Annotated in this window: 55 protein-coding genes, 1 tRNA gene and 1 pseudogene (2 of these 57 running past the window's edge); 36 read left to right on the top strand and 21 right to left on the bottom strand. The window is 61.7% G+C overall.

The window, feature by feature from the left end:
- Both NKJ46_RS05710 and NKJ46_RS05705 read right to left on the bottom strand, forming a co-directional pair.
- Positions 1-422 carry the 5' portion of a type I glutamate--ammonia ligase gene (locus tag NKJ46_RS05710; protein ID WP_352662929.1) on the bottom strand. The gene continues 892 nt to the left of window position 1, outside the view, so 422 of the gene's 1314 nt are visible here — the first part of the coding sequence; the start codon lies at positions 420-422; its stop codon lies beyond the left edge, outside the window.
- Positions 419-1066: a cysteine hydrolase family protein gene (locus tag NKJ46_RS05705; protein WP_352662926.1), complete on the bottom strand. Its 648-nt coding sequence runs from the start codon at positions 1064-1066 to the stop codon at positions 419-421. Before NKJ46_RS05705 ends, NKJ46_RS05710 begins: the two co-directional genes overlap by 4 nt.
- 152 nt (positions 1067-1218) lie before the next feature.
- On the opposite strand from NKJ46_RS05705, the gene NKJ46_RS05700 reads away from it, so the two are divergent.
- The 7 genes from NKJ46_RS05700 to NKJ46_RS05670 all read left to right on the top strand — a co-directional run bounded on the left by NKJ46_RS05700 (position 1219) and on the right by NKJ46_RS05670 (position 8581).
- On the top strand, positions 1219-1941 hold the full coding sequence (locus tag NKJ46_RS05700; RefSeq protein WP_352662923.1) for a LuxR family transcriptional regulator: 723 nt from the start codon (positions 1219-1221) through the stop codon (positions 1939-1941).
- Between the two features lie 84 nt (positions 1942-2025).
- Complete coding sequence (locus NKJ46_RS05695) at positions 2026-2682, top strand: acyl-homoserine-lactone synthase (protein WP_352662920.1); 657 nt, start codon at positions 2026-2028, stop codon at positions 2680-2682.
- A gap of 157 nt (positions 2683-2839) precedes the next feature.
- On the top strand, positions 2840-3145 hold the full coding sequence (locus NKJ46_RS05690) for a hypothetical protein (protein ID WP_352662917.1): 306 nt from the start codon (positions 2840-2842) through the stop codon (positions 3143-3145).
- Positions 3146-3655: 510 nt separating this feature from the next.
- On the top strand, positions 3656-3931 hold the full coding sequence (locus tag NKJ46_RS05685) for a hypothetical protein (protein WP_352662914.1): 276 nt from the start codon (positions 3656-3658) through the stop codon (positions 3929-3931).
- A 321-nt stretch (positions 3932-4252) separates the two neighbouring features.
- The gene (locus NKJ46_RS05680; RefSeq protein ID WP_352662911.1) at positions 4253-5857 is read left to right on the top strand and encodes a vanadium-dependent haloperoxidase; all 1605 of its coding nucleotides are present in this window, start codon (positions 4253-4255) and stop codon (positions 5855-5857) included.
- Positions 5858-6295: 438 nt separating this feature from the next.
- Positions 6296-7231, top strand: coding sequence for a ferritin-like domain-containing protein (locus NKJ46_RS05675; RefSeq protein WP_352662908.1), 936 nt, complete (start codon positions 6296-6298; stop codon positions 7229-7231).
- A 708-nt stretch (positions 7232-7939) separates the two neighbouring features.
- Complete coding sequence (locus NKJ46_RS05670) at positions 7940-8581, top strand: peroxiredoxin-like family protein (protein ID WP_127206661.1); 642 nt, start codon at positions 7940-7942, stop codon at positions 8579-8581.
- 83 nt (positions 8582-8664) lie between these two features.
- Here the strand turns inward: NKJ46_RS05670 and NKJ46_RS05665 are convergent.
- A tRNA-Gln gene (locus NKJ46_RS05665) sits at positions 8665-8738 on the bottom strand.
- 119 nt (positions 8739-8857) lie between these two features.
- A complete protein-coding gene (locus NKJ46_RS05660) occupies positions 8858-9790 on the bottom strand; it encodes a putative bifunctional lysylphosphatidylglycerol flippase/synthetase (protein ID WP_352662905.1) in 933 nt (310 codons plus the stop codon).
- Between the two features lie 298 nt (positions 9791-10088).
- On the opposite strand from NKJ46_RS05660, the gene NKJ46_RS05655 reads away from it, so the two are divergent.
- Both NKJ46_RS05655 and NKJ46_RS05650 read left to right on the top strand, forming a co-directional pair.
- A complete protein-coding gene (locus tag NKJ46_RS05655; protein WP_352662902.1) occupies positions 10089-11489 on the top strand; it encodes a Ppx/GppA phosphatase family protein in 1401 nt (466 codons plus the stop codon).
- Positions 11486-12196 carry an RlmE family RNA methyltransferase gene (locus NKJ46_RS05650; protein WP_352662899.1) on the top strand — a complete coding sequence of 237 codons (711 nt, stop codon included), beginning with the start codon at positions 11486-11488 and terminating at the stop codon, positions 12194-12196. The genes NKJ46_RS05655 and NKJ46_RS05650 overlap by 4 nt, the downstream gene beginning before the upstream one ends.
- A 212-nt stretch (positions 12197-12408) precedes the next feature.
- On the opposite strand, the gene NKJ46_RS05640 is transcribed toward NKJ46_RS05650, so the two are convergent.
- On the bottom strand, positions 12409-13830 hold the full coding sequence (locus tag NKJ46_RS05640; protein ID WP_352662896.1) for an MFS transporter: 1422 nt from the start codon (positions 13828-13830) through the stop codon (positions 12409-12411).
- A 294-nt stretch (positions 13831-14124) separates the two neighbouring features.
- On the opposite strand from NKJ46_RS05640, the gene guaB reads away from it, so the two are divergent.
- From guaB to NKJ46_RS05625, 3 genes are read left to right on the top strand one after another with little or no spacing between them, the layout of a single operon-like run.
- Complete coding sequence (gene guaB, locus NKJ46_RS05635; protein ID WP_352662893.1) at positions 14125-15627, top strand: IMP dehydrogenase; 1503 nt, start codon at positions 14125-14127, stop codon at positions 15625-15627.
- A 31-nt stretch (positions 15628-15658) separates the two neighbouring features.
- Positions 15659-16198 (top strand): hypothetical protein, encoded by a 540-nt coding sequence (locus NKJ46_RS05630; RefSeq protein WP_352663363.1) that lies wholly within the window; start codon positions 15659-15661, stop codon positions 16196-16198.
- 28 nt (positions 16199-16226) lie between these two features.
- A complete protein-coding gene (locus NKJ46_RS05625; protein ID WP_352662890.1) occupies positions 16227-16646 on the top strand; it encodes an MAPEG family protein in 420 nt (139 codons plus the stop codon).
- A 12-nt stretch (positions 16647-16658) separates the two neighbouring features.
- Here the strand turns inward: NKJ46_RS05625 and rnd are convergent, their stop codons facing one another.
- Positions 16659-17810, bottom strand: a complete 1152-nt coding sequence (gene rnd, locus NKJ46_RS05620; RefSeq protein WP_352662887.1) for a ribonuclease D — start codon at positions 17808-17810, stop codon at positions 16659-16661.
- Positions 17811-17883: 73 nt separating this feature from the next.
- Positions 17884-19131 carry an MFS transporter gene (locus NKJ46_RS05615; protein WP_352662884.1) on the bottom strand — a complete coding sequence of 416 codons (1248 nt, stop codon included), beginning with the start codon at positions 19129-19131 and terminating at the stop codon, positions 17884-17886.
- A gap of 259 nt (positions 19132-19390) precedes the next feature.
- On the opposite strand from NKJ46_RS05615, the gene NKJ46_RS05610 reads away from it, so the two are divergent.
- The 4 genes from NKJ46_RS05610 to aspS all read left to right on the top strand — a co-directional run bounded on the left by NKJ46_RS05610 (position 19391) and on the right by aspS (position 24449).
- Complete coding sequence (locus NKJ46_RS05610) at positions 19391-20659, top strand: ABC transporter substrate-binding protein (RefSeq protein ID WP_352662882.1); 1269 nt, start codon at positions 19391-19393, stop codon at positions 20657-20659.
- 68 nt (positions 20660-20727) lie between these two features.
- Positions 20728-21600 (top strand): carbohydrate ABC transporter permease, encoded by an 873-nt coding sequence (locus tag NKJ46_RS05605; RefSeq protein WP_352663361.1) that lies wholly within the window; start codon positions 20728-20730, stop codon positions 21598-21600.
- Positions 21601-21619: 19 nt separating this feature from the next.
- Entirely contained in the window at positions 21620-22444 is an 825-nt protein-coding gene (locus NKJ46_RS05600; RefSeq protein ID WP_352662879.1) for a carbohydrate ABC transporter permease, read from the top strand.
- A gap of 214 nt (positions 22445-22658) precedes the next feature.
- Positions 22659-24449, top strand: a complete 1791-nt coding sequence (gene aspS, locus NKJ46_RS05595) for an aspartate--tRNA ligase (RefSeq protein WP_352663359.1) — start codon at positions 22659-22661, stop codon at positions 24447-24449.
- Between the two features lie 76 nt (positions 24450-24525).
- Here aspS and NKJ46_RS05590 read toward each other — a convergent pair whose 3' ends face one another.
- Complete coding sequence (locus NKJ46_RS05590) at positions 24526-25719, bottom strand: aq_1923 C-terminal domain (protein WP_352662876.1); 1194 nt, start codon at positions 25717-25719, stop codon at positions 24526-24528.
- Between the two features lie 369 nt (positions 25720-26088).
- On the opposite strand from NKJ46_RS05590, the gene parC reads away from it, so the two are divergent.
- Together parC and NKJ46_RS05580 are read left to right on the top strand one after the other, a co-directional pair.
- Positions 26089-28341 carry a DNA topoisomerase IV subunit A gene (parC, locus tag NKJ46_RS05585; RefSeq protein WP_352662873.1) on the top strand — a complete coding sequence of 751 codons (2253 nt, stop codon included), beginning with the start codon at positions 26089-26091 and terminating at the stop codon, positions 28339-28341.
- 250 nt (positions 28342-28591) lie between these two features.
- The gene (locus NKJ46_RS05580; protein ID WP_352662870.1) at positions 28592-29812 is read left to right on the top strand and encodes an AI-2E family transporter; all 1221 of its coding nucleotides are present in this window, start codon (positions 28592-28594) and stop codon (positions 29810-29812) included.
- Here the strand turns inward: NKJ46_RS05580 and NKJ46_RS05575 are convergent.
- From NKJ46_RS05575 to NKJ46_RS05565, 3 genes are all read right to left on the bottom strand, one after another.
- The gene (locus tag NKJ46_RS05575; RefSeq protein WP_352662867.1) at positions 29800-30696 is read right to left on the bottom strand and encodes a DMT family transporter; all 897 of its coding nucleotides are present in this window, start codon (positions 30694-30696) and stop codon (positions 29800-29802) included. The genes NKJ46_RS05580 and NKJ46_RS05575 overlap by 13 nt on opposite strands.
- Before the next feature lie 123 nt (positions 30697-30819).
- The gene (locus NKJ46_RS05570; protein ID WP_023717252.1) at positions 30820-31584 is read right to left on the bottom strand and encodes an arginyltransferase; all 765 of its coding nucleotides are present in this window, start codon (positions 31582-31584) and stop codon (positions 30820-30822) included.
- 138 nt (positions 31585-31722) lie between these two features.
- A complete protein-coding gene (locus tag NKJ46_RS05565) occupies positions 31723-32193 on the bottom strand; it encodes an RDD family protein (RefSeq protein WP_352662864.1) in 471 nt (156 codons plus the stop codon).
- A gap of 211 nt (positions 32194-32404) precedes the next feature.
- Between NKJ46_RS05565 and sthA the strand changes: the two genes are divergently transcribed.
- Positions 32405-33793, top strand: a complete 1389-nt coding sequence (gene sthA / locus NKJ46_RS05560) for a Si-specific NAD(P)(+) transhydrogenase (RefSeq protein ID WP_352662861.1) — start codon at positions 32405-32407, stop codon at positions 33791-33793.
- A 9-nt stretch (positions 33794-33802) separates the two neighbouring features.
- On the opposite strand, the gene NKJ46_RS05555 is transcribed toward sthA, so the two are convergent.
- A complete protein-coding gene (locus NKJ46_RS05555; RefSeq protein WP_352662858.1) occupies positions 33803-34477 on the bottom strand; it encodes an alpha/beta hydrolase in 675 nt (224 codons plus the stop codon).
- A 216-nt stretch (positions 34478-34693) separates the two neighbouring features.
- Here NKJ46_RS05555 and NKJ46_RS05550 point away from each other — a divergent pair, with 216 nt between their 5' ends.
- Positions 34694-35869 carry an OpgC family protein gene (locus NKJ46_RS05550; RefSeq protein ID WP_352662856.1) on the top strand — a complete coding sequence of 392 codons (1176 nt, stop codon included), beginning with the start codon at positions 34694-34696 and terminating at the stop codon, positions 35867-35869.
- A gap of 23 nt (positions 35870-35892) precedes the next feature.
- On the opposite strand, the gene NKJ46_RS05545 is transcribed toward NKJ46_RS05550, so the two are convergent.
- On the bottom strand, positions 35893-36975 hold the full coding sequence (locus NKJ46_RS05545) for a LacI family DNA-binding transcriptional regulator (protein WP_352662853.1): 1083 nt from the start codon (positions 36973-36975) through the stop codon (positions 35893-35895).
- A gap of 165 nt (positions 36976-37140) precedes the next feature.
- Between NKJ46_RS05545 and NKJ46_RS05540 the strand changes: the two genes are divergently transcribed.
- On the top strand, positions 37141-37284 hold the full coding sequence (locus NKJ46_RS05540) for a hypothetical protein (RefSeq protein WP_352662850.1): 144 nt from the start codon (positions 37141-37143) through the stop codon (positions 37282-37284).
- Positions 37285-37346: 62 nt separating this feature from the next.
- Positions 37347-37490, top strand: a complete 144-nt coding sequence (locus NKJ46_RS05535; protein ID WP_352662847.1) for a hypothetical protein — start codon at positions 37347-37349, stop codon at positions 37488-37490.
- A 26-nt stretch (positions 37491-37516) separates the two neighbouring features.
- On the opposite strand, the gene NKJ46_RS05530 is transcribed toward NKJ46_RS05535, so the two are convergent.
- Positions 37517-37885: a DUF423 domain-containing protein gene (locus NKJ46_RS05530; protein WP_352662844.1), complete on the bottom strand. Its 369-nt coding sequence runs from the start codon at positions 37883-37885 to the stop codon at positions 37517-37519.
- 53 nt (positions 37886-37938) lie between these two features.
- Positions 37939-39198: a multidrug efflux MFS transporter gene (locus NKJ46_RS05525; protein ID WP_352662841.1), complete on the bottom strand. Its 1260-nt coding sequence runs from the start codon at positions 39196-39198 to the stop codon at positions 37939-37941.
- Positions 39199-39396: 198 nt separating this feature from the next.
- Between NKJ46_RS05525 and NKJ46_RS05520 the strand changes: the two genes are divergently transcribed.
- Complete coding sequence (locus NKJ46_RS05520) at positions 39397-40059, top strand: GntR family transcriptional regulator (RefSeq protein WP_352663357.1); 663 nt, start codon at positions 39397-39399, stop codon at positions 40057-40059.
- Positions 40060-40155: 96 nt separating this feature from the next.
- A complete protein-coding gene (locus tag NKJ46_RS05515) occupies positions 40156-40413 on the top strand; it encodes a DUF982 domain-containing protein (protein ID WP_023674477.1) in 258 nt (85 codons plus the stop codon).
- A 51-nt stretch (positions 40414-40464) separates the two neighbouring features.
- Here the strand turns inward: NKJ46_RS05515 and NKJ46_RS05510 are convergent, their stop codons facing one another.
- Positions 40465-40623 (bottom strand): hypothetical protein, encoded by a 159-nt coding sequence (locus NKJ46_RS05510; protein ID WP_254817539.1) that lies wholly within the window; start codon positions 40621-40623, stop codon positions 40465-40467.
- Positions 40624-40735: 112 nt separating this feature from the next.
- The gene (locus NKJ46_RS05505) at positions 40736-41779 is read right to left on the bottom strand and encodes an aldo/keto reductase (RefSeq protein ID WP_352662838.1); all 1044 of its coding nucleotides are present in this window, start codon (positions 41777-41779) and stop codon (positions 40736-40738) included.
- Between the two features lie 321 nt (positions 41780-42100).
- Here NKJ46_RS05505 and NKJ46_RS05500 point away from each other — a divergent pair.
- Positions 42101-42205: pseudogene (locus NKJ46_RS05500) on the top strand (polyphosphate kinase 2); the annotation flags it as partial.
- 288 nt (positions 42206-42493) lie between these two features.
- Positions 42494-43135, top strand: a complete 642-nt coding sequence (locus NKJ46_RS05495; protein ID WP_352662835.1) for an ISAs1 family transposase — start codon at positions 42494-42496, stop codon at positions 43133-43135.
- Positions 43136-43214: 79 nt separating this feature from the next.
- Here the strand turns inward: NKJ46_RS05495 and NKJ46_RS05490 are convergent, their stop codons facing one another.
- From NKJ46_RS05490 to NKJ46_RS05475, 4 genes are all read right to left on the bottom strand, one after another.
- Positions 43215-43862 carry a dihydrofolate reductase family protein gene (locus tag NKJ46_RS05490; RefSeq protein ID WP_352662832.1) on the bottom strand — a complete coding sequence of 216 codons (648 nt, stop codon included), beginning with the start codon at positions 43860-43862 and terminating at the stop codon, positions 43215-43217.
- A 182-nt stretch (positions 43863-44044) separates the two neighbouring features.
- Positions 44045-44989: a cobaltochelatase CobT-related protein gene (locus tag NKJ46_RS05485; protein ID WP_352662829.1), complete on the bottom strand. Its 945-nt coding sequence runs from the start codon at positions 44987-44989 to the stop codon at positions 44045-44047.
- Positions 44990-44998: 9 nt separating this feature from the next.
- A complete protein-coding gene (hemB, locus tag NKJ46_RS05480; RefSeq protein ID WP_352662826.1) occupies positions 44999-46030 on the bottom strand; it encodes a porphobilinogen synthase in 1032 nt (343 codons plus the stop codon).
- An 84-nt stretch (positions 46031-46114) separates the two neighbouring features.
- Complete coding sequence (locus NKJ46_RS05475; protein WP_352662823.1) at positions 46115-46933, bottom strand: DUF2066 domain-containing protein; 819 nt, start codon at positions 46931-46933, stop codon at positions 46115-46117.
- A 145-nt stretch (positions 46934-47078) separates the two neighbouring features.
- Here NKJ46_RS05475 and NKJ46_RS05470 point away from each other — a divergent pair, with 145 nt between their 5' ends.
- The 10 genes from NKJ46_RS05470 to ribH form a co-directional block, all read left to right on the top strand.
- A complete protein-coding gene (locus NKJ46_RS05470) occupies positions 47079-48122 on the top strand; it encodes an enoyl-CoA hydratase/isomerase family protein (protein WP_352662820.1) in 1044 nt (347 codons plus the stop codon).
- Positions 48119-48541, top strand: a complete 423-nt coding sequence (locus tag NKJ46_RS05465; protein WP_352662817.1) for a DUF6163 family protein — start codon at positions 48119-48121, stop codon at positions 48539-48541. The genes NKJ46_RS05470 and NKJ46_RS05465 overlap by 4 nt, the downstream gene beginning before the upstream one ends.
- Positions 48542-48743: 202 nt before the next feature.
- Positions 48744-49259 carry a transcriptional regulator LdtR gene (gene ldtR / locus NKJ46_RS05460; protein ID WP_023674486.1) on the top strand — a complete coding sequence of 172 codons (516 nt, stop codon included), beginning with the start codon at positions 48744-48746 and terminating at the stop codon, positions 49257-49259.
- A gap of 338 nt (positions 49260-49597) precedes the next feature.
- Positions 49598-50851, top strand: a complete 1254-nt coding sequence (locus NKJ46_RS05455; RefSeq protein ID WP_352662814.1) for a L,D-transpeptidase family protein — start codon at positions 49598-49600, stop codon at positions 50849-50851.
- A 297-nt stretch (positions 50852-51148) separates the two neighbouring features.
- A complete protein-coding gene (gene glyA / locus NKJ46_RS05450) occupies positions 51149-52462 on the top strand; it encodes a serine hydroxymethyltransferase (RefSeq protein ID WP_352662811.1) in 1314 nt (437 codons plus the stop codon).
- Between the two features lie 70 nt (positions 52463-52532).
- Positions 52533-53117 carry an invasion associated locus B family protein gene (locus NKJ46_RS05445; protein ID WP_352662808.1) on the top strand — a complete coding sequence of 195 codons (585 nt, stop codon included), beginning with the start codon at positions 52533-52535 and terminating at the stop codon, positions 53115-53117.
- A gap of 153 nt (positions 53118-53270) precedes the next feature.
- Positions 53271-53780, top strand: a complete 510-nt coding sequence (nrdR, locus tag NKJ46_RS05440; RefSeq protein WP_292658679.1) for a transcriptional regulator NrdR — start codon at positions 53271-53273, stop codon at positions 53778-53780.
- Positions 53781-53782: 2 nt separating this feature from the next.
- A complete protein-coding gene (gene ribD / locus NKJ46_RS05435; RefSeq protein ID WP_352662804.1) occupies positions 53783-54913 on the top strand; it encodes a bifunctional diaminohydroxyphosphoribosylaminopyrimidine deaminase/5-amino-6-(5-phosphoribosylamino)uracil reductase RibD in 1131 nt (376 codons plus the stop codon).
- A 30-nt stretch (positions 54914-54943) separates the two neighbouring features.
- A complete protein-coding gene (locus NKJ46_RS05430) occupies positions 54944-55561 on the top strand; it encodes a riboflavin synthase (RefSeq protein ID WP_352662801.1) in 618 nt (205 codons plus the stop codon).
- Positions 55562-55691: 130 nt separating this feature from the next.
- A protein-coding gene (gene ribH / locus NKJ46_RS05425) for a 6,7-dimethyl-8-ribityllumazine synthase (protein WP_352449305.1) crosses the window boundary here: on the top strand, positions 55692-56165 show its 5' portion. It continues 21 nt past the right edge of the window; only the first 474 of its 495 coding nucleotides appear in the window; the start codon lies at positions 55692-55694; the stop codon falls past the right edge of the window.

The raw sequence follows: 56165 nt of genomic DNA, 5'->3' as shown, positions 1-56165 counted from the left end.
GAATGAGCCGGGCCAAAGTCGCCCTCGATGTGGAATTCATGCTCGAAGGCGGCGATGACCGAAAGCCCGGTCGCCGCCCTCAATTCCGCCAGCGCATCGCTCAGCATGGTCCGCGTGCAGCCCACCCACGGGCCGCCGTCGAGTTCGACGATGTTGCCGGCGACCATGTCGAACGGCGTCGCCGATCCGGTCAGCGCCGTGCGGAACCGTGCGTTGAGATCGGGAACGAGCCGCACATCGCCTGACGAGCCCCACGGATTGGGGTCGACGATCGAATTGAACGGCGTCAGCGACAGGTTGGCCTGCAGCCAGCCGACACCGGTCGCAGCGATCTTCTGCAGCCTGCTTTCGACGACCGAGCGGCCGCGCGTGATCGCCGAAAGGTCGGTGGTGACGACGGCAACGAGCGGTTCGACGGTCATGCAGCTTTTCCCAAGGCTTCGAAACGGGCAGTAACGATGGCGGTGTCGGCGACCCAGCAATAGCCGCCGAAGGCCTTGAGCGCGCCATCATGGCGCTCCTGCGAGGCGGCGGCGCAAGCGTCCGATACGCAGGTGACGAGGTAGCCGCGATCGGCGGCATCGCGCACCGCCATGTCGACGCACTGGTCGGTCATGATGCCGGCGACGATCAGGTAGCGAACGCCGAGGTTTTTCAAGACATAGTCGATGTTGGTCGAGTTGAAGACGCCCGACGATGTCTTCGGCAGCATGATCTCGTCGCCGACCGGCGTCAGCGACGGCACCGGCAGGCCCTCCGGCCGGCTCGGCGCGATATGGATCGGCGTCAGCTTGTGGTCGAGCGAGCGGTCGCGGCCGTCTTCTGTCAGGCTCTGGATGATGGTGTGGATCACCTCGACGCCGTTGGCCCGCGCCGCGGCCAGCAGGCGCTCCTGGTTGGGGATCGTTTGCGACGCCGTCTGCCGGTAGAAATAGTGATCGGGACCGTGCTCCGGATGCGCCGGATCTGCGCCGGGCTCCAGCCAGACGCGCTGCATGTCGACTAAGAGCAGCGCGGTCTCGCCGGCCCGGAACGGCTCGTTTCGTTTCGGCAGTGATGGCGTCATGCGTTCTGGTCCTGCTTTGCTGATCACGATCCGGCTGATTTAGCTGATTTTGGTGCACGCGTCCTGCGTGGCGGACACACTTATTGGGAGTATTCGAAGTCGCTAATTTGAGTTAAACTTTGTTTTCGGGCGTGGAGACGGGGGTCTCTGTCATGATCGATTCAGACGTGTTCGACTTTGTCGAACGCTGCAGGAAACATACAGCCACCGGGCCGCTGCTGAGCGACCTTCTTGATACCGTGAGGAATCTCGGCTTCGAGCACCTTATCCTGAGCGGGGTTCCGCTCAGTGGCCAGAAACTTGCACCGATGGTCGAACTGAATGGCTGGCCGGCCGGCTGGTTCGAACGCTATGTCGAGGCCGAGCACGCCGCGGTCGACGGTGTTTGCATCTACTCGGCAAAGACCCTGAAGCCGTTCCTTTGGTCCGAAGTTCCGGCAAAGTGGTCGGATACGGAAGGTTCACGACGGGTCGCCGGCGAGGCGACGGAGTTCGGCATCTGGAGCGGCTTCGCTGTGCCAATGCTCAGCATTCACCATTGGCAATCCGTGCTGTCGTTTGCCTCTTCGGCGAAGTCCTGCACCCTTTCGCCGCGCCATCAAGTGCAACTGGTGACGATGGCGGTGTATGCCGGCATGTCGATCCAGGCCTTGGCGGATGACTATGATGACGATGAAGGCATGCTGACCGACCGTGAGAAAGAGGTGCTGCTCTGGGCCGCGGCCGGCAAGACCTCGTCGGAAACATCCCAGATCCTCGGTCTGACCGAGCGCACCGTCAAATGGCACTCCACCCGTGCCAGGGAAGCGTTTGGCGTCGCAACGACCACGCAAGCGGTCGTCGAAGCGGTGCGCCGGCGCCTGATCCACCCCTAAACGCGTCAACTGTCCCATCGGACAGGTGACGTACATTAGCGAGGCTGCAAATATCACCGGTGAGAACGATCGGGGGATCGCGCCATGATAACAGCCCACGTAGTCAACGCGCATAACAAGCATCTCTACGAAAATGAATTCGACGAATTTCTGCGCCGGCGGCACGATTTCTTCGTGCATCAAAAACGTTGGCGCCCTCCGAGCCCGGATGGTCGCGAGCTGGATCAATTCGATACAGACGCGGCGACATACCTGCTGGGCATTGAAGACGATCGCGTAGTGACTTCGGCTCGATTGATCCCAACGAGCGAGCCGCACATGGTCTCGGAGGTTTTTTCTCACATGTGCGAAAAATCGGGCGTCCCAAGGCGTCCCGATTGGGCCGAATGGACCCGCACATTCGTCGTTCCCGACAAGCGAACTGCCGGACTGAGGGGAACGCTGACGCAGCTGTGCTGCGCGGTGATGGAATACGCACTCGACGAGGGACTCAGCGCCGTCGGCGGCGTCCAGGAAACCTACTTCATGCCGCACCACGGCGCGCTGAAGTGGCGCGCCGAGCCGATGGGCATGGCCAGGGAAGAAAACGGCGAGTGGTACATCGTCGCGTATATCGAGGTGAACGAGGCGGCGCTGGCGAGTGTGCGGAAGATACTTGGGATTGGGCATTCGTTGCTTGTGAGGCGTGGGATTCAATTGCCGTTCATTGATAACGCTCTGAGGCTTGGTAACGCAGCCTAGGTCGACCAAACCGGCCGGCTAGGCCGAAAAAGCGGTCTTCGACTGGAGTGCTTGCCTCCACCGGGGTGAGCTTCGGCAATAATGTGTAGGATGTGCTTGCCGATTTTGAATATTGTGCAACCACCACATTACGTGAACTTGATGAGGAACTTAGACGATGAAAGTATTGATTGGATCTTTTGCTGTCATGCTTGCGGCGTACAGCCAGGCCAACGCCGACCCCTGCTATATTGAATATACACGCCGTGACTGTGGGGTAGGGACTTTTGGAGACTCGGCATATCAAAAGAATAATTCACGCGATCATACTTATAAAATAACTTCCACGATGACAAAGAATGGATCTTTTTTTCGCAACGACATAAACACGGTCTCGGCAGGAGATCGCGCGTATGTTGGATGCACCCGCGGGGAGGGTACAGATTACTATTCATTTGCAATTGTAGGATGTGAGCAGCAATAGCCATTGAAGGAGGGATTACGCTTATGGAAACTCGGCTAACCCGCGCCTCTCTCGCGTTTTGGGCACTGTTTGGGATTGGGATCACCGTATGTCCGACTTTCGGCGCAGACAACCTTGTGTGTGGTGAGCCTTACGGGTTGCGAAACGGTGAACCCATTTCCAGTGCAATCGCCATTGTGGATCCTGGCCAAGCGAAAGACTTGTGTGCCGATGCGCCCAAGGGCAGTGAAGTCGTACAGCTGAGATGCACGACAAGGCTGGATACACAACATGGGTCATTCTACAGATGTGAGCTTGGGAAAGATTGTATAAACAAAGGGGTGTTCTCCAGCCCCACGAGGAAGGGGGATAAGATCTGCATACACTACAGCAATTCTGGCTCTGTGAAGCATCATGCCGGGTTCAGTATGGCGCTGAAATAGTGCACTCAACCAGCGCGGCGTGCATTTTTGCTTGTCCAGACATTCTTCTTAGTCACCTTGTTAAGATTGTGCGCAATGAGCCCGCGCGATGACAGTGACAGTGCGCTATTTTCTTTTCGCCGCCTGCTTCGTTCGTTTCACGGCTTTGCCGATTTGCCTGGCGATGCTCTCGGCCCACGGGTGGATCGAAAACCGTGACATCGGCGACGCGGCGATACTCGATGAGCAGTTTTTGTGGATGGGCTTCGGGCGTGAAAACACTTTGGCACGCCCGTACGGTGCTGGGGGATGCGGCAGACCGGGAACGCAGGAAACGTATACTATGCCCCGGGGCGACATGGTAGAAAGTGCACCGTTACCGTAATTCGAGTGGTACATCGTCGCTTATGTCGAGGTGAATGAGCCGGCGCTGGCGACTGTACGGACGATACTTGGGATTGGGCATTCGTTGCTGATTCGGCGGGGGCGAAGCTGCCTTTTATCGAGCGTGAAAGAAGCCTGAGGCAAGTCGCTTCATGCTTAAATATTCGAAGGCAAGTACCGATATACTGGTGCACGTGCACGGCATAGTCCGTGGCATGTCGAAACTGTGAGCTGACGCGATTAAGACTTCTTTTCGCCTGCTCAAATCAAATCCGAATTTCGTCCGAAGTTAAAGAAATTAGTTATCCAGGGAGGGGAAATTATGGACCGTCGTACGTTTATTAAAGTGCTCCCGGCAGCGGGATTTACTACCGTAGCCGCAAGTGCCTATGGACAGGAAACACACCTTGATGATGCGAGCCGGAGGGAATTCGAAGATCTGTTGGCAACGCAGGACGAGATGCGACGCCATCTTTTTGCAATCACCGATACCGAGATTCTCCCGGAGGGGCCTCTTGACCGGGTCTACTACTGGAACAACGTAGGGCTCAATATATCCGCGATCGACCATACCCCGGCCGCGGACCAATTGGACGGGGGCGGCTCGAGTGCACCGGACCCGCGCCGGTTTGGTGAGCAGCTTGGTCCGCATCGGTCCTCATACGCAATGGCAGTTGCTCAGATAGCCGTCTTTGAGGCAGTCAATGCGTTCCCCAAGAGCGCAAATTCGAAGAAATATCAGAGCTATACCGGCTTCAGCAGCGCGCCATCAGCGCCTGCGGACGCATCGTTGGACGGTGCGATCGCCCAGGCTATGCATGATGCCCTCGCGCACCTGTACCCGTTCAAGGCAGCTGATGTTCGCAGTGTCTTGGACAGAGATATTGCCCGCATGTCCGGTACATCACCGACGGGCGACAAGATCGACATTGGGGCTGGACGCAAGATCGGTCAGGCGGCGGCGAAATCCATCATCGAGAAACGAAAGGATGACGGGACAAACCACCAAGAGATCAAATTCGCCGATCTGCCACCGGACAATGGGCCCCTAAAATGGTCGATTGATCCTGTCAGCAAGATTGAGACGGCACTCGGCGCTAAATGGAAAGACGTGACACCGTTCTTGCTGATGAAAGGCGATCAGTTCCGGCTCCCCGATCCGCCCAAACTCAACGATGCGCGGTATATTGCGGCGTTCGACGAGGTAAAGGACATCGGAAAGAAGGGCGTTTATCCGATGGACACCTCGCGAAAGAAGGGTGAGACGTTCCGCGCAATCTTCTGGGGCTATGACGGGACGCCAAATCTCTGCGCGCCCCCACGTCTATACAATCAGCTGGTGAGGACTATTACCGCTGATAAAAAAATATCCGATCCCGCAGAATTGGCTAGGATATTGGCTCTTTGCAACACAGCAATGGCCGATGCAGCGATTGCGGCTTGGGATTCCAAATTCACGCATCGCTACTGGCGCCCAGTAACCGGCATTCGCTGGCCAGGAATGGAAGGGGATGCAAAGGGGGATGCATCCAATGTGCCGGACCCGACGTGGGAACCGCTCGGATCGCCCAATACGGATTCGAAGAAGGCCAACTTTACCCCTCCTTTCCCCGCGTACCCGTCCGGCCATGCAACTTTCGGGGGAGCGCTGTTCCAGGTTTTGCGGATGATTTTCAAGGACACCGGCGACGATACTCCCTTCGTGCTCGTGTCAGATGAGTTCAACGGCAAGCACAAAGGGGTCAATGACGCAAAACCCCGGCGATATTTGCCGCTTTCATTCGTGGCTTTGCAGGATGCTGAGTTTGAAAATGCCTTCAGCCGTGTGTGGTTGGGTGTTCATTGGCGGCAGGATGGCGAGGACGGCATCCAGCTTGGTAACAAAGTCGGCAACTGGGCATTCCAGAATGGTTTTGCAGAGGTCTAGCCTCTGTCTCATCGAGCGGCTTCAGCGCCCGAACAAAGCAAGCAGAGGCCTCTCAGCGACGTTTACTGTGAAACTACGGTGACAGTGCACTATTTTCTTTTCGCCGCGTGCCTCGTTTTCCGGGTTTCACGTGTTGCCGATGCCCGGCGATGCTCGGCCCACGGGTGCACCGATAACCGCGACATCGACGACGCGGCAATACTCGATGAGCAGTTCTTGTGGAACACATAGTGCTCGGACGTGAAGACACCTTGGCCCGCCCGTACGGCGCTGGGTACGCGGCAGACCTGGAACGCCGGCAGGTGCACCATGCTGCGGCGGCGGCGACATGGTAAAAGTGCACTGTCGCCGTAATTCCGATCAGCCTGAGAAGTGCACTTCTTTGGATTGAGATCTCCGTGCCGGGAAACGGCGGAGCATCGAGCATGGAGATAATTAATGAAAAGTATTGAGCAATATGTAAGAACGGGCATTTCTGCGCTAGAAGAGCTGCAGGCCGCATTGAAGATTGCCATGCAGCTAGAGTTTTCTACAATCCCACCCTATCTTTGCGCTGAGTGGTCGATCAAAACTGATCATGACGGTGTTCGGGGCATGATTCACGATATTGTTGTACAAGAAATGTACCACTTCGCGTTGGCGGGTAACATGCTCACAGCAATTGGCGGCGCAGTCGATGTCGCGAACGCCACGTTTATTCCGAGCTACCCTACAGATGAGTTGCCGGGCGGTATTCCACAGGTGCTGCCGGTCGACCTCCACCCGCTATCAATGGATCAGTTGGCGGTATTCATGCAGATCGAATATCCCGAATTTCCGCCTGTTGCGCTGGGAAAGTCGACCGGTCCGGCGACAATTGGTGAATTTTATGATGCAATAGCTAGTGGTTTTTCGTCCCTGAATCCTACCTTTGATCCGAATGCCTTTTTTGTCGACGTGCCTGATGCGAGCCCGATCAGAAGTGCCGCCGACGCGCAACTTGCGATTGCGAGAATTAAGGGCGAGGGAGAAGGAACGCCAGGCTCGCCTGACCAGCCTCCCGATGATGCAATGCTATTGGCGCACTATTACGTGTTCAAACAGATATTCCTTGGGAAAGGTCTAATTCGGGACTCATCTGGGAAATGGGCTTTCAGCGGCCCTAATATCATCCTTCCCGAAAGCTATAATTTCAGCCAATCTAAGGCCGATGCAGCAATGTCGGCCGCCTTCAATCAGGCCCTGACGGAACTGCTGATTGGGCTTCAGGAATGTTGGACCGCCGGTACGGAGCCCGACGTTGGTGCTATGGGCCAATTGGGGAGACTTGGCCGAACTCTGATAAAAGCGGGAATTCGCCCAGATTTTCTTTGGGACTCCTCTACGGCCAGGTGAGCGGAAGCGAGGCCCTAACGATTGCGCGGTTCGCAAGGCTCACCCTTAAATAAAGAGATGGCTGGGATTCCTGGAAGCTTTTCGAACTTTCTGGGTCGCGCCTCAGCCCGAATTGCAGGCGCTTATGGGACAATTTGGGGCATTAGATTCGGTCTTAGGAAACATTTGAGGAGGCATCGACTTTCTGGCTCGCGGGTGCCTCCCCGGTCGTGAACATCAGCACGAAAGCCACCCTATAGTTCTACGTGCGAACGGCGGCTATGCGCCTCATGTCGGCCGTTGAGGTGATCTTCGCTGTTGCCCGATAGCGGACGTTGCCGGCGACCACCTTGGACGTCGTTGTTGCGCCATTTCCAGACATTCCCGATGCTTTTCAGGAGCGGACCTTCGTTTATCGTCCGGAACCGACCCGTTGCGACCTTGGGCGTTGCAGACTTGAACCTCCAAATCGAGGTCGGGAACCTGACCTTCAGCGCAAGAGCATTCGGGGGTGCGCTCGCGTGAGGTCATTCACCACATTTGGCGGCGACCCGCAGATGCTTTTTCGTGTTATGATGGGCTTGCAATGCGCGTAATCTCGACCTCGGCAATATGGCAGAGGTCGACAGCTATTGCCTTGGCACAGGAAGCTTTCGCCCCCAGCACTTGATCGCCTCCGAAACGTGGGTGTGCTGCTTTCCCTGACTGACCCGGGCGAGGAGGTTGTCCATGTCCACGAGTAGTGTTGACCGCCCGCTGCAGCCGGGTGACCGGGCACCGAATGTTGTGCTCAATGCGATCTCACGCGAAGGCAAGATCGCACTCGATGATTTTCGAGGCCGTAGCCCGTTGTTGATCGGTTTGTTCCGAGGCCTGCACTGTCCGTTCTGCCGGCGCCATGTCGCGGCGATGGCGCAACTTAAGCCGGCCCTGCGTGAGAAAGGCGTCGAATGCCTGGCGGTGGTCAATACGCCGGTCGAGCGGGCGCGGCTCTATTTCCGTTACCACCCGGCACCCGATCTTCTCGCCGCATCCGACCCGGAGCGCGCCTCGCACCGTGCTTTCGGCTTGCGCGAGGTCGGGATGGACACGGTCATGGCGATACCGTTCCATCTCCCGGGCGAGTTGCCCGAGCCTATGGACGTCATGGCAATGAATGAATTTCTTAACAAGAAGGAAGGATATGAGATTACGGAAGTCGATCAGCAGGCGATGGCTTCCAGCCAGGCGCAGCTTGTCGGTCAGTTCCTAATCGACCGGGCGGGCATCGTACGCTGGAACTTCACTGAAGTTCTGGAGGATGGCCTCAACACCTTCAGAGCGCTGAATCCCGAGGAATTGATGTCGGCAGCTTCCCAAGTTGCACATTAATAGGCTGCGGAAATGGGCTGCTAAAAACTCGCTCGACGGGCACCGTCCTGTGGTGAGCGCAATCGTCCGCAGGGCATCCAGTTTGGCTGGGGAACCTGGATTCGAACCAGGACTAACGGAGTCAGAGTCCGTGGGTCTACCGTTAACCTATTCCCCAGCAGGCGCGGTTGTTGAAAACCGCGCGGGCAGGGCGACGATGTCGCCGCGCGTGCCTTGTAGCCGCCGCCGGAAAATAGTCAACCCTGTGTCTAGGCTCAATCGTCGGCTTCCGGCGCTTCAACTCTCACTCCGGCTGAATTGCGAGCGCTCGAAATAGAGCACCACGCCGAGCGCGATCAGCAGCGGGATGATCAGGTAGAACAGCCGGAATACCAGGAGCGCCGCCAGCACGCCGACCTGGTCCATATGTGACAAGCCGGCGAGGAACACCACCTCGAAGACGCCGAGCCCGCCCGGCGCATGCGAGATCTGCGCGATCGAGAACGACACCAGGAACACGCCGAGCACGATGAAATAGCCGGGATTGCCGGTGGCGGGCAGGGCAAAGAAGATGATCGCCGCCGCGGCCAGCAGCTCGATCGGGCCGACCTGCAATTGCCGCGCCACGATCGGCAGCGCGGGATAGTGCAGCTGAAAGCTGCCAATCCTCAGCGGCCTCAGATGCAGCCAGCTGCCGAAGACATAGGCCGCCACCACGAGCAGCATGGCAAGCCCTGCCGCTTGCGACAGCTTGTGGTGCGGCGTGCCGGAAAACCGGTCGATCACCTCAGGCTCGAGCAGCAGGACGATGCTTGAGACGAACAGCGTCGACAGCACGAAGGTGATCCAGCAGATCGCCACCAGAATGCCGACATCCTGCCCGGTCAGGCCCTTGGTGCCGTAGGCGCGGTAGCGGATCACTGCGCCGGAAAATACCGAGCCGCCGATATTGTGCGACAGCGCGTAGGTGGTGAACGAGCAGAAGGTGACGAACAGCCACGAGACTTTTTTGCCGATGTGCAGCAGCGCGATGTGGTCGTAGCCGGCGAGCGAGGCATAGGCGATGACCGAGCTCAGCGCCGCCAGCACCCAGCCGCGCGCCGGGATGGCGATTATGCCGGCCCAGACGTCGTCGAGCGAGATGCCGCGTAATTCGTGCAGCAACAGCCACAGCGAGAACACCACCGCGGCGATGCCGATGACGGGCCAGAAATAGCGCCTCCAGTTCATGGCGTGAGGATCATGCGTTGCAGCCCGTACCCGTTTTCCGGTTCGCAGCAGGCAAACCGCCCGCGGTCCCGAATGTTTCACCCCTCCATTTCAGAAATGCCTCATTGAAGCCGGCTATTCAACCGGGAACGCTCGCCATCATCGGGCCGAGGGCAGGGGCGAGACAACGCCGCCGGCAAAATTCGCCGCGAGCACTCTTGGTGATCCGGCCCGGCGCTGATAGTCTGGCCGCAACTTGAACATGTAAAAGCGCCTGCTGCGTCCGGTCTCGGTTCGCGCGGCGCCGGAAGGAACGACAGTGGAAGACCACGAAGCCGGCGCTGGTGCGCCGGAAGTGGGCGTGTCCAGGGGTTCGCCGCCGCCCGGCCAGGCAAGCCCATCCGCCGGACGCTACGGCCGTCAGGTGCAGCCCCGGTCCGGCAATGGACAGGCTGGCGACACGTCCCACGATCACAAGGGTCAGAACGGCCCTCATCAGAACGGCAAACCCAAGAAGCGGCGCAAGCGTCGGCGCGGGCGCAAGGTTTTCGCACGCGACGAGGCTCGTCCGGTAATAACAGGCACTTCGGTGCCCGCCGCCGGCGCGCCCCCGGCCGCTCGCCAGCCCCAGCCAGCTGCTTCGATCGCGCCTCCATCTCCAATCACGCAATTGCCTCCAGCCTCGCCAAGGCTGGGGCAAGGTCCCCGCACGCCGCCACCGCTGCAGGAATTGCCGGTATTTGCCGCACTCGACCTCGGTACCAACAATTGCCGCCTGCTAGTCGCGGTGCCGACGCGTCATGGCCAGTTCCGCGTCATCGATGCCTTCTCGCGCATCGTCAGGCTGGGCGAGGGCCTTACCGCCAATGGCCGGCTTGGCGACGCCGCAATGGACCGCGCGGTCGAAGCGCTGAAGATCTGCGGTGACAAATTGCGCAACCGCAAGGTCAGGAAGGCCAGGCTGATCGCCACCGAGGCTTGCCGCACCGCCGCCAACGGCGTCGAGTTCCTCGAGCGCGTCGAGCGCGAGGCCGGCCTGAAGCTCGAGATCATCGACCGCCAGACCGAGGCGCGGCTGGCGGTGTCGGGCTGCGGCTCGCTGGTCGAGCGCGACACGCAAGGCGTCGTGCTGTTCGACATCGGCGGCGGCTCGTCCGAAATCGCGCTGATCGACCTCACTGGTCACCGCTCGCCAAGGCTTGCCAACCATATCGTCTCATGGACATCGCTGCCGGTCGGCGTCGTCTCGCTGGCCGAGCGTTTTGGCGGCCGCACGGTGACGCGCGATATCTTTGGCGCCATGGTCGAGGATGTCGCAATACGGCTGCGTGCCTTCGACGGGCGCGACCGTCTGAGCCACCTCCTGTCTAGCCCGAAATTCCATTTGCTCGGCACCTCGGGTACGGTGACGACGCTGGCCGGCGTTCACCTCGATCTCGAACGCTACGACCGCCGCCGCGTCGACGGGCTGTGGATGGATCGCAACAGCGTTGACCGCATGGTCGAAAAGCTGGTCGGCTGGGATTTCCAGCAGCGCGTCGCCAACCCTTGCATCGGCGCCGACCGCGCCGACCTGGTTCTGGCCGGCTGCGCAATATTGGAGGCGATCCGCGCCGTCTGGCCGTCGGAGCGGCTGCGTGTCGCCGACCGCGGCCTGCGCGAGGGCATATTGAGCGAATTGATGGCCGATGATGGCGTCTGGCGGCGAGGCCGGCAATGACCAAGAAACCGGAAAGACCGAGCTCCGCCGGCATTCGCGTGCTGAAGACGAAGATCAAGAAGAAAAGCGGGCTGAAGGAATCGTCGCGCCGCTGGCTGCAGCGCCACATCAACGATCCTTATGTCCAGCGCTCGAAGGCCGACGGCTATCGCTCGCGCGCGGCCTACAAGCTGATCGAGATCGACGACAAGCACCATTTGCTCAAGCCAGGCATGAAGGTGATCGACCTGGGTGCGGCACCCGGCGGCTGGTGCCAGGTCGCCGCAGCACGTACGAAATCTACCGCGGAACACCCGAACGTCGTCGGCATCGACTATCTCGAGATGGACGCCGTGCCGGGCGCGCCGGTGTTGCTGATGGATTTCCTCGATCCGCAGGCGCCGCAGATGCTGGCCGAGACGCTGGGCGGCCAGCCGGACATCGTGCTCTCCGACATGGCCGCACCCACCACCGGCCACAAGCGGACCGACCACATCCGCACCATGCATCTGTGCGAGGTGGCGGCCGATTTCGCGCTGTCGGTACTGAAGCCGGGCGGGCATTTTCTCGCCAAGACGTTTCAGGGCGGCGCCGAGAACGAATTGCTGGCGAGGCTGAAGCGGAATTTCCGCTCGGTCCATCACGTCAAGCCGCCGGCCTCGCGCGACGAGTCGGTAGAGCTTTATTTGTTGGCGAAGGATTTTAAGGGCGGAAACGGCGCGGCGTGAAAATCGCTCTGTAGCGATCCTTCGCGCCCCCCTCTGTCCTGCCGGACATCTCCCCCACGAGGGGGGAGATTGGCAGCTTCGGCGCGCCGTCTAATCCTGCAACGTTGAACATTGGCGAAGGCCGATGTCACGATCTCCCCCCTCGTGGGGGAGATGTCCGGCAGGACAGAGGGGGGCGCTGTCCCTCCGGCGTCCCTAAGCACGAGCAAAGGTCAACGCCCCGGCGGGCTCACCGGCTCCAGGGTCTTCGGCGGCGTCAGTCGGCCATGTCCCGACACGGCATTGCCGGCGTCCGGCGCCAGCCGCATGAACGACAGCGAGGCCGCCGCCGACACCGCCGCTACGATGAAGAAGGCGGTGTGGAAGTCGCTCAGCGTCAGCGGGCCGCCATGGATCTTGGTCGACACTTCCAGGATGCCGCCGGCCAGCGCCACGCCGAGTGCGATCGCCAACTGCTGGAACACCGCCGTGATCGGCGTCGCCTTGCTGGTGTCGGCGGCCGAAATCTCGGCGTAGGCAAGCGCATTGGTGCCGGTGAAGAACATCGAGCGGATGAAGCCACCGGCGAGCAGCATGGCGAGGATCAGCCCATAGGGCGTGTCGGGTGTGAACAGGCCGTTGATGGCGATGGACGCGGCGGCGATGAGCGAGCCTGAAATCAGCACACGGCGGAAGCCGGCGACCCTGAAGATCAGCGCGGTGACGAATTTCATGCCCATGGCGCCGATTGCCGAGACGAAGGTGATCATGCCGGACTGGAACGGCGTCAGCCCGAAACCGATCTGGAACATCAGCGGCAACAGGAATGGTACGGCACCGATGCCAATGCGGAACAGTCCGCCGCCGAGCACCGACGAGCGGAACACCCGATTGCGAAACAGCTCGAGCGCCAGCAGCGGATTCTTGGCGTGGCGTCCGTGCAGCAGGTAAAGCACCGCCGATGCCAGCCCGACGGCAACGGTGATAAAGCCGGCAGCGGGCGGCAGAGCCGGCAGGCTGACCACCGACAGGCCGAACACAATTCCGGATGCCGCCAGCCCGCTCAGCACGAAGCCGATGAAATCGAGCGGCGGTGTCTCGGCAGGGTCGGTCTTCGGCAGGAAACGCGTGGCCAGCCAGATGCCGATCAGGCCGATCGGCACATTGATCAGAAAAATCCAATGCCAGGAGAAATAGGTCGTGATGAAGCCGCCGACCGGCGGGCCGACCAGGGGGCCGACCAGAGCCGGGACGGTCAGCCACGACATGGCGGCGACGAGTTCGCTTTTCGGCGTCGCGCGTACCAGCACCAGACGCCCGACCGGCGTCATCATGGCGCCGCCAATGCCTTGCAGGAAGCGTGAGACCACGAAAGCCGGCAGCGAATTGGAAATGGCGCACGCGACTGAACCGACGATGAACACGGCGATAGCGGCACGGAAGACATTCTTGGCCCCAAAGCGGTCGGCCATCCAGCCGCTGATCGGAATGAAGATCGCCAGCGATACCAGATAGGCGGTCAAGGCCAGCTTGAGCGCGATCGGGGTGGTGTGGATGTCGATGGCGATCGCCGGCATGGATGTCGCAATGACGGTCGAATCCATGTTTTCCATGAATAGAGCGACCGCCAGGATAAGCGGAATGGTGCGGTTCACGATGGATCCGGCCTTGAAATGTGCGTCGCGATTGCTTGCCGGCCTCGGGGGCCAAACCGACAGCTAGGGCGGTTATCATGGCTTGGCCCGGATGTCGCATTAATTTGCTGTCACGTTTGTGCGAACCGCAAGTCTTGCCGCACCTGCGGCAAATACAGCTTTGCCACTACACAACCATCGGCTTTTCAACGGCGACGGGACGTGTTACGAGCCAGCGCCAATCCTGAAAGGGAAGAAGACGAGTCGGCGCTGTCCATCAGGGCGAGCGCCTTTCCTGCATTCCGAGGGCTGGCCATGGCAAAAATCATCGAGACGTCCACCGGCGCATTGGCGCTCACCTTTGACGACGTGCTGCTGCAGCCGGGTCATTCCGAGGTTATGCCCGGCGAGACCGACATCCGCACCCGCATCGCCGGCGACATCGACCTCAACGTGCCGATCCTGTCGGCCGCCATGGACACGGTTACCGAGGCGCGGCTTGCGATCGCCATGGCCCAGGCCGGCGGCATCGGTGTCATCCACCGCAATTTCTCGCCGGCCGAACAGGCCGAGCAGGTGCGGCAGGTGAAGAAATTCGAATCCGGCATGGTGGTCAACCCTGTCACCATCGGTCCCGAGGCAACGCTTGCCGATGCGCTGGGTCTGATGCGCACCTACAGCATCTCGGGCATTCCGGTGGTCGAGAACGGCGGCAGCGGCGGTCACACGGTCGGCCGGCTCGTCGGCATCCTGACCAACCGCGACGTCCGCTTCGCCTCCGACCCGGCGCAAAAGGTCTATGAACTGATGACCCGCGAGAACCTGATCACGGTCAAGGAGAACGTCGATCAGGACGAGGCCAAGCGGCTGCTCCATCAGCACCGCATCGAGAAGCTGGTTGTGGTCGACCGGGACGGCAATTGCGTCGGGCTGATCACGGTCAAGGACATCGAGAAGTCGCAGCTCAACCCGCACGCCACCAAGGATGCGCAGGGACGCCTGCGCGCCGCCGCCGCCACCAGTGTCGGCGATGACGGTTTCGAGCGGGCCGAGCGCCTCATCGACGCCGGCGTCGACCTTCTGGTGATCGACACCGCGCACGGTCATTCGCAGCGCGTCCTGGATGCGGTGACGCGGGCCAAGAAGCTGTCCAACTCGGTTCGCATCCTGGCCGGCAACGTCGCGACCGCGGAAGGCACCTTGGCGCTGATCGATGCCGGCGCCGACGCGGTCAAGGTCGGCATCGGACCGGGTTCCATCTGCACCACCCGCATCGTCGCCGGCGTCGGCGTGCCGCAGCTCTCGGCGATCATGTCAGCGGTCGAGACAGCGCATAAATCGGGCGTCTCGGTCATTGCCGATGGCGGCATCAAATATTCGGGTGATCTCGCCAAGGCGCTGGCCGCCGGCGCCAGCGCGGCGATGATCGGCTCGCTGCTGGCCGGCACCGACGAGAGCCCGGGCGAGGTCTATCTGCACCAGGGCCGCTCCTTCAAAGCCTATCGCGGCATGGGCTCGGTCGGCGCGATGGCGCGCGGCTCCGCCGATCGTTATTTCCAGGCCGAGGTGCGCGACACGCTGAAACTGGTCCCGGAAGGCATCGAAGGGCAGGTCCCATACAAAGGACCTGTGTCTGGCGTGCTGCACCAGCTTGCAGGCGGCCTGAAAGCCGCTATGGGTTATGTCGGTGGCCGCGACCTTGCCGATTTCCGCGAGCGCGCCACTTTTGTGCGGATATCCAATGCCGGACTTCGTGAAAGCCACGCCCATGACGTCACGATTACCCGCGAAAGCCCGAATTATCCTGGCGGAGCCTGACCGTCATGCGTCCTGGCGCAATCTGGCGGCAATGATCCTGCGGCTGTCGCGCCACGCGGCCGCACTCTGTGTCGCCGCCGTGGCGGTTTTCATCATCATGACGGCGATGGAGTTCCTCTATTTTCGCCAATTGAGCGGCGGTCTGCCGTCGCTCGACATGCGCTATGCCGGTTTCACTCCGGATGAGGGCATGGCCTGGCTAACGGCCCTCGGCCGGCGCGGCAGCGAGATTATTCTCGTCTGGCATTACCTGACCTTCGACCTGCTGTTTCCGGCGCTGCTGTCGCTGACGATGGTAAGCCTGATCCTGGCCACGGGCCGGCGGCTGAAGAATTTCCGTGCACTGCCTGCGCAAACCCAGTCGATATTCGCGGTTGTGCTGGTGCTGCCCTACCTGCTTACCGACTATGCCCAGAACATTGCCGTGGCTCGTCTTTTGTCCGATTTTCTGTCGGCCAATCCGGATTCGCTATCCTTCGCCTCGGCGCTGATCGTCACCAAATTCGCCCTGCTGGCGATACCGGTGACCGTCATTGCGGCTTTCACTCTGATGGCTCAGAAACGGCCTTGAAGGGTGGGTGACAACGACAGGGGGCGTCTTGAACCAGACCGCGATCTTCTGGCCTATGCTGGCGCAGGTGCTGCTGGTCTATATCGTCTATGTCGTAATGGGCCGGCGCCGCCATGGCGCGGTCAGATCGGGCGAAGCCAAGACCGGCCAGTTCAAGACGCGCTCGACGGAGCCTGGGTCCAGTATCACCGTCGCCAACAATCTGAGCAACCAGTTCGAACTGCCGGTGCTTTTCTACGTCTTATGCTTGACGCTGCACGTGACCAATAGCGTCAATTATCTGACCTTGGCACTGATGTGGATCTTTGTAGTCTCCCGCTGTCTTCACTCATCGATCCACTTGACCAGCAATCGGCTAATCTTGCGTAGCAGGGCATTCTACCTGGGCGCGGTAGTTCTTGCACTTGGCTGGATATGGCTGGCGCTGCATCTGCTCGGCTTGGTCTGAGCAAGCTCAAGGCTACAAATCGAACACAGCGATTTTGCGCTTGTCGAACCTGATGGCGAGTTCGCCGCGCACCAGCTTGAGCGCGGCCTCGCCGAAGACGGCACGCCGCCAGCCCTGCAATGCCGGCACGTCGGCTTCCTCGCCCTCGGCAGCGATGCGGTCGATGTCGTCACTGGAGGCGAGTACCTTCGATGCGACGCCCTCCTTTTCTGCAACGATCCGCAGCAGCACCTTCAGCAACTCCGCCGCGGCGCTTGACCCCTCCGGCGGCTGGAAGCTCTTCGGCAGCTTCGGCATCTCTTCCCTGGGCAGGGCAAGGGCAGCGTTTACCGCGCCAAGCAGTGCCGTCGCCGTCGACGAGCGCTCCCAGCCCTTCGGCGTGGTACGCAGCTTGCTCAGCGCCGCAGCGTCGCGCGGCGCCTGCTGCGCCACTTCGTAGATCGCATCGTCCTTGAGCACCCGGCCGCGCGGCACGTCGCGCTCGCGCGCTTCGCGTTCGCGCCAGGCGGCCACCGCCTGCACGATCGCCAGTTCCTGCGGCTTGCGCAGCCGCATCTTGAGCCGCTTCCAGGCATCCTCGGGATGCGGATCGTAGGTCTCGCGCGAGGTCAGCACGTCCATCTCCTCGTTCAGCCAGTGGGCGCGGTTTTCCCGCACCAGCTCGGCGCTGAGATGCTTGTAGACCTCGATCAGGTGGGTGACGTCGGCGAGCGCGTAGTCGAGCTGCTTTTCGGACAGCGGACGGTGGCGCCAGTCGGTGAAGCGCGAGGACTTGTCGAGCCGCGCGCCGGTGATGCGCTGCACCAGCTGGTCGTAGGAAACGCTGTCGCCGAAGCCGCAGACCATCGCCGCGACCTGGGTGTCGAACACCGGATGCGGCACCAGATCGCCGAGATGCACAATGATTTCGATGTCCTGACGCGCCGCATGGAAGACTTTGACGATCGCCTCGTTGGCCATCAGCCTGAAGAACGGTTTCAGGTCGATGTCGGCCGACAGCGGATCAATCAGCGCCGTCACCCCGGGCGCTGCCATCTGGATCAGGCACAGGATCGGCCAGAAGGTCGTTTCGCGAATGAATTCGGTATCGACGGTGACGAATTCCGCCCTTTCGAAAGCGGTAATAGCGGTCTCGAGTTCTTTCTGGGTGGTGATGACGTGCATCAAATCGCTTTTGGCAAGGGATAGGGTCTCTTTCAATTTCAGCCGCGCGCGCTTTCGTCAAGCGCAAGCACCTCTATCCAGGCTTTGCAGGTTCATCGGGATCGGCATTCCGCTTCGCCAACCGGGCAAAAACCGTCGACGTGCGCAACAGCGCCGTAAAACGGCTGCGATGGGTGGCCGGCACGGCGGAGCGCGCCTGCATCCGGTAAAGGATGACGGCCACGAAGATCGCATAGACGGTGGCGCTGAACACGAACAGCGCGCTCGGCCCGAAAAATTGCATCACCGTCGAGGCGGCGAACGGGCCGCCGATGGCGCCGAAGGAATAAAACAGCATCAAGGCTGCATTGATCAGCACGAACTCGCCCTTGTCGGCGCGGTCGTTGGAATGCGCCGCCGAAAGCGAATAGAGCGGCATGGCGAAGCAGCCGAAGATGAAGACGAGCAGGAAGTTGAGGAACGGACTGCCGCCGGCCACTAACGCCAGCGCCAGTGCCGCCACCATCGCACAGCACGTCGTCATCAGCAGCACCGAGCGCCGGTCCCAGCGGTCGGAGAGATAGCCAAGCGGGTACTGGATGATGGCGCCGCCGAAAATGCCGACGCTGACGAAGGTGACGACGTCGGCGACCGACATGCCGATCTGCTCGGCATAGACCGGCGACAGGGTGCGGAAGGCGCTGTTGGTGACGCCGACGGCGATACAGCCGAAGCAGCCGAGCGGCGAGATCCGCCAGACGCGCGCCAAATCGAGCTTGACGTCTTCCGGCGGCGTAGGATTGGAGCGGTCGCCGAGCGAAACCGGCACCAGCGAAACGGTGATCATCATCGACATGATGGCGAAGATGGCAAAGCCGCCGGCGCCAAAGATCGGGATCAGGAACTGGGCGCCCGTCACCGAGCCGATGTCGACCATCCGATAGATGGCAAGCACCCGCGCCCGGTCGGTGTTGGTGACACCGGAATTCAGCCAGGCTTCCATGATGGTGAACAGGCCGGCAAAGCAGAACCCGCCGGCAAAGCGCACGGCGCACCACATCACCGGATCGATGACCAGCACCAGCAGCAGCGTTCCCGCCGAGGCGATCGCCGCCAGTGCCGAAAAGGCGCGCACATGGCCAACGGACTTCATGATGCGGGTCACGGCAAGGCAGCCGAGCAGGAAGCCGGCGAAATAGAACGTGCCCATCAGGCCGATCGAGGAAGCGGGAAAACCTTCCTGCGCACCACGCAGCGCAATCAACGTGCTCTGCAGGCCGTTGCCGCCGAGCAGGATGCCGGCGGCGATCAGGAGGGGGATCAGCGGGCGGATGGAAGACATGAAGGAAAGCCTGTCGTTGATCCCTTCTTGAACCATCGCCTTCGCCAATGCCAGCGGCAATTCCCGGTGGCGTTGGGCCAGCCGAGGGCAACCGCGTGGCTCCGGACGCTCCGCGTTGGGAACCAAGGCGTATCTTTGTAGTTCAGTGCTGGTGGGCGAATACGCGTCTTGTGAGCTGCCGGTGTGCGGAGACGGTGTCGGGCATTGACGCGTCCGTTTCTGCTGCCCGGCCTGAAGCTCCAAAGGGAGGTCCGCCATCATGAAATTTCATCCCGCATTTGCTGCATTTGCGGTGGCCGCAGTTCTGACGGCTGGGCCGGCGCGGGCTGTCGACCTCGCCATGGTGTCCGGCGACACCGGCAACGGCCAGAGAATCCTTCGCGAGATCCTCGATCAATACGAGAAGAAGACCGGCAACAAGGTTAGCGTCGTTCCGCTGCCGCCCTCGGCGACGGACCAGTTTGGCCAATACCGGCTCTGGCTCGCCGCCGGAAGCAGCGACGTCGATGTCTATCAAACGGACATCATCTGGGCCCCCCAGCTTGCAAGGCAGTTCATCGACCTGACCGAAGCGACCAAGGATGTCGTTGGCGCCCATTTCCCATCGATCATCAAATCGCAGACCGTGGACGGCAAGCTCGTGGCCTTGCCGATATTCACCGACGCTCCGGCGCTCTACTATCGCAAGGATCTCCTCGACAAATACGGCGCCAGGGTCCCGGCCAGCTGGGCCGAGCTTGCCGACACCGCCAAGCTTGTCATGGACAAGGAGCGCGAGGCCGGCAACAAGGACATGTGGGGCTTCGTTTTCCAAGGCAACGCCTATGAGGGGCTGACTTGCGATGCACTCGAATGGGTGAAGTCGAACGGCGGCGGCCAGATTATCGAACCGGACGGCAGGATCTCCATCAACAATCCGCAAGCAGTTGCGGCGCTGGAAATGGCGAGGAACTGGGTGGGAACCATCTCGCCGCCCGGCGTTCTGGCCTACCAGGAAGAAGAGTCGCGCGGTGTCTGGCAGACCGGCAACGCCGTCTTCATGCGCAACTGGCCCTACGCCTACGCGCTTGGCAACAGCGAAAGCTCCCCCATCAAAGGCAAGTTCGAGGTGACCACGCTGCCGCCGGGGTCGGGTGAGGGCGCGCGCCCGGCAGCAACGCTTGGCGGCTGGAATCTCGCGGTTTCCAAATATTCGAAGAACCCGGATGCAGCGATCGAGCTGGTCAAATGGATCGCCTCGCCTCAGATGCAGAAGTACCGCGCCTTGAAGGGGGCATATCTGCCGACCATCGAGGCACTCTATGACGATGCCGACATCGCCAGCGCGCAGCCGGTGATTCCGCGCTGGAAGGAAGTCGTCATCAACGCGGTGCCGCGTCCCTCGGCCCAGGCCAAGAGCCGGTACAATGAGGCATCGAGCGAGTTCTGGACCGCCGTCCACAACACCATTTCCGGCGAGGGCGCAGCCGCCGACAACCTTGCCGATCTGGAGTTCTCCTTGACCAGGCTCAAGGGCACCGCCTGGTGACCTCGCCGCGCTCAGGCTCGCTGCTAGCGCGTCAGCGTACGCGCTCGGCATGGCTGCTGCTTGCCCCGATGCTCATCGTGCTCGCCGCCGTTGCCGGCTGGCCGTTGATGCGCACGATCTATTTCGGCTTCACCGATGCCTCGCTCGCCGATCTGGAAGCCCGCCGCTGGGTTGGCTTCGCCAACTATTTCTCCGTTCTGCAAATGCCGAGCGGCCGCGTCGTCTATGACGGGCTGCTCGCCGATCCGGTCTGGTGGCGCGCTGTCTGGAACACGGTGCGCTTCGCGGTGATTTCGGTGACCTGCGAGACGGTGCTCGGCATGATCGTCGCGCTGGTGCTCAACGCTAAGTTTCGCGGCCGCGGCATCGTGCGCGCCGCGATCCTCATCCCTTGGGCGATCCCGACGATCGTCTCGGCGAAAATGTGGCAGTGGATGCTCAACGACCAGTTCGGCATCATCAACGACGTCCTGCTCAAGCTCGGCCTGATCAGCACAAAAATCGCCTGGACGGCCAGCGCCGACACGGCGATGGTCGCCGTCCTCGTTGTCGACATCTGGAAAGCGACCCCGTTCATGGCGCTTCTCATTCTCGCCGGCCTCCAGATGCTTCCACAAGAAATCTACGAAGTCGCCAAGCTCGACGGCGTCGGAGCGTGGAGAATTTTCTGGAAGATCACCTTGCCGCTCATCCGGCCGGCGTTGATGGTGGCCATGATCTTTCGCGGTCTCGATGCCCTGCGCATCTTCGATCTGATCTACGTGCTTACGCCAAACAACTTACACACGAAGTCGATGTCGGTGTTTGCCCGCGAGAGCCTGTTTGAGTTCGACAAGTTTGCCTACGGTTCCGCTGCCTCGACGCTGCTCTTCCTCATCCTCGCTTTGCTGACCATGCTCGTTCTGTGGCTCGGCCGGATAAGACTGGACAAGGACTATTGATCATGTGGAGCTGCTGACCATGTGGATCGTCAAGCGCACGGCCTTCTACCTCCTCGTCGCCGTCATCGTCGTGGTCGCGGTGTTCCCGTTCTACTATGCCATCATCACCAGCCTGAAATCGGGGACGGCGCTCTTCCAGATCGACTATTGGCCGACGACGATTACCTTCAGCAACTACAGGACCGTGTTCACCGAGGGGACCTTCCTGCGCAACCTCGTGAACTCGCTGTTCATCTCGAGCGCTGTTGTCGTCATTTCGCTGTTCCTGGGCGTCACCGCCGCCTATGCGCTGGCGCGCATCCGCTTCCGCGGCCGCTCGGCTCTGCTCCTCATTATCCTGTCCGTCTCGATGTTCCCGCAATTGGCGGTGCTTGCCGGTCTTTTCGAGTTGATCCGCACCTTCGGCCTCTACAATTCGCCGTTCGCGCTGATCTTGTCCTACATGATCTTCACCTTGCCGTTCACCGTCTGGGTGCTCACCGCCTTCGTTCGCGACCTGCCGATCGAGCTGGAGGAAGCGGCAATCCTCGATGGCGCCACGCCCTGGATCATCATCAGCCGCGTCTTCCTGCCGCTGATGTGGCCGGCGCTGGCGACCACCGGGCTTCTCGCCTTCATCGGTGCGTGGAACGAGTTCCTGTTTGCCCTGACGTTTACCTCCAGCAACGAGCAGCGAACCGTGCCTGTGGCGATCGCGCTGCTCTCCGGCAACTCGCAGTTCGAGATCCCGTGGGGCAACATCATGGCCGCATCGGTGATCGTCACCGTGCCGCTTGTCGTCCTTGTCCTGATCTTCCAGCGCAAGATCATCTCCGGTCTCACGGCGGGCGGGGTGAAGGGGTGAGTGCATAGTTGAACTGCCGGCACGGAGCAGCGAACTCAGGTTAACGCCTCTGGCATAAATTGATGCCGGTGGGACAGGGACGGGAAGAACGCTAACTCGACCCGGCCGCCGCTTGCCTTGACAAATGCACCCTCTCATGTGCTTTTCGCGCAAATTTTCAGGCTGGGCCATCATGCCTTGGCCGCAACCCAACATCCGGACTTTAAGAATGACAATGCATCGTTACCGCAGCCATACCTGTGCCCAATTGAGGAAGGCGGACGTCGGCTCGACCGTGCGCCTGTCGGGTTGGGTGCATCGCGTGCGCGACCATGGCGGCCTGCTGTTCATCGATTTGCGCGACCATTACGGCCTGACGCAGATCGTCGCCGATCCGGATTCGCCCGCCTTCAAGATTGCCGAGACGCTGCGCGGCGAATGGGTCGTCCGCGTCGACGGCGAGGTCAAGGCGCGCCTCGCCGACACCGTGAACCCCAATTTGCCGACCGGCGAGATCGAGATTTTCGCGCGCGAGATCGAGGTGCTGTCGGCGGCCAAGGAATTGCCGCTGCCTGTCTTCGGCGAGCCGGATTACCCGGAGGACATCCGCCTCAAATACCGCTTCCTCGATCTGCGCCGCGACACGCTGCACAAGAATATCGTCGCGCGCACGAAAATCATCGCCGAGATGCGAAAGCTGATGGGCGAGGTCGGGTTCACCGAATTCTCGACGCCGATCCTGACCGCCTCGTCGCCGGAAGGGGCGCGCGACTTTCTGGTGCCGTCGCGCATCCACCCCGGCACTTTCTACGCGCTGCCGCAGGCACCGCAGCAGTATAAGCAGCTGATCATGGTGTCCGGATTCGACCGCTACTTCCAGATTGCGCCGTGCTTCCGCGACGAGGACCCGCGCGCCGACCGTCTGCCGGGTGAATTCTACCAGCTCGACGTGGAGATGAGCTTCGTCGAGCAGGAGGATGTGTTCACCACCATGGAGCCGGTGATGCGGGGGGTGTTCGAGACCTTTGCCGCCGGCAAGCCGGTGACGCAGAAGTTTCCGCGCATCGCCTATGATGTCGCCATGCGCAAATACGGCACTGACAAGCCGGACCTGCGCAACCCGATCGAGATGCAGGCCGTCTCCGATCATTTTCGCGATTCCGGCTTCAAGGTATTCGCCAACATCCTTGCCAACGATCCGAAGGCCGAGGTCTGGGCTATTCCGGCCAAGACCGGCGGTTCGCGCGCCTTCTGCGACCGCATGAACTCATGGGCGCAAGGCGAGGGCCAGCCAGGGCTGGGCTATATCTTCTGGCGCAAGGAGGGCGAGAAGCTTGAAGGCGCCGGGCCGCTGGCCAAGAACATCGGCGAGGAGCGCACCGAGGCGATCCGCCAACAACTCGGCCTTGCCGATGGCGATGCCGCCTTCTTCGTCGCCGGCGATCCGAAGAAATTCGTCTCCTTCGCTGGAGCGGCGCGCACCCGCGCCGGCGAGGAGCTCAATCTTGTCGACCGTGATCGCTTCGAATTGTGCTGGATCGTCGACTTCCCGTTCTTCGAATGGAACGAGGAGGAGAAGAAGATCGACTTCGCGCACAATCCGTTCTCGATGCCGCAAGGTGGCATCGATGCGCTTAACGGCGAGGATCTGCTCGGCATCAAGGCGTTCCAGTACGACATGGTCTGCAACGGTTTCGAGATCGCCTCGGGCGGCATCCGCAACCATCTGCCGGAAACCATGGTCAAGGCCTTCGAAACCGTCGGGCTGGACCGCGCAACGGTCGAGGAACGCTTCGGCGGCCTTTACCGTGCCTTCCAGTATGGCGCGCCGCCGCATGGCGGCATGGCGGCCGGCATCGACCGCGTCGTCATGCTTCTGGTCGGCGCAAGGAACCTGCGCGAAGTGACAATGTTTCCGATGAACCAGCAGGCCTACGATCTGTTGATGAACGCGCCGTCGGAAGCCAGCCCGCAGCAGCTTCGCGAATTGTCGCTGCGCGTCGTGGCGACGAAGAAAGAGCTTTAGGAAACGCTCCGAACCGGTTCTGTTGAGTCATGAAAAAGCCCGGCATCGCTGCCGGGCTTTTGCTTTGGGATCTCGGTCAGTCTTCGTTCGCCGTAACCGTCACGCCGAGCGTTTTCGGCAGGTCGAGCGGGTTGGACATGGCGCCCGCCATGATCAGCGCGAACGGCACCGCTGCCGGCGGCTCGGCCGAGACCTCGATGCTTTGCGGATCGTCGAGGAACTTGTTGACCGCGGCCGAAACCTGCGCCGTCAGTTCCGGATTGTTGAGCTGCGCCATGCCGAAGGGTACGATCGCCTTGGCCTGGTTGGCGATGTCCTTGCCGGACATGCCTTGCTGCTTGCCGGCATAATCGAGCACCTTTTTGGTCAGCGAATCGTCGTCGAAGCGGATCGAGGCGCTGTTGAACGAAAGCTGCTGCAGCAGCCCGAGCATGGCCATGCCTTGCGCGGAATTGTCGGCGCCTTCGGGCTGCGCTGCCATCTTCTTCTGCATCTCCTGCATTGATTTGATGACGTCCAGCGTGTAGCCGCCGAGATCGAAGGTCATGCCGAGAGTGCCGGCATTGTCGACCGATATTTCGTATTTCGACAAGTCCATCCTGCCGTCGGTAGGCTGCCAGGTGCCTTCCATCTCAAGATTGCCTGATATGTTCTGGTAGCCGAGCGCGTTGATGACTTCCTTGGACTTCGGATCTTCGACCAGGGTCAGGTCGGCAGTGAATTTTTCCGTAGTGCCGGAAAACTCCATGGCCTTGCCGTCGGCCGGCGGCGTGATTGCGATGGCAAGCCCGTCCATCGAGAACGCTGTCTTGTCGGCGACCTTGACGGTCATGTTTTCTAGCTCCGCCGATTTGTACATCATCAGCGAGCCCAGCGGACCGGTTGCGCCTTCGGCCGGAACCGTCATGTCGTGGATGACGAAGGGGCTGAGATTGAGCGTGACGCCGTCTTCGCTGTGTTCGAACGGCGACGTCGATACGGTCGCGATTTGATAGCCGCCATTGGCTTCGGTCACCCCTTCGAGCTTGACGTCGCCGATCTTGAGCGCCTCCTTTTCGGCCGCCGGTTTGACCGCTACGCCTTGCAGAACCATGCTGGAAGTGTCGCCGGTTACTCCGGTCCAGGAGAGGTCGACGCCCTGGGCGGCGAGGGCAGCCTTCAGCCGGTCGGCGACCGCGGTATCCTGCGCGAACGCCGCATTCAGCGGCAGCGTCAGCAAAAAGGTCGAAAAAGCCAGTCTTTTAATAAGTGTCGAGTGTCTGATCGTCATCGAGAGCTCCCCTGAGAGTGTCCTGAAATTCTTTTCAAATCGTCGCGTCGTCACCATTCGGTGACGAACTGGACCGGAAAAAGGCGGGCCTCGGCACAATGGTCGAAAATCGCGGCCAAAGGCAAACCCGATCCATCAGGCTTGCGATAGAAGCAGGATGTAACGGATTGATGTTGGCCGGCGTCGCGACGCTTCCAATTCCTGTTGCATAATGGATGTCGCGCAAAAATGTGCAGCGGTTTTGCGATAACGACATGCATCAAAACAGGACCTAAAGCGTCGCATGGGGCCGGTAGAACGCTATGCGCTTTAGGAGCACGCATACCGGTGCCTCTTGCCGCGAATCACCCGCTCGGCTAGTGCCAGCCCATGGGAAAAAGGCTTTTGCCGCCTGAAACTGGCGGCGGCGACAATATCGAGCCGGTCGATCTGAAGAAGGCGCTGGAAGAGCGCTATCTCGCCTACGCGCTGTCGACCATCATGCACCGGGCGCTGCCGGATGTGCGCGACGGGTTGAAGCCGGTGCATCGTCGCATCATGCATGCCATGCGCCTGTTGCGGCTTAACCCCGACCAGGGTTTTGCCAAATGCGCCCGCATCGTCGGCGAGGTGATGGGCAAGTTCCATCCACATGGCGACCAGTCGATCTACGACGCGTTGGTGCGGCTGGCGCAGGATTTTTCGATGCGCTACCCGCTGGTCGACGGGCAGGGCAATTTCGGCAATATCGACGGCGATAATGCCGCCGCCATGCGCTACACCGAAGCGCGCATGACCGAAGTGTCGACGCTGCTTTTGGAAGGCATCACCGAGGACGCGGTCGATTTCCGCCCGACCTACAACGAGGAAGACGAGGAGCCGGCGGTGCTGCCCGGCGCCTTCCCGAACCTGCTCGCCAACGGCTCGTCCGGCATCGCCGTCGGCATGGCGACCTCGATTCCGCCGCACAATGCGGCCGAACTCTGCGACGCCGCGCTTCACCTGATCGATCATCCGGATGCGCCCGTCACCAAGCTGATGGATTTCGTACAAGGTCCGGATTTCCCAACCGGCGGCATTATCGTCGATAGTCGTGCCTCGATCCTCGAAGCTTATGAAACCGGCCGCGGCGGCTTTCGCGTCAGGGCGAAATGGAACCAGGAGGACCAAGGCAGGGGCACCTGGAACATTGTCGTCACCGAAATCCCTTACGGCGTCCAGAAGGCCAGGCTGATCGAAAAGATCGCCGAGCTCTTGATGGCGCGCAAGCTGCCGCTGCTCGAGGATATCCGCGACGAGAGCGCCGAGGACATCCGCGTCGTGCTGGTGCCGAAGAGCCGCTCGGTCGATCCCGGCATCATGATGGAATCGCTGTTCAAGCTGACCGAGCTCGAAAGCCGCTTTCCGCTCAACATGAACGTGTTGTCGCGCGGCAAGGTGCCGAACGTGCTGTCGCTGAAAGGTGTGCTCAAGGAATGGCTGGAGCACCGCCGCGACGTCCTGATCCGCCGCTCCAAGCACCGCCTCGGCGAGATCGAAAGGCGGCTTGAGATCCTCGCCGGCTATTTGATCGCCTACCTCAACATCGACGAGGTGATCAGGATCATCCGCGAGGAGGACGAGCCCAAGCAGGTGATGATGGCCCGCTGGTCACTCACCGACACCCAGGCTGAAGCCATCCTCAACATGCGGCTGAGGGCGCTGCGCAAGCTCGAGGAATTCGAAATCCGCGAGGAATTCAATGGCCTGACCGGCGAGAAGAAGCAGATCGAGGCACTGCTTGCGTCCGACGCCAAGCAGTGGGCGACGATCAAGTGGGAAGTCGCCAACGTTCGCCAGAAATACGGGCCTGACACCGAGATCGGCAAGCGACGCACAGAGTTCGCAGATGCACCCGAACATGACCTGACCGATATCGCCCATGCCATGATCGAGCGCGAGCCGGTCACCGTCGTCGTGTCAGAAAAGGGCTGGCTGAGGGCCATGAAAGGTCATCTGACCGACCATTCGGCCCTGACCTTCAAGGAAGGCGACAGCCTCAAGCTCGCCTTCCACGCCCAGACGACCGACAAGGTGCTGGTCTTCACCACCGGCGGCAAGTTCTACACAATCGGCGCCGACCGTCTGCCGGGCGGGCGTGGCCATGGCGAGCCGATCCGCATCATCGTCGACATGGACAACGACCAGGATATCGTCACCGCCTTCGTCCATGATCCCAAGCGCAAGCTGCTGCTGGTGTCGCATGACGGCAACGGTTTCATCGTGCCGGAAGAGGAAGTTGTCGCCAACACCCGCAAGGGCAAGCAGGTGATGAACGTCAAGGCGCCCGACGAGGCCCAGCGCTGCGTGAGCGTCGCGGGCGACCATCTCGCCATTGTCGGCGAGAACCGCAAGATGCTGGTGTTCCCGCTGGCCGAGATCCCGGAGATGGGGCGCGGCAAGGGCGTGCGCCTGCAGAAGTACAAGGATGGCGGTGTTCTCGACCTCAAGACCTTCACGCTCGCAAGCGGCCTGTCCTGGCAGGATTCGGCAGACCGCACCTTCATCAAATCGCGTGACGAGCTTGCCGAATGGATCGGCGCCCGCGCCTCGGCCGGCCGCATGGTGCCGAAGGGATTCCCGAGGACTGGCAAGTTCGGGTGAAGCGGTAATCTCCCCCCTTGAGGGGGAGATGTCGCCGAAGGCGACAGAGGGGATCGGAACATCCAGACGCGACCCTTATCGCAGACAGAGGAGGCTGGCGTCTCACGCGCGGCGACCCCCTCTGGCCTGCCGGCCATCTCCCCCTCAAGGGGGGAGATTAGCAGCTGCACCCAAACATTTGGAATGTCGTCACGATTGCTGCACTATATCAGTGCATAAGCCATGCGATGGGCCAGGGAGAGTTGGGCGCTTGAAGGAAGTCAGGATACAGAAGCCGGAGCGGCAGCAGCGCCTGTTTGGCCTGTCGACGCCGCTCAGGGCCGCTGTCATTCCACCGCTCTCGGCGGCGCGCTGGCTCCTGGTGCTGATCGTTGCCGCCGGCGTTTATTTCTTCCACGGCTTCCTGTTTCCGGTCCTTGCCGCCCTGGTGATCGCTTTCGCCAGCTGGCCGCTCTATCGGCGGCTGCTCGCCGGCGTCGGCGGCAACCGCACGATTGCGGCGACGCTTGCGATCTTGTTCATCCTGACCTTCCTGGTGGTGCCGATCGCGCTTGCCGGCACCTACGCCATCAATGAGGTGCGCGAATGGGTCAACTGGGCGATCGAGACCAACCGCTACGGTGCGCCGACGCCGCACTGGATCGCCACCATGCCCGTGGTGGGCGAATGGCTCAATGAACAATGGACGGTCAACGTTGGCCACCCCGGCGGCATCGGCGAACTGATCCAGCTGATCAGTGGCGCCAATATCGGCAGCATCTATCGCGGCGTGCTTGCCGCCGGCGGCAGCGCCTTCGGCCTTTTGCTGACGCTGCTGTTCATGATGATCGCGCTGTTCTTCGCCTATCGCGACGGCGAGCATTTCGCCGGACAGGTCGATCGCCTCGGCGAACGCATCCTGCCGGCCAGATGGGAGCGGATCTCACGCGTGGTGCCGGCGACGATCTCCTCGACGGTGACCGGCATGACCGTTATCGCCATCGGCGAAGGGCTGGTACTGGGTATCGCTTACTGGTTGGCCGGCGTGCCGTCGCCGGTGACGCTCGGCGCGCTGACCGGCATCATGGCGCTGATCCCCGGCGGCGCACCGCTGTCCTTCACGCTGGTCTCGATCTATCTCGCCGCCAGCGGCTCGCCGATGGCGGGGCTGGCGCTGTTCGTCTGGGGTGCGGTCGAACTCTTCATCGTCGACAAGACATTGCGCCCGAAGCTGGTCGGCGGGCCGATAAAGCTGCCCTTCCTGCCGACTTTTTTCGGCCTGATCGGCGGCGTCAAGACAATGGGCTTTCTCGGCCTGTTCATCGGCCCGGTGCTGATGGCCCTGCTCGTCGCAATCTGGCGCGAATGGCTGCGCGAGGTGGAACTGACCGATGAGCTCGTTGCCGCCGAACCGGCGGCGCTCGATGACGCGCCGCCGCAGATCGAAATTGTCGCCGAACGCGCCACCGCGAAAAAGAATCAGGCCGGGTGACTGACGGCGAACGTGGCGCGGCGTTTGCGCCCCTCGTGCAACTGCCAGAGCGAATGGCCGATTAAGGTCATGATTAGGATCGCGCCGCCGATCAGGCTGTTGCGCGACGGCGTTTCGGCGAAGATCATCCACACCCAGACCGGTGCCAGCACGGTTTCAAGCAGGTAGAACATCGCCACCTCCGGCCCGGAGATGTATTTCGGGCCGTTGGCGAGGCAGAAGAACGAGATCGGCATGATGACGGCACCGTTGAAGACGATCCACCACGGCGCGTTGACATGAAAACCCACCTCGGAAACCATCAGGCTGGCGACGGCCAGCGGCAGGACCACTCCGATCAGCGCCGTGAAACCCATATCCTTGCCGCTGGCACGCGAGATGGTGATGGCCGCTGCGATCATGAAAGCCGAGCATAGCGCCATCAGGTCGCCGAAGAGATGTCCGGTTCCGACGGAATCGCCGACAATGATCGTCACGCCGACGATCATTAACGCCAGCGCTGCAAGCGTCAGCGGCCGTGGCCTCTCCTTCAGGAACAGCCATGACAAAAGGGCCGCGAACATGGTTGTGAAGGCCAGGATGAAAACGAGGTTAGCTGTCGAGGTGCTGTAGACGCCGGTGATGAAGGCGATCGAGCCGAGCCCGTAGAGGCCGGCAACGATGAGCCCTGACCAGCCCGGGATAAGCTGCGGTGCCTTTGCGCTCAGCGAGCGCCAGACGGCCCAGATGATGAGTGTGGCGACGAAGGTTGTGCCGGTGCGCAACAGCAGGATCGTCCATGCCTCGCCGTCGGCGAGCCGGATCAGCGGAATGTCGACGGTCAGCGTAAGCCCGCCGATGGCGGTGATCAGAAGGCCTCTCTGGTGGTCATTGTGGGAAGACATGCGGCAATTCTCGCGTAGGCTTGGAGGCGCAAAATTGACCCGCCCGGTGTTCCAGCCGATCGGCCGGAAGCCCAGCGGGCATCCTCCTCGAAACAATTTAAGGGTGAATACCGAAGGCAGGAATCAGCGCGAAACCGCTTCGTGATTGTAGCGTTCCCAGCCTTTCGGGCCGAGATGCTCCTGCGGCTGGAAGCGCATCTTATAATTCATCTTGCGCGAGCCGTTGACCCAGTAGCCCAGGTAGACATGGGGCAGGCCCATCGCCCTGGCGCGGGCGATGTGGTCGAGGATCATGAAGGTACCGAGCGAACGGTCCTCGAAGTCCGGGTTGAAGTAGGAATAGACCATCGACAGGCCATCGGCCATCTTGTCGGTGAGGGCCACGGCGATCAGTTCGCCCTGGCCCTTGCCGGTGATGAAGCTGTCGGGTCCGCGGCGACGGTATTCGATGACCTTGGTGTCGACATGGGTATCCTCGACCATCATGGCGTAGTCGAGCACGGTCATATCGGACATGCCGCCACGGCGATGGCGGGCGTCGAGATAGCTGCGGAACAGCGAATACTGTTCGGTGGAGGGTTCGGCGTCGTGCATGGCGCCGACCAGATCCGAATTATGCTGTATGACCCGTTTCATGTTGCGGCTGGCGGTGAATTCCTGCGCCAGGATGCGCACCGACACACAGGCGCGGCAGGTCTCGCAGGCCGGCCTGTAGGCGATGTTCTGCGACCGCCTGAAACCGCCCTGCGTCAGCAGATCGTTCATCTCGGGGGCCTTGTCGCCGACCAAGTGTGTGAACACCTTGCGCTCGAACTGGCCCTCGAGATAGGGACATGGCGAGGGCGCGGTCAGAAAAAACTGCGGCGACTGGGTCGGGTGCTGCGTCATCGAGCCTTGGAAACACTCCTGCGAATCGCTCTACCTTTGGCGCGGACGCCGAAAAATTCAACAGGATTGTGAAAGCCTGGTTGATTGGACGTCTTCACATTTGTGCGCAAAGGCTGCGGCCGCGCTTCAAAAGTCTGCTCAGAGGCCGCTGCGGCTGACGACGGTGCCGAGCAGCAGGTCGTGCAGCGTGCGCTTGCGGTCGGAAAACAGGCTCACCAGCAGGACCAGCGGTGAAAGGATGACATTGCCGGCCCAAAACAGCACCGAATGCACGACGGCGGTCAGCCCGTCGATGGGGCTGCCGTCAAGTCGGTCGAGCCGGATGCCCATCATCTTCATGCCGGTGGTGGCCTGGTCTTTACTGCCGAGCGTGTTCCAGATGTAGAGGATGGCGACGGCCGGCACGAGAATGGAAAACAGCATCCAGCCGAGGCCGAGCGTCAACAGCCCGAACAAGAATACCAGGATCGCGAATGGAATGGTGAGCAGCGCGACGATGAAATAGTCGATGACGAAGGCGAGAATGCGCCGCGTGCGCACGCCCTCATAGGCGCGGACATCTTCGAGCCTGCTGGTGATGATTTCGCCATCGAGAACGCGAGCGTTCATGTCATTTCCTCGTAATCGAACCCGGGTTAAGGCACGGGCCGCTTCTTGGTGAAATGGTGAAGGTTCCCGGCGGAATCAAGATCGAGCCTTTCGCCGCCGTGTAGATGGCGACGGAGCGTCTGGTGCCGTCTGACTTGTTGAATTCATGGCGCGGATAGCGTTAGCTTGCTGCGGCGCAACAAAGGGCGCCGAGCCGAGGGGACGGGGCGACATGGACTACGATATGCTGGTCATCGGCAGCGGCCCATCCGGGCGCCGCGCCGCGGTGCAGTCGGCCAAGCTCGGCAAGTCGGTGCTGGTGGTCGACAGGGGCCGGCGTCTCGGCGGCGTGTCGGTGCATACCGGCACCATACCGTCGAAGACGTTGCGCGAGACGGTGCTCAACCTCTCCGGCTGGCGTGAGCGCGGCTTTTATGGACGCGGCTACCGCGTCAAGCAGGACATTTCGGTCGGCGATCTGGTCGAGCGCCTGCACAAGACGCTCGACCATGAGGTCGAGGTGCTGCAGCACCAGTTCATGCGGAACACGGTCAAGAGTGCGCGCGCCGCGGTAAAATTCCTCGGCCCCAACAAGGTCAGCCTGACCACCGACACCGGCGACTACAGCGAGGTTGGCTTCGCCCATGCGCTGATCGCGGTCGGCACCCGGCCGCACCGGCCGCGCGACGTGCCGTTCGACAAGACACGGATCTTCGACAGCGACGAGATGCTGGAACTCGACCGCCTGCCGCGCACGCTGACGGTGATCGGCGCCGGCGTTATCGGGGTCGAATATGCGACGATCTTTTCGGCGCTCGACGTGCCGGTGACGCTGGTCGAGCCGCGTAACACAATGTTGGATTTCGTCGACCGCGAGATCGTCGACGACTTTATCCATCAGATGCGCGACCGCGGCATGACGATCAGATTAGGCAGCGCCGTCAAGGAGATCGCCTCGAAACCCGACCACGCCGAGGTGACGCTGGCCGACGGCCGCACCATACGGTCCGAGATCGTGCTTTACGCTGCAGGGCGTACCGGCAATGTCGGCAGCCTGGGGTTGGAAGCGGTCGGCATCGAGGCCGATCCCAGGGGCCGCATCAAGGTCGATCCGCAAACGTTCCAGACCAGCGCGCCCAACATCTATGCCGCCGGCGATGTCATCGGCTTTCCGAGCCTGGCCTCGACCTCGATGGAGCAGGGCAGGGTGGCCGCCTGCCATGCGTTCGGCGTGCCCTTGCCGCCGCCGCCCGAAACCTTTCCCTACGGCATCTACGCCGTGCCGGAAATCTCCACTGTCGGCCAGTCGGAGGAGCAGGTGCGCGAGAGCGGTGCTGCCTACGAGGTCGGCGTGGCGCGGTTTCGCGAGACATCGCGCGGCCACATCATGGGCGTCAACACCGGCTTCCTGAAGCTTCTGTTCTCGATCGAAACACGCCGTCTGCTCGGTGCCCACATTGTCGGCGAGGGCGCGACCGAACTCATACACATTGGCCAGGCGGTGATCAATCTCGGCGGCACTGTCGACTTCTTCGTCAACAACACCTTCAACTATCCGACGCTGGCCGAGGCCTACAAGATCGCCGGGCTGGACGCCTGGAACCGCATGGGGCGAGCGTAGCCTCGAGGCTCATCGATCTGACGCTGCAACGGCGACTGCAGGATCCGCCAGCCATTGCCTGACGATCTCGGCGTCCGGATCGCCGATTTCATGGCCGGAGGCAGTGGTGTGGGTCTCGACCTCGGCGCCATGCGAGCTCAGTAGAGCAGCCAGCGCCGGCGCGAATGCCGCGTAGGTCAGGTCTGCGGCGCCGGCGATGATCAACGCTCGCGCCTTCGACAGGTCTGCCGGCGGCACCTCGTCGAGCACCGGCATCGGACGCAGCAATGCGGCGCGCTCGATCAGGCCCGGACGCAGCAGCATGACGCTCGAGATCAGGTTGGCGCCGTTCGAATAACCGACAAAGGTCGCGCGGCTGAGATCGAAGCGGCGGCGCTTCGCGATGCCGTCGACGAAGCCCGCGAATGCGTCCGCCTCAGCATGGATGCTGGCCTGTTCGAAACGCGTCGGGGTGATTCGCGTGAACCAGCGGAACCCGTCCTCCTGAGGGATGCGGCCACGGACCGCAACCAGCGCCGCATGCGGCGCGATTTGCCGACCAAGCGGCAGCAAGGTCGTCTCGTCTACACCCGATCCATGCAGCAGGAACAGCCAGTCACCGGGTAGATTGGCGGGTCGATGTAGCCGGTAGAAAAAGCCTGAATTTTCCTGCAAAATACCGTCTTCGAGGCTCTCCTCGGCCATCGTCACATCCTTTTGATTTCGCGTTACTTTCTTTAATTTGCCGGCTTCAAAACGAAATATTTTCAAGCTCCGCGAAAGTTGATTGAACCGGGCGCATTTCAGTCCGTTTCTTTGCCGATATAATCCCCGCGGGAGGGATCGAAGCAGTGTGCGCCGGGTGGTCGCCCGAGGGGTCGCATGCCAGGCATAAACAACCAGCTTTAAGGCCTTTTATCGATGACCATGCCAGTTTCGCCGGAACGCGATACGCGTATTGACGTGTTCCGGGCTCTCGCCCTCCTGACCATCTTCATCGACCACGTGCCGGGCACCGTTTTTGAAACCCTGACCTATAAGAATTTCGGGTTTTCGGATGCGGCCGAGGCCTTCGTGCTGATCTCCGGCATGTCCGTCGCTCTTGCCTACGGTACCAAATTCCAGCCGGGAAACCGGCTGGTCGCAACGCTGAAGATGTGGCGCCGCGCCGGCGTGCTCTATGTCACTCACATCGTCACGACGATGGTGGTCATGGCCATCTTCTGCGCAGCGGCGGTGTTTGCGAAACGGCCGGACCTTCTGACGCTGATCAACATTGAGCCGCTCGTCAGGAACCCGCCGCAAGTCCTGGTCGGTATCGTCACGCTCGGCCATCAGCTCGGTTACAACAACATACTGCCGGTCTATGCGGTGCTGCTGTTGATGGCGCCGGCCTTCCTGCTGTTCATCAGTTATCGGCCACTGGCTGCGCTTGCCGTGTCCGCAGCCCTTTGGCTGGTTGCCGGAATCTACCAGATCGCGCCGCCGAACTATCCGGAGCCTGGGTTCTGGTTCCTCAATCCGTTGTCATGGCAATTGCTGTTCAATATCGGCATGGCCAGCGTGTTGCATGTGCGGCGCGGCGGCACCATCCCGGTCAATCGCTGGCTGGTCGGCGCGGCGGCCGCCTACGTGCTGACGGCGCTCGTCTGGGTGCACAGCCCGTTGTGGGGGCATGTGTCATGGCTCGACCTGCCGGTGGTGCTGACCGGTTTCGACAAGACGTTCCTGTCGTTGCCGCGGCTGCTGCACATCCTGGCGATGAGCTATCTGGTCGTCGCCTTGCCTTTCGTCTCGAACCTGTTCCGCACCGGTCGTGACAATCCGCTCGCCATATTGGGCAAACGCTCGCTGCCGGTTTTCATTGCCGGCACGGTGATTGCCATGGCGGCGCAGGTGATGAAGCTGATCAACCCGGGCGGCATTGCCTATGACAGTCTCCTGCTCGCCGCCGGCATCGCCATGCAGTTCGCGCTCGCCTTCTATCTGGAGTGGCTGTCCGCCATCGGCTGGTCCGGCAAGGGCAAGCCGGTCCGCAACGAGGCGCCGCCTGTCCGTCCATCCTTTGGCATCGGTCCCATGGCGGCCAATAGATGAGATTTGGAGCCGATCTGCCCCAGTCAGCCTGTACTTGGCGGCGGTCCGGACGATGCCCTGACGACAAGTTCGACATCGAGCGTTTCTCGCCGCACCGTGCCGTCGAAGTCGAGGATTCTTCGCGCTGCCCGGCGGCCGATCTCGGCGATCGGCTGGGCGATGGTGGTGAGCGGAGGCTCGCAAATTGCGGCTTCAGGCACGCCGTCGAAGCCGACGACGGAAACATCGCGGGGAACCGCGATGCCCCGTGCGCTGAGCCATTCCAATGCCACCATCGCGATCCGGTCCGACATCGCCAGGATGGCGGTCGGCGGCTCCGCCGAGGCGAAGATGGTTTCGAGACCAGCCTTTGTGCTCGCCTTGTCGTTTTCGGTCTCGTAGACCGGCACCTTGGCGGTGTCGACACCAAACCGGGAAAGCTCTTCGAAATAGCCGAGGAGGCGGTCACGGGTCCCGGTATAGGACGCCGTCCGGACCTGCTCGGGCGAGACAAGACCGGTGCTGTCGTCGGCGAATGCCAGCGACAACACGGCGAAGCGGCGATGTCCAAGTTCCGCCAGATGGCGCGCCGCGAGCCGGCCGCCGGCAACATTGTCGATACTGATCGCCGAGACCGTGTCGTCCTGCGAGCCGAGCTCGAGCGCGACGAACGGGAGCTTTCGTTCGCGCGTCAGCTCGACGAGGCGCGGACCGCCCTCGATGCAGAACAGGATGAAGCCGTCCACCAGGGCGCTCTGGATATTCCAGGCAAGTTTTTCCTCATTGCCAGCCGACACGAGGGCTATCCCCGCGCCGGTTGCGTCGCAGGCTTCCGAAATGCCGGCCATCATCACGCGGGCAAAGGGGTCGTCGAAGAAATAGGACAGCGGCTCGGTTGTGGCGACGCCGATTGCATTGACCTTGCCAGCGCGCAGCAGCCGGCCCTTGGGATCCGGGCCGGCGTAGCCCAGCGCCTCGGCCGCCGCCTTGACCCGCTCGCGAACTTCCTCGCGCACGATTTCGGGACGGCTGAAGACATTGGAGGCAGTGCCGTGCGATACGCCCGCGGCCTTGGCGATGTCCGCTAGCCGGATGGGTCTCCTGCCGCCTTCGGTGAGTGATGCCATTTGTTTGTCTCCAGGACTCCTGTCCGACAGTACACCGATTGCGTAGCACTTTCGTTGGATCGATTCAAATTTTTGCTTGACATTTATGGTGCGACGCGTATCATTTGAATCGATCCAAGAGCGTTGTTCACCCGTAGATTGGATCGATACAAAAAGGAGAGTGCCATGCACCCCGTCAATTATCTGTTCGAGGACATTTACCGGAACGACTGGAGCATCCGCTCGAGCGCGGAGGCCCGTAAGGGGCGCGACAGGACCGGTCCGTGGATTCGCGACCTGCGTTTCCTCGTAGGACGCAAGTGGAGCTGATCGGCGGCCTATTTTTTGTGCCCGCTGATTGGATCGATTCAAAAAACTAGAGGAGATAAGCCATGCACCCGATCAAGCATCTGTTCGAAGACATCTATCGCAATTATTGGGGCATCTCTCCGGCCACCGAACGGCCGGAGCGACGGCGTGTAGTCAAGACGACCAAGCGCGACGGCCAAGTCCGGCCCGAACGTCGCCAAGACTGACAGAGCCGGGGAACCTGGCTGCCGCGTCAAGGGCGCGGGCGTACCAGCGCCGAGGCGGCCATCACCAGCCAGCCGCCGATGAGCAACGTGCCGCCGATCGGCGCCGACATCGGGAACAGCCGCGAGCCAAGGAAGTCGCGGGCCAGAAGATCACCCGAGAACAGCAGAAGCCCGACGAGGAGGATGAGGCTTCCGGTTCGCAGCATGCTATTGCCACCGAGCAGCCCGACGGCAAGGAAGACCGGCGCATGCATGAGCAGGAAGGACGCGGCCGTACCGACGAAAGCGCCGCCGAGATGCGCCGCCGCCGCCGAAAACGCCACGCCGGTTGCGCCGCACAGGCCGCCCGCAAGAACCAGAATGCGGCCGCCTGCCGCGTGTTCATCCGTGCTCATTTCCACGTCTCCGTGATTCCTGGCGACCGCCTGAGATAGTGCCGCTAACCGTGTCAGGATTTACCGGCTTCCGCTAGCATGTCGCGTTCGCGGCGCGACTGTACCAGCCAGTTATAGGCCGCTCCGCCCGCCATCAGAACGGATGTGCCGAGAAACACCGAGCGCATACCGAAATGGCCGCCGACAAAGCCGCCCAGCAATGGTCCGGCGACCTGCCCGACATATTGCGCCGAGATCGACAAGCCCAGCACATTGCCGCCGACGCCGTCGGGCACATTGTGGCGGATGACGCTGGTGATGCAGGGCAAAAGACCGCCAAGCGCCAGGCCCATCAGGAAACGCAGGCCGACGAGTTGCCAGCCCTGCGTAACGAAGGCCTGCGGGACCAGCAGCAACGCCGAGACGGCGAGTGCGGCAACGATGACGTTCCAGTGGCCGATACGGTCGGCGAGCCTGCCGAGCTGCGACGCCGATAGGATGGCGCCGAGCGCTGCCGCGGACATGACGATGCCGGAGACCAGCGTGACCTGGCTCTGATCTTCGATGAGCTGCTGGACATAGACGGTGATGATCGGCTCGATCGACATGGTGGCGAAACTCAACAGCATGCCGGTCGCCAGCATGGCGACGACGGGGCGCTTGTCGGGAATCTGCGACCAGCCGCCTTTCACTTTTTCTTGTGACGCGGCCTTGGCGGCAACCGGGCGAGGGGCCTCCTTGATCAGCAAGGTGGTTGCCAGAAACGCCAGGAAAATGACGCCGCCGGCAAGCAGGAATGTGGCGCGGATGCCGATCAGCGGCGGCAGCGCGCCGCCGAGCAGCGGACCGACCAGGGCACCGGCGGTTATGCCGGCCGACAGCACGCCCAGCGCCCAGCCGGAGCGATCCTTCGGCGTCTGCATGGCAACCAGGATGGTCGAGCCCGAAGAATAGCCGCCGGCAAAGCCGATCAGCAGGCGCAAGAGCACCAATTGCCAGACGGTCTGCACCATGCCGGTCAGCGACATGCACAGCGCCATGCCGAAACTGGCGCGCACCAGCATTAGTTTGCGGCCGTAGCGGTCGCCTAGCCGCCCCCATAGGGGCGCGACCAGCGCGGCAGCAAGGAAGGTGGCGCCGTAGGCGATGCCCGACCACTGCACGATCGCCGCGTGGCCCTCTGCGCCCAACTGCTCGACGTAAAGCGGCAGGAAGGGCAACAGCAGCGTCATCGCTACAAGCGTGCTGAACGAGCCGGCAAAACACACGGCGAGATTGCGACGCCAGTGGACGTTGTGCGTGCCTTGCATGGCGAGGGTGGCGTCTTGCGGCATGTTATGTCCTGTCCGGCCAGCTAGCATGAAAACTTGCTGTGGATACCGATTTGGGATACCAAGCTGGTATCTGTCATGAACGCAAGCCCCGTCGCTGTCAATGCGGGCCTCTCAAACATGATCGACAAGGGCCGGCGTGATCGGCCAACGCTGGCCAGTGACCCGATTGCCGGAACAAATGACCTGAACGGAACGCCAATGTCGCAGATGCAGAACGTCGAAAAGCAGCTTCGCGAGATGATCCTCGGGCTCGAGATCGGTCCGGGCGAGCGGCTGACGGAGCGCTGGGTCGAAAGCCGCTTCGGCGCCTCGCGCACGCCGGTCAGGGCTGCATTGCTGCGGCTCGAGACCGAAGGCTTGATCTGCCGCGACAGCCGCAGCTGGACGGTCTCGCCCATCAATCTTGCTGAGCTCGAGCAGATCGCTGTCTATCGCGAGGCGGTCGAGGTCGCGGCACTCAGACTAACTTGCGCCTTGCAGGACAGAAGTGCCGTCGAAATCATCGAGGCGATGCTCGATTCTTGCGACGACAAGACGCCGCGCGAGGAATGGCATCGCGTCGGCATGGATTTTCATATCGAGCTGGCGCGTCTATCCGGCAACGAGTTCCTGTTCAGAGCGGTTCGCGACGCGATGACACGCCTGTCGCGCGCCCGTTGGCTCGAGGTTCGCGACGAGGCAGCGCTCGACCGTGCCTGGGCCCAACACCATGCCATTCTGTCGGCGGTGCGGGTCGGCGATGCCAATAGCGCCGCCCGCCTGCTTTCAGCCCATATCATCGGCAGCCGCGACCGGCTGGTGACCTCGCTGCGCAACGACCGGCGTGGCCTCCGCGCCAGGGGGTTTGCCGTCGTCGCTTGAGTGAGGATCGGCTGCCATTGATCACGAAAAGGGCAGATGAGCGAAGAATGCTACTTTCGGTCTCGCTTCGCAAATGCCGATGGCGTAAGAGCGGCGATGGAAAACAACCGATTTGACACACCCGTGACCGTCAAGGGCGCGGCGGGAAGCAATCAGCTCTTGCGTACGGCCCGCGAGGCTTCCGACTACCTCCTCAACAATTGGCCCGGCAAGCGCAGCCCCAAGCACCGCGAAGCGTTGCAAGCCTGTCATGATGCGCTGGCCGGCGACAAGCCGGCCATGAACGCAAGACGGGCCTTCATTGCCGCCGCTCGTGAAGTGAACGTCTTCGTCAGCGACAAGGCGCCCGCCTGAGGCATAGCGGGACTTAACCTAGGCCCGGCCCGCCTGACAGGCCGGATATCGTCACTCTGCCGTTTCGGTTTTGGTTTGGGACTCGCTCTCGCCCTCGGGCTTCGATCGCTCCTTGGCTGCGACCTTGGCAGCCTGCTTTTCCGCCTTCTTGGCAGCCTTCTGCCGGTCGCGTTCCTTGCGTTCCTGACCGTAGTTCGGTGCTCGTGCCATATCGTTTCCTTTCGTTGTGCTTGGCCTTTGCCTAGGAGCATTGGACCGCAAACACAACACCGCAAGGCACGATCGGCTCCATATCCCGGCGCTGTCCGGAGAGCCCGGCTTTTCAGGCGCCGTCCCGGTCGAGGACGAGATCCGCCGGCCCGAACCGGTCCTTTGCCGTGAATTGCTGGTGCCAGTAGGGATAGAGCACGGGCGGCCTGCTGACCACGTCGAGCCGTGTGCGCTCCTCATCAGCAAGCACCAGGCTTGCAGCGGCGATATTGTCTTTGAAATGCGCTTCGGTTCGTCCGCCGATCACCAGCGAACTGACAGCGGGCCGGCCGAGCAGCCAGGCAAGCGCCACCTGCGCCGCCGACACGCCGTGGTTGTTGCCGATATCGATCAGCACGTCGACGATCCGCCACAGCCGGTCCTCGTCGCGGATCGGCGGTTCCGACCAGCCGCTGAGCTGGCGGGCGGTCGGCTGGTCACGGTGGTATTTGCCGGACAGCAACCCGCCGGCAAGCGGGCTCCAGACCAGCACGCCGAGCCCCTGGTCGACCGAGATCGGCAACAATTCATACTCGGCCTCGCGCGCTTCCAGCGTGTAATGGATCTGCTGGGTGACGAAGCGAGGCTGGTGATGACGGTCGCTGATCCCAAGCCCCTTCATGACTTGCCAGCCGGAATAATTGGAGCAGCCGACATAACGGACCTTGCCCTGCGCGACCAACGTGTCGAGCGCGGCGGTGGTTTCCTCTAGCGGTGTCAGGCCATCCCACTCGTGCAGGAAATAGATGTCGATGACATCGGTCCTGAGGCGCTTCAGGCTCCTCTCGCATTCGCGGATCAGATGGTAGCGCGACAACCCTTCATCGTTGGGGCCTTTGCCGATCCGCATGCGCGCCTTGGAGGCGATCAGCACGTCGCCCTTGCGCTTGCCGCCGAGCGCCTCGCCGATGATCTCCTCCGACACCCCGTTCGAATAAACGTTGGCGGTGTCGATGACGTTGATGCCGGCATCGATGCAAAGGTCGATCATCCGGCGCGCCTCGTCGAGGTCGGTCTTGCCGACCGCCGAGAACGCGCCGCCGCCACCGAACGTCATGGTGCCCATGGTCAGCGTCGAAACCTTCAGCCCGGAACGGCCGAGAGTGCGGTATTCCATGTCTTATCCTCACGATTTATCGGGAAAGGGCGTTGCAAACGACAGCCCTCAATGAACCGGGTATTTGTAGGATAATTCGTTCTGCTTGTCGCCCGTTCCGCAGGGCAAGCTCGATCACATCTTCCGGATTGAACGCACAGCCAGCGCAGTAGTGGCTGCAATAAAACCGTCATTGCCGGCCTATACTAACGTCGGTCCAGCGCTTCGATTTCCGGCCGCCGGGCCGGGCGGCAGAGCGCCTGACAGCGGCCGGCAAGGCCTGTAAGCGGAGCAGCGCAAATGACCGAGATAAAACAGAATTCCCCGGCCAGGGACTGGCTGGAGGAGGTGCCGCACGAGGAGATCACACTGCCGGAGCGCGTCTTCAATCCCGAATACGAGCGCCAGGTACTGCCGCGCGAACTGTATGTGCCCGAGAAGTACTGAGGCAGGGGTACCCTTCTCCCCGTCACTATACGGGGAGAAGGTGCCGGCAGGCGGATGAGGGGCAGCGCCAACCTCGACAATTGAACCCGTCCTAGTAACGTTCATGGACAGAACTTATTCTGATACCATATTGCCATCGGTGGTATTGTCCGGCAGCGTAATCTTTGGTCGCTTGCGCCGCCCCGCATTGTCCTGCCGGGCATTTCTCCCCGTATAGTGACCAGGGGAATCGCATATGGCGATTTTGGGGTTGAGTTTAGGCTGAGAAAGGATTCTTTGGAGAGGCAGTTGAGCGAAGGAGCGACTGCCATTTCCTGCCTTGAGAGCGTCGAACTCATTGATCTTACGGGCAGATTGGTCACCGCCGACGCGCTCCACTGCCACACCCGCATGGCTGTGGCCATTACCCAAAGAGGTGGCGATTACCTGCTTGCGCTGAAGGGCAATCGTCGTCATTGGCTGCGCCGTGCCAACCTGCAACTGGCCGACGCCACCCCTTCCATTGCCGAGCGGACCGAGACCAGCCACGGCCGCAACGAGTGGCGGCAGGCCGAGATCGTGGCGACGGCCGAGCCGCTGATGCCCGGCCACCAGGCCTTCATCCGCATCACCAGCCGGCGCGATCAGGCCAGACCTTTGATGCGCCTGTTCATGGCCTCCACGCTCATATCGGCGCAGCGGGCGCTCGACCTCACCAGAGCTCATTGGCAGATCGAGAACGGCCTGCATTGGATGCTCGATGTCCATCTCGATGAGGATCTCAGCCGTGCCCGCAAGGACAATGCTCCCGCCAACACAGCCCTTCTCAATCGCCTCGCCAGAAACATCCTTCAGGCCGCCGATGCTGCCAAAGTTCCCATCAGCCATCGCATCAAGAAATGCGCCTGGAACGACGACTATCTCATCAATGCCATCACTCATATGCGATAGCCCTGGTATAGTGACGGGGAGAAAGGGGCCTGCACCAAGGGTTTCGCCAACAGCGCAGACAAAAATCCGACGCTACGTCCTAATCGCGCTCGATGATGACATGCGTGGCCTTCGGCGTCGCGACCTGCTCGCTGCAGCGATAGCCGAGCTTGGGCATGTCGATGCCGGCAAAAAGGCTCTCGCCGGCGCCTAGCAGGACCGGTGAGATCGCCAGATGCATCTCGTCGATGAGCTTTTCCTTCAGATATTGCCGGATCGTAGAAACGCCACCGCCCAGCCGTACATCCTTGCCGTCAGCCACTGCTTTCGCCTTTTGCAGCGCTGAGTGGATGCCGTCGGTCACGAAATAGAAGGTCGTGCCGCCCTCCATGACAATGGGATCACGCGGATGGTGCGTGAGCACGAAGACCGGCACGTGGTAGGGTGGGTTGTCACCCCACCAGCCTTTCCAGCTGTCATCCGGCCATTCGCCGCGGATCGGGCCGAACATGTTGCGGCCCAGGATCCATGCGCCGACATTTTCGAAGCTGCGCGCCGCGAACGCCTCGTCAGTGTCCGTGGTCCCGCCATCCTTGCCGAGGACCATCTTGCGGAAGGTGCGGGTGCCGAACATCCATTCGTGCAGGGCTTCCCCGCCAACACCCAGCGGGTTCTTCAGGTCTTGGTCGGGACCGGCGCCGAAGCCGTCGATCGACAGGGTGAAAGCGCTGACGCGAAGTTTGGACATGAGAGCCTCCTCGATAACCAATTGTGAGATGCAAGCAGTTATCGGGGTAGTTTAACTGATTGCATTTTGCAAGCGGTATCTGCTGCCACATCTGTAAAATGACGACGATGGCATCGGAAATGCCGATGGAGGGCCGGTCGGGACGATGGGGCTGACTTGGTTCTGATTGAACTAGCCTCTCGTCAGCCACGGTCGTTGCTATGCGCTCTGGGCTCGGCGACAAGCTCACGTTTCAACAACGTCAGCATGGTTCCGGCAAGTTGATCGGGAGCCTCGCAATTCGCTGAGACGCGATAGTAGCGGCTTGCGTCAAAGCCTAATCCAACCGCCAGCAACTCAACCCGGCCGGCTTTCTCGAGCTGCCGAACCACATGAATAAGATGATCGTCGAGATAGCGCGGGCTGTTTGCTAAAAGTGTGGCATCGTCGACCGGCGCGCCGTCGGATACGACAAATAGTATTTTACGGGATTCAGGACGTTGCAGCAGCCGCCCGGCCGCCCACTCGATGGCTTCACCATCGACATTCTCTTTGGGCAGGTCGGGTCGCAGCATCGGCTTGAGGGCATGGCCCATACTGCTCTGGCGCTTGTCGCCGGCCTCCCTGTAGACGATATGAAGCAGGTCGTTCAATCTTCCCGGATTGGCGGGCCGGCCATCTTCGTTCCAAGTGCGTCTTGATTCTCCGCCGCGCCAATTGCGCGTTGTGAAGCCCAAGAGTTCGACCTTGAGGCCCAGTGTGCTCAGGAATTCCTGAACAATGTCGGCGGATGCAGCCGCGTACAGAATTTTTTGGCCGCGCATCGAGCCGGATTGATCGAGGAGGATAGAAACGACGGTGTCGTCGAGGTCTGATTCCGAGAGGCTGTTTCGGATCTCGGCCGCTATATCCGCCGCCAGGATATGGTTCTTCGTCTTCCACCCGGCGAGGCCGCTTTCAAGCTCGATCCATGCGGCGTCAAGCGCGGATTTTTGCTTGTCCGAGATTCGACCAATAGCGCTGGACAGCTTGGAACTCGGCACAATCCAGTCATAAAGCGTGACATAGGCGTGATACCCAAGCGTATCTGTGTCGCCGCGTGGCTTGGGACCAAACACCGTTTTGAAATGCTTGCCCAGCCCCCACAACAACGTTTGCTAGCCCCTCAGCATCGCCGCCACTTCGGGCGCAAAGTAGGTGAGAATCCCGTCGCAGCCGGCGCGCTTGAAGGCGAGCAGCGATTCCAGCATCGCCTGTTCGCCGTCGATCCAGCCATTGGCGGCGGCGGCCTTGATCATCGAATATTCGCCCGAGACCTGATAGGCGAAGGTCGGCATCTGCAACTCGTCCTTCAGCCGGCGGATGATGTCGAGATAGGGCAGGCCAGGCTTGACCATCAGCATGTCGGCGCCCTCGGCGAGATCCTGCTCGGCCTCGCGCACCGCTTCGTCGGAATTGGCGTGATCGATATAATAGGTCTTCTTGTCGCCCTTGAGCAGGCCGGCGGTGCCGACTGCCTCGCGGTAGGGGCCGTAAAATGCGGATGCGAACTTGGTCGCGTAGGACATGATCGCTACATCTTGAAACCCATTGGCATCGAGCGCATCGCGGATGGCACCGATCCGACCGTCCATCATGTCCGAGGGGGCAATGATGTCGGCCCCCGCCGCCGCCTGGATGACGGCCGCCGCTGTCACCTGCTCCACCGTCTCATCATTGACGATATTGCCCTCGCGCAAGATGCCGTCGTGGCCATGCGAGGTGAACGGATCGAGCGCCGCGTCGGTGATGATGCCGATCTCCGGCACTGCGTGCTTGATGGCGCGGGTGGCACGGTTGATGATGTTTTCCGGATCGAGGATGTGCGAACCGGTCTGATCGCGCAGGCCGAGCTCGACATTGGGGAAAGTGGCGATCGCCGGAATGCCAAGCTTAGCCGCGCGCTCAGCCTCCTTGACGGCGAGGTCGAGCGACAGGCGGAAGACGCCGGGCATGGCGGCGATCGGCTCGCGCACTTGTCTGCCGTCGACGACGAAGATCGGCCAGATCAGATCGTCGACCGACAGCCGGTTCTCCTGGACAAGGCGGCGCGACCAATCGGCCTTGCGCATGCGCCGCAGCCGCCGGCTGCCGGTGATCTCGTCGACGCTGCGCGCGCCGGCAGGCTTTGCAGGGGTGAATTTGTTCATCGCAAAAACTCCGGATCGGGCGGCTTTTACCACGAGCTTCCGCTGCTGACCAATGCGACACGATTGTGCCAGCGGTACTGTTGGCTATTCTGGTTGACCATTGCCCGACAGGATCTGCGCAGCACCCCGCATGGCGACGCGGAATGCCTCGTCGAAGCTGACACCGCGCACTTGCCATTTATAAGCCTTGCCGTTCATGGCAAGCCGCCAATCGGCGATCCAGCCCAACTCCTTGTCGCTCCAGATCAGGCTGCCGGCGAGCGCCTGATCGGCACCGGCCTTTCGGGCAAGCTGGTCCAGCGTCACCATATCGGCACTACGCAGCGTCTGATCGTCGTGCCCGGACAACAGCGATGCTTGGGGAAAGAGAATGTGCATGGCCAGCGGATCGGCAGCGTTTGCAAACGATTCCCGCATGGGCGCGCCGCGCTCATCGTCGGCGGTCGGCGCGAACTGCCTTGTGCCTTGCTCCGCCGCCAGGAAAATTGCCAGGCGTGGCCGCTCGCCAAGCCATGGTTTGCTGCCAAGCGCGGCAAGCAGCGGATCGATAACGTCAGGCCTGTACAGACAAGTGAGATCATGGGGCCGGTCATGGGTGCCTTGTTCGTCATGGACTGGAATGCCTTCCATGCGGTCGCGATAGCGGAATTCGGCAACGAAGCTGCCGGCCTTCTCGCGCAGCGCCGCCATCTCAGCTCTCTTCGGCAGCCGCTGATCGCCGGACACACGAACCAGCACCGCATCGAGGCAGGCCTTGAAACCGGTCTGCCTGTTGACCTCGCCCTGGCCGGTAACGATGGTCTGCGATTGATAGAGCTCGTCGACGGTTTCGGCCGATACGGGAGGAGTGTTCGCAGCGATCAGGCCGATCACCACAACAGCAAGGCGCGGCAACCAAGGCATGGTTCAACCTTCCGGTTCAAAGCGCCAGCATTAGCACTGGGTGATGCCGACGACCAAGCAGTGGATTGGGCGCCGCCATTGACGGGGCCATGCGCCACGCTTTAGCACTTCACTCCCGGCGGGGCGCGGGAGGGATTCTCTGGCGATGGATTTTGGCGGAGGCGACGAGATTCGCTTCGAAAGATTGGGCAGGGCCGGCATCGTCACGCTGACGCGGCCGCAGGCGCTCAATGCCGTAACCCACCGCATGGTCAAGGCGCTGGACAAGGCGCTGCGCAGTTGGGAGCGCGACGACGGCGTCGACGTTGTCGTCGTCAAGGCCGAGGGCAGGGCATTTTCGGCGGGCGGCGACATCCTCCACATCTACGAAGCCGGCCGCGCAGGAAAGCCTCCGGTCGATTTCTTCGCCGATGAATACCGGCTGAACGCCCGCATCGCCCGCTTCAAGAAACCCTATCTTGCGCTGATCGACGGCATCGTCATGGGCGGCGGCGTCGGCATCTCCTTCCACGGCTCGCAGCGGGTGCTGACCGAGAACGCGCAGTTTGCCATGCCCGAGGTCGGTATCGGTTTTTTCCCGGATGTCGGCGCCAGCCATCTGTTGCCGGATCTCGGCGGCAGCTTCGGCATGTATCTGGCGCTGACCGGCAACCGCATCCGCTACGGTGATGCTTTGTGGTCGGGCCTCGCCACCCATACGATCAAGGCGGAGGACCAGGCCGGCTTTCTCGACCGGCTGGTGGCAAGCGGCGACCCGGAATCGGTGCTGCGCGGCTGCTTCGTCCCGGCCAGGCGCGAGACCGATAGGCCGACGCTGGAAGCCATCGCCCGGCATTTCGCGCAGCCGTCGCTGGCCGATATCGTCGCCAGCCTGGAGCGGGCAGCCGCTGCCGACGAGTTCGCGGCAAAGACGCTGGCCACCATCCGCACCCGTTCACCGACCAGCCTGCATGTTGCATGGCGCCAGATCAGCGCCGGGCAGACGTTGTCAATGGACGAGTGCATGAAAATGGAGTTCCGTATCCTCAACCGCATGCTTGCCGGGCACGACTTCTATGAAGGAATCCGCGCCGCTATCATCGATAAGGGCTCAACGCCGCAATGGCGGCCGGAAAGCATCGATGACGTCAGCGCCGCCGAGGTCGACGCCTATTTCGCACCGCTCGGCGAACGGGAACTGAAGCTGTGAGCGAGGCAGCCTCGAGACGCGTGGTGCTGCAGCCCTCGACGATCGAGGTCATCTTCGCCTGGTTCCAGCGCGTTATCGCCGGCTACTGTCTGCTGTTTGGCATCTTGTACTGGATCCGGCTGATCGGCTTTTACCCAGGGCCGTTGTGGCGCTTCGACCTGATGCCGGTGCACTGGCAGGTGGCGGCGGTGGTGCTGGCGGTGTTTTTTCCATTCGCCGCCGCCGGCCTCTGGATGCTGGCGTCCTGGGGGCCGGTGATCTGGTTCATCTGCGCGGTGACCGAGAGCGTCATGTATGCCGGCTTCCCCGAGCTGTTCGGCCACCGGCCGCTGATCGTCGCCTCGCACCTTGCGGTGGCGCTGCTCTACATAGTGTTCCGCGTGGTGATCTGGATCCAGAAGCGGCAAGCCCGGCGATAGCAATTCCGGCCAGGATCGTTGGCTAAATCTTTAGGTTAATTATCCTTGCTCGGGTGACCGTCCGTTAAGCCTCTTTCGAAACCCCTTACCGGTAAGCTCTTGTTAGCCTTGGCGTTTAAGTCGAATTTTATGAGTATTCGATAGTGTCGCGATCAAGGTGAAGAACAAAAAATCACCGGGCGACAAACGAGAGGCAAAGACAATGATCAATTCGCGTCCGGCGGCGAAGACCGCCAACGTATCCGATGACCGCCGCGAGGCGATCCGTTCGCTGTACATGGAATCGCTGCAGCTGGTCGAGCGGCTGCATCGCCGTCTGCTTGATGTGATCAAGGACGAATTCGACCGCAACGGCCGCTCCGACATCAACGCCATCCAGGCGCTGCTCCTGTTCAACATCGGCAATTCGGAGCTGACCGCCGGCGAACTGCGCTCGCGCGGCTATTATCTCGGCTCGAATGTCTCCTACAATCTGAAGAAGCTGGTCGATCTCGGCTTCATCAACCACCAGCGCTCGCGCATCGACCGTCGTTCGGTGCGGGTCTCGCTGACGCCGAAGGGCAATGAGGTGGCGGAAGTCGTCGCCGGCCTCTACGAGCGCCATGTCGGCTCGATCGAGCAGGTCGGCGGCATCAACACCGAAGAGTTCAAGCAGATGAACCGCGCCCTGCAGCGGCTGGATCGGTTCTGGAACGATACCATCGCCTATCGGATGTAGTCGCATCCGCCGCAGCAAGATCTGAAGCCGCGCCACGGAAGCGCTGCCGCGGAGTAGACCAAAGGCCGGTGCCGAAAAGCACCGGTCTTTCCGTTTCGTCAGGCCGGCCGCTCCAAATTCGAGCAACAGCCACGTTGCCGCCATATTCCAATGGAACCGAAGATGCGGGTGATGCTGGGGCCAAAGCCGTGCATTTGTCCTGTGCTCAAGTCACTTCCCATGTGGTTTTACACCGAAGTGATGCGGGCCATGGTTGGCTAATTGTTAAGAAGCCAACTCTAGAGTGCGGGCGAGACCGCCCGGTGGGTTGAATTGTAGCAAGAATGTCTGGAACGTCCATGAGAACCAGCCGCCGTTTCTTCCTTTCAGGAGCCTCCGTGCTCGCAGCCGCAATGGTCGCCGGCCGCGCCAGTGCGCAGGATGTGATCGGAGATATCCTGAAATCCTCGGCGCGCGGCAACTGGGACGACCAGTTCGATGCGCGTGCCAGCGAAGGCGGCAAGGTTGCCTCGACGCTGCCGATCTTCAGCCTGCAGACGGTGTCCTTCACCGAGCAGGCGATCATGCAGTATCAGAATATCGTCGCGCAAGGCGGCTGGGAGCAGGTTCCGGATACCAAGAAGCTGCAGCTTGGCGTCGAGGATCCCGATGTGGTGCCGCTGCGCAGGCGCTTGATGATATCGGGCGACCTGGCGCAGAGCGCCGGGCTTTCGGAAGCATTCGATTCTTACGTCGACTCGGCGCTCAAGCGCTTCCAGTTGCGTCACGGCTTGCCGGCCGACGGAACCACGGGCAAATATACTTTCGCGGCAATGAATGTGTCGGCGCCGGTTCGGCTTGGTCAGCTGCAGACCAATCTGCAGCGGCTGCGTGAGCGGGCCGGCACGCTTGGCAACCGCTATGTGCTGGTCGACATCCCGGCGGCGCAGATTGAGGCTGTCGAGAACGACCGCGTCGTGCTGCGCCACACCGCAATCGTCGGCAAGATCGATCGCCAGACGCCGATCGTCAATTCCAAGATCAACGAAATCATCGTCAATCCGTACTGGAACGCGCCGGTCTCGATCGTGCGTAAGGACATCATTCCGCTGATGCGGAAGGACCCCAACTATCTCAAGGACAGCCATATCCGCCTGTTTGCGCCGGACGGCAGCGAGGTCGACCCGATGACGGTCGACTGGTCGACCGACGATGCCGCCAAATACCGCTTCCGCCAGGATCCGGGTTCCGGCAACGCGATGGCCTCGGTCAAGATCAATTTCCCCAGCCCGGACGGCGTCTACATGCACGACACGCCGCAGCAGAGCCTGTTCGGCAAGCTGATGCGCTTCGATTCCTCTGGCTGCGTGCGGGTCCAGAACGTGCGCGACCTCGTCACCTGGATTCTGCGCGACACACCGGGCTGGGACCGCCAGCATTTCGAGGCGGCGATCAAGACCGGGGAGAACACGCCGGTGCAGGTCACCAATCCGGTGCCGGTCTATTTTCTCTACGTTTCGGCCTGGTCGACGGGGCCGGGCGTGGTGCAGTTCCGCGACGACATTTACGGCCTCGACGGAGCCAACGAGTTGCAGATCACATCCGCGCTCTAAGCAGCTGAGTTCATTTGCAAAAGGCCGTCGGAAGGGCGGCCTTTTTTTATTGTCGCCGACTGGCTCTGAGCTTTGCGCATGATTCCGAAAATCGGTTCGCCACGGATCATATGCAAACCATGCGGCGCAGTTCAGGAGATCACCCAAAGCCCTGCTGCCGACCGGCAGGCGAGGAAATTAACGTGCTTTCAGGGTGCTGGCGCAATCCGGCCAGCAAATTTCGCGCTGCAAACGTGGCGGGCCGAAAGCAACTGTGTTAATGGCGCGACAGACCCCGAACCTTGAGGATTTCAGCCCATGGCAACAGCAGCGGCAGTGTCGAACAAATTCGAATCCTTTTTCGAAACCACGCTTGCCGATGCCGACCCCGAGATTTTCGGCGCCATCCGCGACGAACTCGGCCGCCAGCGCCACGAGGTCGAGCTGATTGCCTCGGAAAACATCGTCTCGCGTGCCGTGCTCGAGGCACAGGGGTCGATCATGACCAACAAATATGCCGAGGGCTATCCGGGCAAGCGCTACTATGGCGGCTGCCAATTCGTCGACGTCGCCGAGGAACTGGCCATTGAACGCGCGAAAAAGCTGTTCGGCTGCAACTTCGCCAACGTCCAGCCGAATTCCGGCAGCCAGATGAACCAGGCGGTGTTCCTGGCGCTGCTGCAGCCCGGCGATACCTTCATGGGCCTCGACCTCAATTCCGGCGGACACCTGACGCATGGCTCGCCGGTCAATATGAGCGGCAAATGGTTCAAGGTCGTCTCCTATGGCGTGCGCCGGGACGATCATCTGCTTGACATGGACGCAATCGAGAAGACCGCCCATGAGACCAGGCCGAAATTGATCCTGGCCGGCGGCACAGCCTATTCACGTGTCTGGGACTGGAAGCGTTTTCGCGAGATCGCCGATTCGATCGGCGCCTATCTGATGGTCGACATGGCCCACATCGCCGGCCTGGTCGCCGGCGGCATGCATCCGTCGCCGCTGCCGCATGCCCATGTGGTCACCACCACGACGCACAAATCGCTGCGCGGGCCGCGCGGCGGCATGATCCTTTGCAATGACGAGGATATTGCCAAGAAGATGAATTCGGCCGTCTTCCCTGGCCTGCAGGGCGGCCCGCTGATGCATGTCATCGCCGCCAAGGCGGTGGCCCTGGGTGAGGCGCTGAAGCCGAGCTTCAAGATCTATGCCGAGAGCGTCGTCGCCAATGCCAAGGCGCTGGCCTCCAGTCTGCAGGAAACCGGTCTCGACATCGTCTCCGGCGGCACCGACAACCATCTGATGCTGGTCGACCTGCGCCCCAAGAACGCCACCGGCAAGCGCGCCGAGGCTGCCCTTGGCCGCGCCAATATCACTTGCAACAAGAACGGCATCCCCTTCGACCCGGAAAAGCCTTTCGTGACCTCGGGCGTTCGGCTCGGCACGCCGGCCGGCACCACGCGCGGCTTCGGCCAGGCCGAGTTCCGCGAGATCGGCAAGCTGATCGCCGAAGTGCTCGATGGACTGAAGGTCGCCAATTCCGACGAGGGCAACGCGGCCGTCGAGGCAACCGTGAAGGCCAAGGTGGCGGCATTGACGGATCGTTTTCCGCTTTACCCGTATCTTGGTTGACGCTGGGCGTCGTTCCCCCAACTGTGACGGCGCCGATCAACTGGGCACGGCTTCATCTCGGAGACGCTTGATGATGATGCGAATTTTCCGTTTCGCCAGTGTTGGCGCTGCCTTGCTCACCTTAGCCACCTCGCAGCTACTCGGCGCGGCCTTTGCGCAGACCGAGCCGACCCCGGCAGCACCCAAGACAGAGACCTTCGGCAGTTGGTCCACCACGGTGGACGAGGTCAACACCGGCGAGGATGTGCGCAAGACCTGCGCCGCCTCGACGGTCTTTTTCGACGCTAACGGGACCAGTGGCACCCTCACGCTGGCCATCTCGAATGGCGACGTACTGCCACCCGAGGGCTATCCGAGCCTCATCATCGCCGTGAAAAACAGTGAGTTGCCCAAAGGCGACAACATCCCGGCGGTGTTCCGCGACGTCAACGACAAGATCAAGGCTGGTTTTCATCTTATCGCCGACGGCCAGTGGATAGTGAACAACAAACGCGAGACCACGCTTGCCATACTGCGTGCCATGCGCCGCACCAGCGCCCTCGATGTCAGCTTCGCCGACAAGCCGGTCGCGACCATATCGATGGACGGCTTCACCAAGGCCTATCGCTATCTCGGCACGTCCTGCGGCTTCCCGACCGGCGACGTCGCTCCCTGATTGGCGTATTGCCGTCCAACTGATTGCCGCTCTCGCAATTTTGCTCGTGCCTCGCTATCTCTGAGGCGCGATCGGTCATCGGCCATACTTTGCCATCGTGGCAAAAACCTCTAAGCCTTTCGCTCCACGAGAATCGCGAACCGAAGGCTCTCCATGCGCTGTCCCTACTGCCAGTCCGAAGATACGCAGGTGAAGGATTCGCGCCCCGCCGAAGACGGCGCGGCGATCCGCAGGCGGCGCGTCTGCCCAGATTGCGGCGGCCGCTTCACCACTTTCGAGCGCGTGCAATTGCGCGACCTCGTCGTGGTGAAGAAGTCTGGACGCAAGGTGCCGTTCGACCGCGACAAGCTGCTGCGCTCGGTCGAAATCGCGGTACGCAAGCGCAATGTCGATCCCGAGCGCATCGACCGCGCGGTGACCGGCATCGTGCGCCAGCTTGAGAGCTCGGGCGAGACCGAAGTCGCATCCGGCGAAGTCGGCCGGCTGGTCATGGAGGCACTGAAGTCACTCGATGATGTCGCCTACGTGCGCTTTGCCTCCGTCTACCGCAATTTCCGCGAGGCCAAGGATTTCCACGACGTGTTGGGCGAGCTCAAGGGCGACGAGCTCAAAACCGACGAGCCTAGGGGCGAAGAGCTGAAGAGCGAAGAGGACGCCGGCTGAGCATGGCTGGGTCCGAGCGCAGCACGGCGGAGCAAGAGGTCCTCGATCGCCGCTATATGGCGGCGGCCCTCAGGCTGTCGCGCAAGAATGCCGGCCGGACCTCGACCAATCCTTCCGTCGGCACGCTGATCGTACGCGATGACGGCGACGGGCCGATGATCATCGGCAGCGGCGTCACCGCCGTCGGCGGCCGGCCGCATGCCGAGACCGAGGCTTTGGCGGAGGCCGGCGAACTGGCGCGCGGCGCCACCGCCTATGTAACGCTGGAGCCTTGCGCCCATCACGGCCGCACGCCGCCTTGCGCCAATGCGCTCGTCAGTGCCGGCGTGACGCGTGTGGTTGGCGCTGCCAGCGATCCGGACCCGCGTGTTTCCGGCAAGGGCTATGCAATCTTGCATGCCGCTGGCGTCGAGGTGGTGGAAAAAGTGCTGGCGGCCGAGGCCGCGGAGCAGATGGCCGGCTATTTGATTCGATCTTTGAACAAACGCCCGGAAGTGATCCTGAAACTTGCGCTTTCGAGCGACAACAAGATCGGCGTGAGAGGCGAGGGGCAGGTCTCCATCACCGGCGATATCGCCCGGCGCGAAGTCTATCTGATGCGCGCCGAAGCCGATGGCATATTGATCGGCATCGGCACGGCATTGGAAGACGATCCGGCGCTGACGGTTAGGCTTCCGGGACTGGAGAGCCGTTCGCCGGCGCGCATCGTGCTCGACCGTCAGATCAGGGTACCCGAGACTTCGAAATTGGTCGCCGGCGTCGACCGCGTGCCGCTCTATATCGCTGCCTGCGCCGAGGCCGATCCGCACCGGCGCGCCGCGCTCGAACGCGCCGGCGTTCGCTTCATCGGCACTGAGACGTATGAAGGCGATATTGCGCTGCCGGAACTGCTCGAGGATCTGGCGGCGCTCGGCATGGCCAGTGTCCTGGTCGAGGGCGGCGCCAAGGTGGCCAAGGCGTTCCTCGACGAACAACTGATCGATCGTATCGTGCTGTTTCAGGGGCCGGACGCGATCGGCGAGGGCGGCATTGCATCGCCGATCGATGCCAGCAATATCCCGCCGGGATTTCGCAAATTGCGCAACATGCGTTTCGGCGAAGATACATATGCGGAATGGATAAGAGACATCTAGGACCGAACTGATGTTCACGGGGCCAAACTAATGTTCACTGGAATCGTCACCGATGTCGGCACCGTCGCTGCCGTGAAGCCGCTCAGGGAAGGCGTCGGTTTGCGTATCGACACCGCCTACGATCCGCAGACCATTGCCATCGGCGCCTCGATTTCCTGCGGCGGCGTCTGCCTGACGGTAACCGGATTGCCGGAAGGTGGCGCCAACGCACGCTGGTTCGAGGTCGAGGCCTGGGAAGAGGCGCTCAGGCTGACGACCGCGATGGGTTGGAAATCCGGCACGCGGATCAACCTGGAGCGAGCGCTGAAGATCGGCGACGAGCTTGGCGGCCATATTGTGTCAGGCCATGTCGACGGCATGGCCGAGGTCGTAGCCCGCAAGGAAGAGGGTGATGCCGTGCGCTTTACCCTGGAAGCACCGCGCGAGCTTGCCAAATTCATCGCCCCCAAGGGTTCCGTCGCACTCGACGGCACTTCGCTCACCGTCAACAAGGTCGAAGGCAGCCGCTTTGACGTGCTGTTGATCCACCACTCGCTGACGGTCACCACCTGGGGCGGACGCCAGGTCGGCGACTGGGTCAATCTCGAGATCGACACCATGGCCCGCTACGCGGCGCGACTGGTGGAGGCGGCTAAAGAGGGGCTTTGAGGCGCTCGTCCATAAAGCCCATTCTCTGATGCGACCGCCGCCGAGTTGGCCTTGAAAGTTCCTTCGGCAATCTTCCGCTTGCGATCAAACCGGCTTCGGCCTAAGTCACCGGCGATCCCCGGAGACATCTATGGCTGGCACATCCCAACACGGCAAAGCGTTCATCCGTCCGAAGAAGAAGGCCCACCTTCTTGTCATCGAGGCGCGCTTTCACGACGACCTTGCCGACGCGTTGCTCGAAGGCGCGACAAAGGCCCTCGAGGAAGCGGGCGCGACATACGATGTCGTCACTGTTCCGGGCTCGCTCGAAATCCCGGCGGTGATTTCCTTCGCGCTCGACGGTGCCTCCGAAGGCGGGACGAACTATGACGGCTTCGTCGCCCTCGGCACGGTGGTCCGCGGCGACACTTATCATTTCGATATCGTCGCCAATGAATCCAGCCGTGCCCTGATGGACCTGTCCGTGCAGGATGCGGTCTGCATCGGCAACGGCATCCTGACCACGGAAAACGACGAACAGGCCTGGACACGGGCCAGGCGTTCGGAAGGCGACAAGGGCGGCTTTGCGGCGCGTGCGGCGCTGACCATGATCGCTCTAAAGGAA

It is taken from the genome of Mesorhizobium sp. M0166 (genome assembly GCF_040322255.1).
In the GTDB taxonomy this organism is placed as follows: domain Bacteria; phylum Pseudomonadota; class Alphaproteobacteria; order Rhizobiales; family Rhizobiaceae; genus Mesorhizobium.
This window is presented reverse-complemented; position numbering and strand designations above follow the sequence as displayed.

Bases quoted from the DNA above. Each gene is read 5' to 3' on its own strand.
- NKJ46_RS05705 (WP_352662926.1), bottom strand. From the start codon at position 1,066: ATGACGCCATCACTGCCGAAACGAAACGAGCCGTTCCGGGCCGGCGAG.
- NKJ46_RS05700 (WP_352662923.1), top strand. From the start codon at position 1,219: ATGATCGATTCAGACGTGTTCGACTTTGTCGAACGCTGCAGGAAACAT.
- NKJ46_RS05695 (WP_352662920.1), top strand. From the start codon at position 2,026: ATGATAACAGCCCACGTAGTCAACGCGCATAACAAGCATCTCTACGAA.
- NKJ46_RS05690 (WP_352662917.1), top strand. From the start codon at position 2,840: ATGAAAGTATTGATTGGATCTTTTGCTGTCATGCTTGCGGCGTACAGC.
- NKJ46_RS05685 (WP_352662914.1), top strand. From the start codon at position 3,656: ATGACAGTGACAGTGCGCTATTTTCTTTTCGCCGCCTGCTTCGTTCGT.
- NKJ46_RS05680 (WP_352662911.1), top strand. From the start codon at position 4,253: ATGGACCGTCGTACGTTTATTAAAGTGCTCCCGGCAGCGGGATTTACT.
- NKJ46_RS05675 (WP_352662908.1), top strand. From the start codon at position 6,296: ATGAAAAGTATTGAGCAATATGTAAGAACGGGCATTTCTGCGCTAGAA.
- NKJ46_RS05670 (WP_127206661.1), top strand. From the start codon at position 7,940: ATGTCCACGAGTAGTGTTGACCGCCCGCTGCAGCCGGGTGACCGGGCA.
- NKJ46_RS05660 (WP_352662905.1), bottom strand. From the start codon at position 9,790: ATGAACTGGAGGCGCTATTTCTGGCCCGTCATCGGCATCGCCGCGGTG.
- NKJ46_RS05650 (WP_352662899.1), top strand. From the start codon at position 11,486: ATGACCAAGAAACCGGAAAGACCGAGCTCCGCCGGCATTCGCGTGCTG.
- guaB (WP_352662893.1), top strand. From the start codon at position 14,125: ATGGCAAAAATCATCGAGACGTCCACCGGCGCATTGGCGCTCACCTTT.
- NKJ46_RS05630 (WP_352663363.1), top strand. From the start codon at position 15,659: ATGATCCTGCGGCTGTCGCGCCACGCGGCCGCACTCTGTGTCGCCGCC.
- rnd (WP_352662887.1), bottom strand. From the start codon at position 17,810: ATGCACGTCATCACCACCCAGAAAGAACTCGAGACCGCTATTACCGCT.
- NKJ46_RS05615 (WP_352662884.1), bottom strand. From the start codon at position 19,131: ATGTCTTCCATCCGCCCGCTGATCCCCCTCCTGATCGCCGCCGGCATC.
- NKJ46_RS05610 (WP_352662882.1), top strand. From the start codon at position 19,391: ATGAAATTTCATCCCGCATTTGCTGCATTTGCGGTGGCCGCAGTTCTG.
- NKJ46_RS05605 (WP_352663361.1), top strand. From the start codon at position 20,728: ATGCTCATCGTGCTCGCCGCCGTTGCCGGCTGGCCGTTGATGCGCACG.
- NKJ46_RS05600 (WP_352662879.1), top strand. From the start codon at position 21,620: ATGTGGATCGTCAAGCGCACGGCCTTCTACCTCCTCGTCGCCGTCATC.
- aspS (WP_352663359.1), top strand. From the start codon at position 22,659: ATGCATCGTTACCGCAGCCATACCTGTGCCCAATTGAGGAAGGCGGAC.
- NKJ46_RS05590 (WP_352662876.1), bottom strand. From the start codon at position 25,719: ATGACGATCAGACACTCGACACTTATTAAAAGACTGGCTTTTTCGACC.
- parC (WP_352662873.1), top strand. From the start codon at position 26,089: ATGGGAAAAAGGCTTTTGCCGCCTGAAACTGGCGGCGGCGACAATATC.
- NKJ46_RS05575 (WP_352662867.1), bottom strand. From the start codon at position 30,696: ATGTCTTCCCACAATGACCACCAGAGAGGCCTTCTGATCACCGCCATC.
- NKJ46_RS05570 (WP_023717252.1), bottom strand. From the start codon at position 31,584: ATGACGCAGCACCCGACCCAGTCGCCGCAGTTTTTTCTGACCGCGCCC.
- NKJ46_RS05565 (WP_352662864.1), bottom strand. From the start codon at position 32,193: ATGAACGCTCGCGTTCTCGATGGCGAAATCATCACCAGCAGGCTCGAA.
- sthA (WP_352662861.1), top strand. From the start codon at position 32,405: ATGGACTACGATATGCTGGTCATCGGCAGCGGCCCATCCGGGCGCCGC.
- NKJ46_RS05555 (WP_352662858.1), bottom strand. From the start codon at position 34,477: ATGGCCGAGGAGAGCCTCGAAGACGGTATTTTGCAGGAAAATTCAGGC.
- NKJ46_RS05550 (WP_352662856.1), top strand. From the start codon at position 34,694: ATGACCATGCCAGTTTCGCCGGAACGCGATACGCGTATTGACGTGTTC.
- NKJ46_RS05545 (WP_352662853.1), bottom strand. From the start codon at position 36,975: ATGGCATCACTCACCGAAGGCGGCAGGAGACCCATCCGGCTAGCGGAC.
- NKJ46_RS05540 (WP_352662850.1), top strand. From the start codon at position 37,141: ATGCACCCCGTCAATTATCTGTTCGAGGACATTTACCGGAACGACTGG.
- NKJ46_RS05535 (WP_352662847.1), top strand. From the start codon at position 37,347: ATGCACCCGATCAAGCATCTGTTCGAAGACATCTATCGCAATTATTGG.
- NKJ46_RS05530 (WP_352662844.1), bottom strand. From the start codon at position 37,885: ATGAGCACGGATGAACACGCGGCAGGCGGCCGCATTCTGGTTCTTGCG.
- NKJ46_RS05525 (WP_352662841.1), bottom strand. From the start codon at position 39,198: ATGCCGCAAGACGCCACCCTCGCCATGCAAGGCACGCACAACGTCCAC.
- NKJ46_RS05520 (WP_352663357.1), top strand. From the start codon at position 39,397: ATGTCGCAGATGCAGAACGTCGAAAAGCAGCTTCGCGAGATGATCCTC.
- NKJ46_RS05515 (WP_023674477.1), top strand. From the start codon at position 40,156: ATGGAAAACAACCGATTTGACACACCCGTGACCGTCAAGGGCGCGGCG.
- NKJ46_RS05510 (WP_254817539.1), bottom strand. From the start codon at position 40,623: ATGGCACGAGCACCGAACTACGGTCAGGAACGCAAGGAACGCGACCGG.
- NKJ46_RS05505 (WP_352662838.1), bottom strand. From the start codon at position 41,779: ATGGAATACCGCACTCTCGGCCGTTCCGGGCTGAAGGTTTCGACGCTG.
- NKJ46_RS05490 (WP_352662832.1), bottom strand. From the start codon at position 43,862: ATGTCCAAACTTCGCGTCAGCGCTTTCACCCTGTCGATCGACGGCTTC.
- hemB (WP_352662826.1), bottom strand. From the start codon at position 46,030: ATGAACAAATTCACCCCTGCAAAGCCTGCCGGCGCGCGCAGCGTCGAC.
- NKJ46_RS05475 (WP_352662823.1), bottom strand. From the start codon at position 46,933: ATGCCTTGGTTGCCGCGCCTTGCTGTTGTGGTGATCGGCCTGATCGCT.
- NKJ46_RS05470 (WP_352662820.1), top strand. From the start codon at position 47,079: ATGGATTTTGGCGGAGGCGACGAGATTCGCTTCGAAAGATTGGGCAGG.
- ldtR (WP_023674486.1), top strand. From the start codon at position 48,744: ATGATCAATTCGCGTCCGGCGGCGAAGACCGCCAACGTATCCGATGAC.
- NKJ46_RS05455 (WP_352662814.1), top strand. From the start codon at position 49,598: ATGAGAACCAGCCGCCGTTTCTTCCTTTCAGGAGCCTCCGTGCTCGCA.
- glyA (WP_352662811.1), top strand. From the start codon at position 51,149: ATGGCAACAGCAGCGGCAGTGTCGAACAAATTCGAATCCTTTTTCGAA.
- NKJ46_RS05445 (WP_352662808.1), top strand. From the start codon at position 52,533: ATGATGATGCGAATTTTCCGTTTCGCCAGTGTTGGCGCTGCCTTGCTC.
- nrdR (WP_292658679.1), top strand. From the start codon at position 53,271: ATGCGCTGTCCCTACTGCCAGTCCGAAGATACGCAGGTGAAGGATTCG.
- ribD (WP_352662804.1), top strand. From the start codon at position 53,783: ATGGCTGGGTCCGAGCGCAGCACGGCGGAGCAAGAGGTCCTCGATCGC.
- NKJ46_RS05430 (WP_352662801.1), top strand. From the start codon at position 54,944: ATGTTCACTGGAATCGTCACCGATGTCGGCACCGTCGCTGCCGTGAAG.